This is a genomic window from Geomicrobium sediminis (assembly GCF_016908595.1).
GTDB lineage: Bacteria > Bacillota > Bacilli > Bacillales > Marinococcaceae > Geomicrobium_A > Geomicrobium_A sediminis.
This window is the reverse complement of sequence record NZ_JAFBEC010000004.1, coordinates 1-57,671: the sequence shown is the minus strand read 5'-3', so window position 1 is coordinate 57,671 and position 57,671 is coordinate 1. Positions and strand designations below refer to the sequence as shown.

Here is a 57,671-nt window from a genome sequence, read left to right as displayed (position 1 = left end):
ACCGCCCACATGCATCTTATGAAACTAGGAGATCGTGACGTGGAAGTCGTTGATTATTACGACCCTGAAGGCCAAACGTTAACGATTGCCCTTAACCCTGAAAAAAGTCCAGCTGACAACGCACAACATTACTTCAAGTTGTACAACAAAGCGAAAAGTGCACAACATGCGGTAAAAGAACAACTAAAACAAACGGATGAAGAAATTCTTTACTTTGACAACTTAATTCAACAAATGGATTACATTTCTCAACATGAAGTCCAAGACATCCGAGACGAACTTGAAGAAGAAGGTTACTTGAAGCAGAAACATCGTGGCAAAAAGAAAAACAAGCCGCAAAAGCCAAAACCAGAGCGTTATGAATCAAGTGAAGGAATCGAAATTTTTGTTGGCAAAAACAATAAACAAAACGAATTTCTCACGATGCGTTTTTCAAATCGCAACGACACGTGGCTGCACACAAAAGACATTCCAGGCTCCCACGTTGTCATTCGAAGCGACAACTTCCAAGAAGAAACACTTCACGAAGCCGCTCAACTTGCAGCTTACTTCTCGAAAGCACGAGAATCTGGGAGTGTCCCAGTTGACTATACATTAATACGACATGTGAAAAAGCCTAGCGGTGCCAAGCCTGGTTTTGTTACGTATGACGAACAAAAAACATTGTTCGTCACACCAGAGGAACACGTCGTAAGGAAACTGAAGAAATAGGGGGAATCTTGCTTTGAAGTTAATTTTGAAACTGCTTCTAGGTGTTATCGGGGGTATTGTCGTTGGTCTTATCGCTGTTTCGCTTCCGTCTTGGGTAATGGATGCGATCGTGACCTTCCAGATGATCTTTGGCCAATTTCTAGGCTTTATCATTCCTTTTGTTATTTTATTTTTTATTACGAGTGGCGTTGCGAGCATGGGCGCAGGTTCTGGCAAAACCCTTGGTCTTACGACGGGAATCGCGTATACGTCTTCAGTTCTGGCAGGTGTATTCGCACTTGTTATTGCTCTTGTCGTCTTACCATTATTCATTACTGAATCTGTTCCTATGGTCGGAGAAGAAGCAGGCTTCACTCCGTTATTTGAATTAGAAATTGATCCTGCACTCGGTGTAATTACCGCACTTGTGATGGCGTTTGTGTTCGGGATCGGTATTGCACGAACGAATTCACCGACATTAAAGTCATTTTTTGATGAAGGAAAAAACATCATTGAAAAGTTGCTTTGGAAAGTCGTTATTCCATTCTTACCATTTTACATTGCAAGTATTTTTGCTGAAATGGCTGCAGACGGTACAGTTTGGGAAACTCTTTCGTCATTTGCTCTCGTGTTAGTTTTAGCGATTGCTACGCATTGGTTATATTTAATTGGCGCCTTTACGATTGCCGGGTCTGTTGCTGGTCAAAATCCTTTTTCAGCGCTTAAAAACATGCTACCAGCCTACTTTACAGGGGTCGGTACGATGTCTAGTGCAGCGACAATTCCAATAACCGTTGAAGCAACAAAGAAGAACCGTGTTCGAGAAAGCATGGCAGAAACGGTCATTCCACTCGGCGCAAATATCCATTTAGCAGGTAGTACCATTACCATCGTATTAGCTGCAACAACGGTTATGATGATGTACGGGGATTTAGCAACACCAACGGTATTAGGGATGTTGCCATTCATCTTTGCCCTTGCCGTCATTATGATTGCAGCTCCTGGTGTTCCAGGTGGCGCGGTCATTGCTTCACTCGGGTTACTCACGACGATGCTCGGATTTACTGAAGCTGCGGTCGGTATTATGATCGCCATTTATATGGCACAAGACAGCTTCGGTACAGCAACGAACGTAACTGGCGACGGTGCGATTGCACTCCTCGTTGATCGATTTGTTAACGGAAGACATTCTTAATTAGACCGTCAAAAGCCGTCTACGATTGAGATCGCAGACGGCTTTTTTATGCAATAACGGAACTTCTCCGCTCCATCATCACTGTACTTCGCCACTCTCCATTAAGCTTGGCGATGTTCTCTCGAACACCAACATGTCGAAATCCACACTGCTCATGAATATGTATGCTCGCTTTGTTCTCACTAAGAATGACTGATTGCAACGTCCAAATCCCATGTTCTTCTGAACGTTCTATAAGTTCATTGACTAGCGTCTTACCAATTCCTTTACCGTGCTGTGATTCGTCTACATACACGCTCACTTCTGCAACGCCTCGATATGCGTGACGATTTGAGACCGGCGCAAGAGCCGCAAAGCCAACTACCCGTTCATCAGTCACTGCCACACAACGACTATGGTCATGGTGTTTTTCATCCCATTCGGACCAAGAAGGCACCGTTGTTTCAAAAGTTGCTAACAAAGAATCAATCCCTGCTTGATAGATCGGCTGCATATGTTCATAATCTGCTTGTTCCATGTCACGAATCCTCAACAATAACTCCTCCTACAAAAAAGAAACCACAACTGTGGTCTCTATCGCCAATTTTCTGGCGTTTTTTGCCATTGCTTTAATTGTACTTGTTCTTCTTCTTGAATGACACCTTTTTTAATCGCTTGTTCAATCAATGTTTCAAAGTCTGTTAACGTATTGTGCGAGAGGTTATGTTCAGCGAAGTTCTTCCTACCAATCTCTAAACCGTAAGAAAAGATCGCTACGACACCAACAACGACGCCACCAGCTTCTTGAATTGCATTGGCAACATCAATGGAACTTTTGCCGGTTGAAATAAGATCTTCAACGACTACAACACGATCACCTTTAGACAGCTTACCTTCAATTAAATTGCCTTTACCGTGCTTCTTGGCACTTCCTCGTACGTAGATCATCGGCAATTCTAAGCGATCACTTACAATTGCTGCGTGTGGAATTCCAGCTGTTGCTGTCCCTGCAATCACATCACAATCAGCGTAGTTTTCAGCAATGACGTCCTTAAATCCTTCTGCAATCTCACTACGAAGTGACGGGTGTGATAGCGTAAGGCGGTTATCACAATAGATCGGCGCTTGTAATCCTGATGACCACGTAAACGGGTCATTCGGTTTTAAACTAACGGCTTCAATGTCTAATAATTCACTAGCAAGTTGTTGTTTACGATTCATGATGAAACACTCATTCCTTTCCATTGTGAAAGCATGGCTTCATAAGCTACGCGAGGATCGTTATGCTCAGTAATGGCACGTCCGACAACGATGGCGCTACTTCCTGCAATTCTTGCTCCTTCAGCTGTTGCTGCACGCTTTTGGTCATGCAAATTACCGTCATGATTACGAATTCCTGGTGTTAGTGTATAAAGATCATGCCCGAAAGTTTTACGAAGCATCGCAACTTCGTGGACAGAACAAACGACTCCATCAAGTCCCGCTTCTACCGTTCGAGTCGTATAGTGATGAACCATCTGTTTAAGATTTTCTTGAATTAATAAGTCTTGTTTTAACATGTCTTCTGTCGTACTCGTCAGTGCAGTGACTGCAATGAGTTTTGGTCGATTTGCGCCTGCTGGTGTACCGGCTTCAATGCCTTCCCTTGCTGCTACTAACATTTCTTTTCCACCGATCGCATGAGTCGTAATAACATCCACGCCGAAAGATGCCAGTTGCTTCATTGTTTTGCCTACCGTTGTCGGAATGTCATGACATTTCACATCCAAAAACAGATGATGCCCTCGTTCTTTAAGGTCATGTATGAGCTTCGGTCCAGCTGAATAAAACAATTCCATCCCGACTTTAAGATCTGGTCTTACATCTTCGAATCTCTCTAAAAAATCCATCGCTGTTTTTTCATTATTCATGTCCAAGGCTATGAAAAGCGGTGCATGCGTCACAGTACAACACCTCTTCTCTGTAACTCTGACACTTGATTTACATTAAGCTGATCTAACCACGTTGGCAGTTCGTCAATAATTTCAATACAAGCAAACGGATTCGTAAAGTTCGCAGTACCGACAGCGACTGCATCAGCCCCTGCGATCAAAAATTCAATCACGTCTTTCGCTGATTCAATACCACCCATACCAATAATCGGTAAGTCTGTAACTTGCCTTACATCGTAAACCATGCGAAGTGCAACCGGTTTTACCGCCGGACCTGATAAGCCGCCTTTTTCATTTGCTAAAATTGGCTTTTTCGTTCGCCAATCAAAGCGCATGCCGATGAGCGTATTAATCAGTGATAATCCGTTTGCTCCTGCATGTTCTACCGCTTTGGCAATCGCCGCAATGTCCGTGACGTTTGGCGATAGCTTCACATACACAGGTTTGTTCGTCGCTTCTTTAATTAAGCTCGTTAGCATCGCAGCCTGCTCAGGATCAGTCCCGAACTGTATGCCACCCGTTTTCACGTTCGGGCACGAGATGTTAACTTCAAAAGCCCCAACATTACTTGCCTCATTAAGGGTGTTGACGACCTTTACGTATTCTTCTGGAGAAGAACCGGATACATTCGCTAGAATCGGAACATCAAATTGTTCAAGAAACGGAAGTTCATTGTCACGAACCGACTTTGCTCCTGGATTTTGTAAGCCAATACTATTGAGCATCCCTGACGGACTTTCTGCAACACGAGGAGTGTTGTTTCCAAAGCGTTGTTCACCAGTCGTCCCTTTGATCGCAATCGCACCGAGTAAACTTAAATCATAGAGCTCACTGAACTCTCGACCAAACCCAAAGCACCCTGATGCGGGCATGATTGGATTTTTCATCGATAAACCAGGCAAATTCACCGCTAAACGTTCGCTCATAGTAACACCTCGTTTGATTGGAATACAGGACCGTCCGTACAAATTTTGACATACGATGTTTCATCTTCAGTTTTGCACACGCAAGCGAAACAAGCCCCGATGCCACAGCCCATATGTTCTTCTAGTGACACGTACACGGTTGTATCATGTTGCGCGGCAGCTTTAACCGCTTTTAACATCCCTCTTGGCCCACACGTATAGATGTAAGTGGACGGTTGTTCGAGATTTTGCAAGGCATCAATGACTGTGCCCTTCTCTCCGTAACTTCCGTCATCCGTCATAATCGTCACGTCCATTGCTTGTAACTGCTTAAACGCCTCTTCATAAAAGACAGCGGCTTCGGTCTGAAAACCAAGAATAACTCGAAATGGTATGTTACGTTCTGAGAGACTACGAGCTGCAAAATACATTGGTGGTACTCCGACACCGCCACCGATCAGCGTTACTTCCTGATCGGTTGACGGTTCTTCTGTTGGAAACCCTTGCCCTCCAAGCGGTCCTAGCACTTGCAAACAATCGTTCGGTCGCACGTTCGTTAACGCCCTCGTCCCTTCACCTGTGCATTTATAGACGAGTGTGCACGTACCGAGCTCTTGATTTACTGAGGCGATGCTGATAGGACGACGTAAAACGTGATGACTAGAAGGAATTTTAATATGGAGAAACGTCCCAGGGCGGTTCATTTCTTGAACGAGTTCACCACTTAAGATCATTTCATACGTCTCTTCAGCAATTTCTTGATTTCTTACGACCTTTAGAGGAACTGATTTCATACGTGTACCTCCTCTTTTGATGTTGCTTGCTGCAGTTTTGGAACTGGCTCTGTCGCAAAGCTCATCATTTCAAGCACGTGGAGAAGTGCAAATGCTGTATCCATTGATGTGAGACAAATGATTTCATGTTCTACCGCTTCACGGCGAATTCTAAATCCGTCTCTCGCTGGTTGCTTGCCTTTCGTAAAGGTATTGATGACAAGTTGGGCACCACCTTCACGGATAATGGATGAAATGTCTTGTTTTCCTTCACCAATCTTGTGAACGTTTTGTACGGAAATGCCTTCGTTTTGTAAAACGTCCGCCGTTCCTTTCGTTGCGAGCAATTGGAACCCGAGACGATCGAAGCGATGAGCCAATTTGATCGCTTCTTCTTTATCTTTATCAGCAATTGTGAACAAGACGTTGCCTTTTCTAGGAATGTTCATCCCTGAAGCGACTAAGCCTTTGTATAACGCTTTTTCTAATGTTAAATCGCGACCGAGCACTTCACCCGTTGATTTCATTTCAGGTCCTAAATGAATGTCAACTCGGCGCAACTTCGCAAAGGAGAACACAGGTGCTTTTACCGCTACACGATCCGGTTCAGTGTGATACACCTCATCGTATCCGAGCTCTTTTAACGTTTTTCCTAAAATGACGTGTGTTGCGATTTGCGCCATCGGCACGCCTGTCATCTTACTTAAGAACGGAACTGTGCGACTCGCTCTAGGGTTCACTTCAATGACATACACTTTGTCGTTATACAGAACGAATTGGATATTGAGTAGTCCAACAATGTCTAAGCCTCGAGCTAACTTTACCGTCTGATCAATCACTTCTTGTTTCGTTGTCTCAGACAATGATTGCGGCGGGTAGACTGCAATCGAGTCACCAGAGTGAACACCTGCACGTTCAATGTGCTCCATCATACCTGGAATAAAGACGTGTTCGCCGTCTGAAATGGCATCAACTTCTATTTCTTTTCCATAGAAGTAACGATCGATCAACACCGGGTGCTCACTATGCACGTGAACCGCTTCTTCCATGTACGTACGCAGCTCATCTTCATGCTCAACAATTTCCATCGCCCGCCCCCCAAGTACGTACGACGGACGAACGAGCACTGGGTAGCCTAATGTGTTCGCAGCAGCGACTGCTTCTTCCACTGACGTTGCGGTTTTCCCTGGTGGCATTGGTACATCAAGTGCTTTTAATGCGCGCTCGAATTTATCACGATCTTCTGCTGTGTCCATCGCTTCAAGCGACGTTCCTAAAATCTTCACGCCCGCATTGGCCAATTTCTCCGCAAGGTTGATCGCTGTTTGACCTCCGAATTGCACGACGACTCCTTCAGGCATTTCTAAATCAATGACATTCATTACTTCCTCAAACGTTAATGGTTCAAAGTAAAGCTTATCTGACATACTGAAATCCGTTGAGACCGTCTCAGGATTGTTATTAATGATGATCGATTCATAGCCTGCTTGCTGAATCGCCCAAACTGCGTGAACTGTTGCATAATCAAACTCAACACCTTGACCGATTCGGATTGGACCTGATCCTAAGACAAGAACGGACGGTCGATCGGTTTTGAATGATTCATTTTCTCGCTCATACGTACTGTAGTAGTACGGCGTTTTTGATTCAAATTCAGCAGCACACGTATCGACCATTTTGAAAACTGGTGCCAATTGATGTGATTTTCTTACGTCTCGAACGTCCATCTCTGACACGTTCCAAAGTGAAGCGATCACTTTATCTGAGAAGCCATTCTCTTTTGCGACAGCTAAAACCTCTTTATCACTCGGTTTCGCTTCGATCGCTTTGTGGAGTTGCACGAGTCCTTCAATGTGCATGAGGAAAAACTCATCGATTTTTGAGTGCTCATGCAATTGGGCAATTGAATACCCTCTTCTAAATCCTTCTGCTACCGCAAATAGCCTTTCATCATCAGCGGCTTCCCATTGCTCGATCAGTTCTTGATCACTTTTTTGTTCGTAGCGTGGTACTAAGAGGTGATCTTCTTTCATGTCTAAAGAGCGGATGCCTTTAAGTAGCGATTCCCCAAACGTACGTCCGATTGACATGATCTCACCGGTCGCTTTCATTTGTGTACCGAGCTTACGGTTTGCAGACGAAAACTTATCAAATGGCCAGCGGGGGATTTTCGTTACGATATAGTCTAATGCTGGTTCAAAGCTTGCATAGGTTCGCTCCGTCACGGGGTTTTTAAGCTCTTGCAAATAGTAACCGACAGCGATTTTCGTCGCTAGTTTAGCAATCGGATACCCAGTCGCTTTTGATGCAAGCGCGGAAGAACGACTCACTCGAGGATTTACTTCAATAACGTAGTACTCATCACGATCGGGGTCATGTGCAAATTGAACGTTGCAACCCCCTTCAATGCCAAGGGCGCGGATAATCGTTAACGAGGCATCGCGCAGTCGTTGGTAGTCACGATCGTTTAACGTTTGTGAAGGGGCTACAACGATTGAGTCTCCCGTGTGCACCCCGACAGGGTCGATGTTTTCCATGTTACAAACGACGATCGCATCGTCATTTGCATCACGCATCACTTCGTATTCGACTTCTTTCATTCCAGCAATGCTTTGTTCAACGAGGCATTGATTCACTGGGCTGTAGGAGAGGCCTGACTCAAGTGTCTCCGCTAGATCTTCAAACGTCTTCGCAATTCCCCCACCCGTTCCACCGAGTGTGTAAGCTGGACGAACGATAACCGGCAAGCCAACGGTCTTCGCAAATGCCATCCCTTCATCGATGGTATGAACGATCTCACTTGCCGGAACTGGTTGGCCGAGTTCGTGCATCAGTGAGCGGAATGCTTCACGATCTTCTGCTTTTTCAATTGCTACGAGGTCCGTCCCGAGTAATTCTGTTCCATACTGTTCTAGAACACCGTGATTGTTTAGCTCCATCGCTAAGTTTAAAGCTGTTTGACCACCCATTGTCGCAATTAAACCGTCTGGTCTCTCTTGGCGAATAATTCGCGAAACGAACTCAAACGTCAACGGTTCAATGTACACTTTATCTGCCATATTCGTATCAGTCATAATCGTTGCAGGGTTAGAGTTAATCAGCACCGTCTCGTACCCTTCTTCTTTTAACGCTTGGCAAGCTTGTGTCCCTGAATAATCAAACTCTGCCGCTTGACCGATTACGATTGGTCCTGATCCGAGTACGAGTACTTTTTGAATATCTTGACGTTTAGGCATTTTTCGTCATCTCCCCTGCTGGTTGTAAAATTCGGTTCATAAATTGATCAAACAAATCGTTTGCGTCCATTGGGCCTGGTGCTGCTTCTGGATGATATTGCACACTAAATGCACTTTGATCTTTCAGTTCTACACCTTCTACAGAACCATCGTTTACTGCCACATGCGTTACGATTAGCGATGTGTTTTCAAGTGACTCTCTTTTAATGGCAAACCCGTGATTTTGCGCAGTCATCGTCACTTTCCCAGTTGGAATATGTTTAACGGGATGATTGGAACCACGATGTCCGAACTTCATTTTTTCCGCTTCGGCTCCGAGAGCTAGGCACAGCAGTTGATGCCCGAGGCAAATGCCGAAGATCTTCGTCTTGCCGACGAGTGCTTTTACCGTTTCGACGGACTCTTTGACATCCCTTGGATCTCCTGGTCCGTTTGAGAGCATCACCCCATCAGGATTTTCTGCTAACACGTCTTCTGCTGAGACATTAAACGGAACGACTTTCACTTCACAACCGCGCTTTAGTAGTTCTCTCATAATGTTCTGTTTCGCTCCGTAGTCGATTAAGACAACCTTTGGTCCTCCTCCACCTGGAACGGTATATGTATTTTTTGTAGAAACACTTTCCACTTGATTCGTAAGTGGCGCTTCTGATTTTAGGCGATTGATGACGTCTTCTTCATTCACTTCACCATTGCAAATGATCGCACGAACAGTTCCTTTTTCACGAATGCGCTTCGTTAATTCACGAGTGTCAATTCCTTCAATTCCTGGAATGTCAAAGCGTGTTAGTAATTCATCAAACGATTCTTCACTCTTCCAGTGATTTGGATAAGGTGAACGAGATTTCACAACAACACCTTTTACAGCAGGAACGAGCGTTTCAAAGTCTGAACGATTGACTCCGTAGTTACCGATCAAAGGGTACGTAAAGGTAATGATTTGGCCTGCATAGGACGGGTCTGACATAATTTCTTGATAACCTGTCATTCCAGTATTAAAAACAATCTCCCCACTCTGTTCTTTGTCGCTTCCAAATCCTGTGCCCGTGAATACATACCCATCTTCTAAAATTACTTTGCGTACCATTTACATCACTCCTTTAAGTTCCTGAACTAAATTTGCACGTACCATTGCATTGATTATTGCCATTCTACAAAATACTCCGTTTTCCACTTGCGTAAAAATTCTTGATTTATGACACTCTACGAGCTCTGAGGCAATCTCAACGTCTCGATTAAACGGTCCTGGATGCATGATAATGCTCGTTTCTTTCATCGTTTCTGCCCGCTCAACTGTTAGTCCATAAGCTTCGTGATAATTTCTCATATCGAGCGTTTCAACATGACGTTCATGTTGAACTCGAAGCATCATGACAACGTCGGCGTTTGCGACTGCTTCATCTACCGTCATCACGTTTAGTGATTGATCCACTCGCTTCGTCCATTCACTAGGTCCAGCGACAATCACTTCTGCACCAAGTTTCTGAAGAGCGCTAATATTCGATCCGGCAACTCTGCTGTGTAACACGTCTCCGATGATTGCAACGCGAACACCTTGAAAGGTACCAAACTCTTCGTAAATCGTGAACATATCCAGAAGGGATTGCGACGGATGTTGACCACTTCCGTCGCCTCCATTAATGATGGGAATCGATATGTCTTGTAATTGATTGTAATAATTGTTTTCAGGGTGTCTGATGACAACAGCTGCTGCTCCAAGAGCTTGGAGCGTTCGAACGGTGTCGTACAGCGATTCACCTTTTTGAATGCTTGAGTGGTCACAATCGACATTTAGCGGTGTATAGCCCAGTCGTTTTTCAGCAGCTTCAAATGACAATTTCGTTCGAGTACTCGGTTCATAAAACACATTTGCAATAAACGCTTCAGACGATTCTTTGAATCCATTTTGTTTTTTGCAACGCTTTGCTTCCTCAAGTAACTCATAAATGTCCTGCTTTTCTAACTGCTCCATCGTTGTAAAGTGACGCATTGTTGACCACTCCTCACTAAAATTGTGTTAGCCGTTGTTTTGATCGTCTTCAACACTTTCGAACAATTGACCATTTCCGTAACCGATCGTTTTATTCGGTAATACTCCGTGTAAGATCATGCCGATAAACGTTGCTAGTGCCATAGAAGGAATCACTAGGTCTTCTGTAATTTCAATGAACGCTCCGCCAATTCCAATGACGAGTATGGTTGAGGCAATCACTAAGTTTCTGTTCTCTGACATGTCTAAGCGATTTTCTACGATCAGTCGAAGACCTGATGACGCGATGATACCGAACAGTAAGATGGAGACACCACCCATGACCGATCCTGGAATACTGGCGATTAACGCTTCAATCTTGCCTGAGAAACCGAACACGACTGCAAATACCGCTGCACCACCGATAACAAACACGCTAAACACTTTCGTAATTGCTAGAACTCCGATGTTCTCCCCATACGTTGTATTCGGTGGACCTCCAACGAAACTAGCAATGACTGAGGCAATCCCGTCACCGAGTAATGAACGATGAAGACCAGGGTTTTTCAAAAGGTTACGACCTGTAATTTTACTTAGTACCATTTGATCTCCGATATGTTCAGCCATCGTCACGAGTGCGATTGGCGCCATAATCCCGATGATCGCAAGCGAGTAAACCGGATCTACCGTAATGTATGGAATCGCAAAGTCTGGAATGTGGAACCACGGAGCTTGTTGTACTGGTGTTAAGTCGACAAGCCCAGCAAAAATGCTAATCACATAGCCTGTTACGAGTCCAATCAAGACTGGGATTAATCTCAAGAAACCTTTAAAGAAGACCGATGAAACAATCGTTACTGTAAGCGTAATGAGTGCAATCGTAAAGTGTAATGCCGTATCGACATATTCACCTGTACTTGCGTCATAATTCATCGCCATCTCGATGGCCGTTGATGCAAGCCCTAAACCGATAACCATAATGACGGGCCCAACGACGATTGGAGGTAAAAGCTTTAGTAACCAGTTCACACCAAATGCCATAATGAGTAATGATGTGAGCCCGTAAACAATTCCTGCTGAGAACGTTCCGAGCATTACCGCACCAGGTCCACCAAACGTCATCGCACTTATGAGCGGACTAATGAATGCGAATGATGATCCGACGTAAGCTGGAATCTTTCCTCTCGTTGTGATCAAGTAAGCGATTGTCCCGAGTCCACTTGAAACGAGGGCAACGGAAGGACTTAAACCGGTTAATACCGGGACTAAGATTGTGGCGCCAAACATGGCGAATAAGTGCTGCATGCTAAGAATGATCCATTTTGCGAGTTTAGGGCGTTCGTGTATGTCTAATACTGGCTTCATGTTTACCTCCATAAAAAAATCTCTTTACCCGGCGGCAAAGAGATGGACCTTGAGTTACACGTAGCCATATGAGCTAATTTTAGTGTAAACAAGGTAAACCTCTTCTCAGCCTCTCGGGACTGGGTTAAAGAGTATTCATTATTAGTTTGTAATGCTAACGAGATCGACTTGATCACTTTCTTCTAACTGTACCTGAATCGTCTCACTGGACGACGTCGGTATGTTCTTTCCTACAAAGTCTGCTCGTATCGGTAGTTCTCGGTGCCCTCGATCAATCAATACTGCTAATTGAATTTGCGAAGGTCTCCCTATATCCATCAATGCATCCATCGCTGCTCGTACAGTACGTCCTGTATACAAGACATCATCCACAAGAATGACGCGTTTACCATCAACCGATACTGGCAAATCTACGTGATGAATCTCTGGTTCTTCTTTCTTCTGCGTTAAGTCATCTCGGTACAACGTAATGTCCATGGAGCCGACTGGAACTTCAATGCCTTCAATACGTTTCAAATTGCTTGCTAAACGCTGTGCTAGTGGATATCCTCTCGTTCTGATCCCGACTAAAAGTACGTCTTCCATTCCTTTGTTCTTCTCGAGCATCTCATGAGAAATCCGTGTTAATGCTCTTCGCATTGCCGCTTCATCAAATAGTGTCTGTGTCCGGGTTGTCATGAAAGAATCTCCTTTCGCCCTACATATAAAAAACCCCTGCTCCGTAATAGAGAGGGGGTTGAGTATACATATTCAGAAAACAAACGTCACCTAGGACGTGTCTTCTACCGTATCCTTCTCAGCCTCTCTGGACTGTGTTAAAGGGCTATTTAATTTCTAACGTTATTATTTCATTGAACGTATTTTTTGTCAATGCTCTGATGAATGTTCTAAATTGTAGATTAATTGCTCCATATCATCAGGAAGTTCTGCGGTTACAGTTACTGTCTCTTCAGTCGCTGGATGAATAAATGACAGTTCCTTTGCGTGTAGTGCTTGCCCTTCAATTGGCAATGTCTTCTTTGGACCGTATTTCGGGTCCCCAGCAATTGGATGGTCAATGTATTCCATATGAACACGGATTTGGTGCGTTCTTCCTGTCTCTAATTGACATTCTACGCGCGTGTAATTTTTGTACCGTTTGATGACGGTAAAATGTGTAATTGCTTCACGTGAGTGGACGTCTGTTACCGTCATCTTTTGACGATCGTGGTGATGACGCCCAATCGGTGCATCAATCGTTCCAAATTCGTGTGCAATCACACCGTGAACAATCGTTTCATACGTACGCTTTAACGTACGCCCTTGCAATTGTTGCACGAGATGTTGATGCGCTTGATCCGTTTTTGCAACGATCAAAAGCCCGCTCGTATCTTTATCAATTCGATGAACGATACCTGGTCGCATTTCTTCATTCAACGTCGACAATTGCATTTTCAACCCGAGCAATGCATTGACGACAGTACCGCTTGGATGCCCTGGAGCAGGGTGAACGACCATGCCTCTTGGTTTATTAATAACGAGAACATGCTCATCTTCATAGCGAATGTCGAGTGGAATGTCTTCTGGGACTGCCTCGAGTTGTTCTTTTTCTTTTGGAATCACAGTGACACGATCACCGTCTTGTACTTTGTAGTTGCTTTTCACATTTGCACCGTTTACCGTTACGTGATTTTCATTAATCCAATCCTGAATCGTCGTTCTAGATTCTCCTGTTCTGGTAACGATGACTTTGTCTATACGGGTTCCCGCTTCTTCTTCGATAACCCATTCGAATTTACTCATGACTACTTTGCTCCTTTTTCTCTTTCCGATCTTGCATAAACATTAAAATGAGCAAGAAAATCACACCAAGAGTTAATGCTGCGTCTGCGACATTAAAAATTGGAAAGCTATAACTTCCAATGTACACATCGACAAAATCAACAACTTCACCTCTAAACAACCGGTCAATAAAGTTACCAATCGTTCCGCCTAATAAAACACCAAGCGCTATACCATATCCGCGATGTTCTTTAATAAGCTTCGGCATGTAATAAATGATTCCGACGACAACGACCGCAGTTACGATAAAAAACAACCACATTTGCCCTTGTAAAATTCCAAATGCTGCCCCCATATTTCGATGTGAGGTAATATGTAACACTTGTTCAATGATCGGAATCGATTCCCCAATTTCCATGTTGCGATCGACAATAATTTTAGTTAGCTGATCAAGTCCGATAATGACTAACGCAATCAGATAGTATAATGCGATCAACTTTGTCTCTCCTTTACAAGGAAAATGGCGGCAGATAATTACTGCCGCTCTTCTCCTTCAATTTCATTTGTAAAGTCATCGTCTGGAGGCTTGACGACGTGTACGTGTTCCGCTCCATGATACCCTTCGATCCCAGTACTTGCATAGCGCTCAAACTCCTCAGTAAATCCAGGCTCTTTCTCAACCCAAAAGTCGCTCGTCGCGCTTTCATGATAACTTTGATCTTCAGTCGTATTCATCAGTGCTTCCCACATATCTACTCCGTCAGAAGCGACCTGACCACCACTATACGGACTCGGATTTCCTTGTGCCGTTCCAACAAAGACGCCGCTATGATCTGCAGGTTTCTCCGGATTCACAACTGTACGCGCCGTTGGATTCGCTAGAAGTCGTTCTTTAGGAATCTCTGCACCTGTCTCTTCACAGATCCCATACGTACCGTTTTCAAATTTCTTTAAGGCATGAACAATTTCTTCGTGTTCAACGTGGCGATGCATATGAAGCGCATCATCTTTACTTGCCTCATAAAAAATATCCGCAGAATCGGCAGGATGATTGTCAAACACCGACAATTCATTATCCCGCCCATCTTCTTCGTGGGCATGTTCTCGTCGCTCAATATCTTTTTTGCGTTCTTCTAAATCATGCTTTATTTGTTCCATCCAAGACACGTAAATTCCTCCCTACAAAGTTAGTTTCTCTTCATAGGGAGTTATTTAACCGAGGCTTATTTTGCCGTTTCTTCCAAAATCGCAGGGTCATACGTCTTTACAACATCTGCACAACGTGTACAAAGTGTGTTGAAGCTTTCATCTTCACCCACATCTTCTTTCACGTGCCAACAACGTTCACACGCCTCACCTTCAGCTTTTTGTACGGAAACATTCGTTTCTTCGCCTTTAACAAGCTCAAGTTGCGAAACGATAAATAACTTCTCAGGGTGACTCATCTCGTTTAACATTGCATAAGCTGTTTCATCCACAGTAAGAACGAGCTTTGCTTCTAATGATTTACCAATGACTTTGTCTGCCCTTGCTTCCTCTAATGCCTTAAGCACAACGGTACGGACGTTTAACAAGTGTGCCCAGCGTGCTTCGCGTTCGCTTTCGTTGTCAATCGTAAATACGTCAGGCATCTCTGTAAGTTGAACATAGTCTGTTTCACGATCTTTAATGAAACACCATGCTTCTTCAGCAGTGTACGGTGTAATTGGTGCAAGTAGTTTTGTAAGTGCAACAACGCTATCGTAAAGCACTGTTTGCATCGCTCTTCTTTCGGCATCATTTTCATGATCACAATACAATGCATCTTTGGCAACATCCATATAGAATGCACTTAAATCGATTGAACAGAAATGATGCAACGCTTGATACGTCGTCCCAAAAGCATACTCCCGATACCCTTTTTGAGCACGTGAAATGACATCATTTAGACGTTGATACATGAACAAATCCACGTCATTCATGTCGCTCATTTTAACCCGATCAGTTGCAGGATCAAAGTCACTTAAGTTTCCAAGCATAAAGCGAAGTGTGTTACGGATTTTACGGTACGTTTCAGACACTTGTTTCAAAATGTCATCGGATACACGAACATCCGATTGGAAGTCTGTTGAAGACACCCACAAACGTAAAATATCAGCACCGAGTTGCTTCATCACTTTTGCAGGATCAATAACATTCCCGAGTGACTTCGACATCTTTTCGCCTTTACCATCAAGCGTAAAGCCGTGGCTCAATACCTTTTTGTACGGTGCATCACCTGTTACGGCAACGCTCGTAATGAGGGATGAGTTGAACCATCCACGGTATTGGTCACTACCTTCAAAGTAAAGATCAGCAGGACGGTGCTGGTCGTCACGTTCTTCTAAAACACCTTGGTGTGAAGAACCTGAGTCGAACCAAACGTCCATAATATCTGTTTCACGCGTGTAGTTACCATTTGGGCTTTTCTCAGAGGAATAACCGTTCGGCATTAAGTCTTTTGTCTCCCAATCAAACCAAATGTTTGATCCGTGTTCACGGAACAAATCAGCAACGTGTGCAATCGTCTCATCTGTAATAATTGGAGAACCGTCTTCTTCGTAGAAGACCGGAATTGGAACGCCCCAAACTCGTTGACGGCTAATACACCAATCACCACGATCGCGAATCATATTGTGAAGGCGAACTTCTCCCCACTTCGGTTGCCAATCCACACGTGCAATCGCGTCTAAAAGTTCTTGACGCATGTTCTCGACAGAGACAAACCATTGCTCAGTCGCACGGTAAATTACTGGCTTTTTCGTACGCCAGTCGTGTGGGTAAGAGTGAGTGATGAACTTCAATTTAAGCAACGCGCCGTTCTCATCCAGCTTTTCTGTGATTGGCTTGTTCGCCTCATCATAGAAAATACCTGCAAATCCCGGAGCCTCTTCGGTCATAACGCCCTTATTGTCTACAGGACAAAGCGGTTCTAAGCCGTACTGTTGACCAATAATAAAGTCATCTTCCCCGTGTCCTGGTGCAGTATGAACTGCGCCGGTACCTGCATCAAGTGTTACGTGCTGTCCTGTCATAACAAGGGAGTCACGATCGTAAAACGGATGTGCAGCAACGACTTGATCAAGCTCAGCACCTTTAACCGTCTTAACAATTTTAGCGTCTTCCCATTCTAACGTTTCGCTTACTTCATCGAACAGTTTACTCGCAATAACAAACGTTCGATCAGCGACAGAAACAAGCGCATAGTCATAATCTGGATGCACAGAAATACCGAGGTTTGCTGGCAATGTCCACGGTGTTGTTGTCCAGATGATGAACTCTGAACCGTTGTCGATGACCCCTTTACCGTCGGTTACTTTCATCGCTACGTAAATCGAAGGTGAACGCTTGTCATGATATTCAATCTCTGCTTCAGCAAGTGCCGATTCAGAAGAAGGTGACCAATACACAGGCTTTTTCCCTTGATAAACGTGACCCGCTTTAGCCATTTCACCGAACACTTTAATTTGGTTCGCTTCAAAGTCTGGTGTTAATGTGACGTACGGGTTATCAAAGTCACCGATCATACCAAGACGTTTAAACTGTTCTTTTTGCGTTTCAACTTGATCCCACGCGTACGCTTCACACGCCGCTCGGAATTCAGAAACGGACATTTTCTTACGATCAACTTTTTTTGTTTTCGTAAGCGCCGTTTCAATCGGCAATCCGTGCGCATCCCAACCTGGAACAAACGGTGCTTTAAAGCCATCCATGTTGCGATGACGAACGATCATGTCTTTTACGATTCGGTTCATTGCATGTCCAACGTGAATGTTTCCATTTGCATAGATCGGTCCATCATGAAGCACATACATCGGTTTATCAGCATTTTTCGTCATCACTTGTTCGTAAAGCTTTGCTTCTTCCCATTCACCTTGCCATACGGGTTCGCGATTTGGAAGGTTTCCTCTCATCGGGAATTCCGTTTGTGGCATTCGTAGCGTTTTTTTGAAATTCATTTCTTTCCTCCTAAGTCAGTACAAAATAAAAAACCCCATCCCAATCGTAGGGACGAGGTTTACCCGCGGTACCACCCTGATAGCTCATAAGCCACTCAGTCTAATTATCGCTTTAGTCACGCCAAACTCTACTCACGTCCTATTCGAACGCTTTCTGTTCGGTAGCTCCTGGGTGATCTTCGTGAATCAACTCTTTACGAGGCTCACACCTTCCCTCGCTCGCTCAAAAAGTCTATTGATCACTACTGTCCCAATCAACGCTTACATTTAGTTAGTATTGCTAAAAGTATAGTCGATCTCTACATGAACGTCAAGTCAGCGACTTTTTTGGTCTTCGTATGTATGACTTGTATGTTCCTCTTCTTCATCTTCTACACCGTTTGTTAGGCTATCCCAGTCTTCATCATCTAAAAGCTCTAGTTGTGCTTCAATAAGCATCTTAAATCGCATCCGGTACACGGCTGCTTGTTTTTTGAGTTCTTCAAGCTCTAGCGCAATCTTACGCGATTTCGAAAGAGCATCGTTAATAATGCGATCAGCGTTTTTCTCAGACTCTTTAATGATGAGCTGCGACTCTTTTTTTGAACTACGCTTTAGTTCTTCTGCTGATTCTTGCGCAACGAGGATCGATTTGCTTAACGTTTCCTCAATATTTGAGAAATGATTCAAACGCTCTTCAAGCTCATTAACTTTAGAAAACAGCTCTTCTTTCTCACGAATGACGGTTTCATAATCCTTGATGACTTGATCAAGAAACTCATTCACTTCGTCTTCATCATAGCCTCGGAACCCTTTAGCAAATTGCTTATTGTGAATGTCCATCGGTGTTAATGCCAAGAAAGCCACCTCCATAGTTATTTCTTCAAACCATAGGTTACACGTAAATTGCCTTTCTTCGTTTCGCTATCGATTGAAAAAAGCTTTCTACGTCCATGCTTTTGAAGTGATAATGTATCGCCAGTTTGAATTTGAAAACTCGGATCCTCCACCGTTCTCCAATTCACTTTAACCCGGCTATTCTCTATATATGCCTTTGCCTTCGTTCTCGACAAGTTGTACATCTCTGAAATAGCAGTATCTAGTCTAAGTGATGAGATGAATCCTGTCTTTTCTTCCCACTCATCAGTTATATCATACGCATTATGTAGCGGAAGTGTCGAAAGTCTTAACGGCGTTTTCCCTGCACCTTCAAGATTCATCAGAATAAAGTCTTGCATTTCTTCTGTTGCGAACCATTGAACCTTGCCTTGAAAAACGTGAATGTCTCCAAACATCTCTCGCTTTACACCTAAAGCCATTAATGCGCCGAGAAGATCGCGGTGTGAGACAGTTGAGAATTTCGGGTCAAATGCCCCGTGAAACATAACGATGTTGTACCGCTCAGGCGACACTTCTTCAAAAAAAGGATAGATGAGCGCTCGTTTACGCTCAACACCTTCAACCCCTCCAAAAAAAGCAACCTTAACGGTTTCATCGGCTCCGATCACCGACTGTACAATGTCAACTTCCCTCGGATTTAAAAAACCAGTGAGCTTTGCTTCGTACGTCGTTTCAACAGCATCTTTTATGTCTTGTACTTGTACAATCCATTCGTGCTCTTCCTTACGAAAATGTTGAAAGATATCCATCGATTAGAAAAAGATTGCAATTACACCTTGTCGCGCTAATGCCAAAGCAATCAATGCTACGATTGGTGAAATGTCAATCATACCTAAATTCGGGATAATTCTACGAAACGGTTCTAGATACGGTTCAACAATGGTTGCTAATGCTTGTCCAAAGCCGGATTCACGCAATCCAGGTAACCAACTAGAAAGAACATAAATAATTACTGCAATTTGATAAAGTGACATCGCCATTAATACGATCTGGCCGATCATTGCCATAAAACCACTCACCCCAACCTCTTCTAATCAAAATCTTGTTGCATGAGCTCCGAGATTGCCCCTGAAATCTCTACATTGTCTGGTGTACACAAAAAGATGTTCCCACCAATCTTTTGAATGTCACCGCCAATGGCATAAACCGTGCCACTTAGAAAATCGACAATCCGTTTGGCTTGGTCTTTTTGAATGCGCTGCATATTCAAAATCACCGATCGTCGATTTTTCAAATGATCGGCAACATCTTGAGCTTCTTCATACGTTCTCGGTTCAATTAAAACCATCTTGGCAGACTGCTGAATGCTTTGCAAGCTTACGACATTTTGAGTACGATCTTTTTGCTCACTGTCAGATTTTGACTCTTCAACAGGAACATCTAATTCTTCCTCAACATAATCTTCGTCAACATCAAAAAAACGTTTAAAGCGAGATTTTATGCTCAATATGAACGAACCTCCTTTACGCTAAATTGCTGCGCTCATCTCCAACAAGACGAGAGCCTACTCGAATGAATGTCGCACCTTCTTCGATTGCGACTGTATAATCATTGGACATCCCCATCGATAACTCATGACACGGAGCATGTGCAAACTCACGTTTTACAATCTCTTGTTGCAATTCCTTGAGCTTTTTAAAATGCGGCCTCGTATCTTCAGGTACACTTTCATACGGTGCCATCGTCATAAGTCCAACAACTTCAATTGCATCATACGCTTGCAATTGCTCAATAAAGCTCATAACACCCTCAGGCGTTAATCCAGACTTCGACTCTTCACCTGAGACGTTCACTTGTACGAAGCACTTTACAGTCCCGTCTCCTTTGTATCGCTTTTGAATCTCTTTGGCAAGCGATATGCGGTCAAGCGAATGAAGATAATCACATTCATGAATCACGTCTTTCACTTTCCGGCTTTGAAGCTGACCGATAAAATGCCACGTAGCAGCACCCGTGATCGCCTCGCGTTTTTCTAGAAGTCCTTCTGCTCGACTTTCACCAAGGTGCTTCACACCAGACGCCACAGCTTCTTCTGCTCGCTCATTTGACACATACTTCGTCACTGCGACGATGTTAATCTCTTCTTGTTGCCTACCTACACGCTCACAAGCTTGTTTAATTTCTTGATTTATGTTCAGTAAATTGTCGCTCACTACAACCATGACGCTCAACTCCCACTTGATCTCATAATATACGCTGCCATACGCCCCGTTTTACTGCCGTCACGACGATGGGAATAAAACAGGTCCGGCTCACTCGCTGTGCAATAACGACTTACAGTTATTTGATTACGAGGAACACCCGCTTGCTCAATTAATAGAGCATTTGTCAGTTTGAGATCAAGCTCATATTGACCATCACTTACACGATTCCAAGTCGTAACATCACTTGGCAACACCACTTTTAACTGGTCAATCACACGATCATCTACAACATATTTTTCTTTCCCAATGGAAGGCCCAACATATGCATGAATACTCGTCACATCAACGTTCTCACTTTCGATCCATTGACGGACAAGTTCACCGCCAATGTTACCAGCAGTCCCTTTCCATCCCGCATGTGCAGTTCCTACAATTGTGCCACGGTCCCCAGTAAAAAGAAGAGGCACACAATCCGCATAAAGCGTCGCTAAAACAACCTGCTCATCTCGAGTGTACAAACCATCAGCGTGAGAGACGACAGATTCCATACTCTTTGTGCCAAGGCCCCGCTCATTTGTCGTGACTTTCTGAACGATATTGTTATGCACTTGTTCACAGTAAACAAAGTCATCAAGATTTACGCCTAATTTCGCACTCAAACGCTCTCGATTGCTAATCACATCATCGTGATCGTCACCAACGTGTAATCCGAGGTTCGTCTCGTTATACGGAGCACGACTAACGCCTTCGTTACGACTCGTAAAACCAGCAACAGTCCGTTGATCTATAGGTTCTAAATGAAATAGCTTATCGACTGGATTATACACAAACGGTTCTTTCCCCATGAAACGCCTTCCTTTATAGCAGTCTTTCATTATATTTTAGCACATATCGAGCGTTTGACGGTAGTTTTGCAGAAAAATGTCAAGAGTTATTGCCATAAACATAGACAAGGATTACATCCGTTCCAATCTTAGCAATCTGACTCCATGGAATAATCAATTCCTCTTCCTTTCCAAACATATTAAGCATCCGATTATTTCCCGTCACGACCAAAGATTCAATCATCCCCGTCGATAAATTAATATCCACATCACCAAGCGTCCCGAGCCGCTTACCCGTTTGAACATTCACAACCTCTTTTACTTGTAAATCGGTTATTTTAAGCATACTTGGACTCCTTTCTAATTAAAACATCCCTTGCTTATCCATATGATGACTTGGGAGGTTTTACGCCTCGTTTCCGTCTATTTAGCGCTCGTGTTTACGTTTGTTTGCGCTTGATGAACGCATGGTGTTTTTTGTGGGTTGTTGCAAGCATTAATACGGTATGTGAAATTATAATGTGTTTGAATTCTACAATCAGTACACTTCATCCCATTAATAATAAAGGGGTAATCAATCAAGAGTCGAATAACTCATTTAGGAGGTGTCACATTGCTCATTAATGAAACATTGCTTCAACTTCAAGCACTAGAAAAACGCTGCTTCGACTACGTCCCCGCTCTACATTCTGACATTGAAAAATTTAAAGCTGGTTTAAACGGTGAAACACAACTCTACAATCTTCTAAACGCCATTCAATTCCCACATTGGCAAGTACTCCACAACAAACGACTCCCCAGTTACGAACCGTATTACTTTCAACTCGACCTCATCGTACTCACATCCGACACCGTTTATCTTTTTGATACGAAACAGATGAAAGGACACATTCATTTTCACGACGATGAAACCGTTACAAAAACATCTGGTAATGAAACCGAAACGTTAAACAATCCGATTCATCAAGTCAAACGCCACGAACGGTTATTTCAAACGTTCCTCCATCAACAGCGCATCACAGCCCCGATCACCATTCGTCCGTATGTCGTTTTAACCTCTCCTTACACCGAACTCTCTTATCCACCTAGACTGCAAGAAGAAATCCAACGCTATGTTATTCGTGCAGAAGCTATTCCAAAACTTTTATCCAACGTTCATGATCCAATGACAGGTCATGGGAAAATAGCCAAAATCACATCACTCATAAACACAAATCATCGACCAAAGTGGCGAAACGTTTTGCATGATTATAATCTTACGTATGCCAATTTACGCCTCGGCCTCCCTTGTTCGCAATGTGATCATATTCCAGTGGAGCGAGCGTCTAATCACGTACGCTTCTATTGTAAAAAATGTCAGACCTATTCTTATGATAATATTCAAGCGGGGCTTGTTGATTATGCCCTACTCATCAATCGCTATTGCACAAACAAAGAAGCCAGGCAATTTTCAAACATACAAGATCGACATACAATGCTACGATCATTACAGAAAATGTCTCATTACAACCGCTATAAAAATAATAAAACCTATTATCGATTGATATTACCATGGGAACAAAAATGACTGCATATTAATTTTATTATGCAATACATCATAACGTTTTCTAGCTACAGTGAGTATTGCTTTTCGCTTGCTACACCCACGCTCCCGCTTGCTACACCCTCGCTCCCGCTTGCTACACCACTCTCCCCACCAAAAAACCCACCGCATTTTCGCGGTGGGTTCGGTTCACACATTTATCGGGTGTGTTTATTCATTTCTTGGATTGCGGCTTTTTCGAGTCGGGATACTTGGGCTTGGGATATGCCGATTTCTTCGGCGACTTCCATTTGTGTTTTCCCTTGGAAAAAGCGCATGTCTAGTATTTTCTTTTCCCGTTCGTTTAAACGGATCATTGCTTCTTGGATGGCAATGTGCTCGACCCATGTGGAGTCTTTTTCTTTTTCGTCGCTAATTTGGTCGAGGACGTAAATTGGGTCGCCGCCATCATTGTAGATTGGCTCGAATAATGAGACGGGGTCTTGAATGGCGTCTAATGCGTAGACGACTTCTTCTTTTGGTAAGTCTAATTCTTTTGCTATTTCCAGTACTGTCGGTTCGGTCGTGCGGTCTTTTTCTGCCATAAGGCGGTCTCTGACTTGTAATGCTTTGTACGCGGTGTCACGTAATGAACGCGAAACGCGAATCGGATTGTTGTCGCGTAAGTAGCGGCGGATTTCTCCGATAATCATCGGGACGGCGTACGTTGAAAACTTGACGTTGTGGCCTAAGTCAAAATTATCGATGGATTTCATCAGTCCTATGCAGCCGACTTGGAATAGATCGTCGACATATTCGCCACGATTGTTAAAACGTTGAATGACGCTAAGTACGAGTCGTAAATTTCCGTTTACGAGTGTTTCTCGTGCAGATTCTTCTCCGGATTGGAGCTTTTGGAAAAGGATGCGCATTTCATCGTTTTTAAGTACAGGTAATTTAGACGTATCAACTCCGCAGATCTCAACTTTGTTGCGTGTCACATATGTTCCCTCCCACGGCGTCATCGCAGTGAACGGTTCGTTCTTCCTGCTCACGTTCAGTATGTCCGCGGGAGGACTTTTTATGCGATCAATCTTTTCGTTTTATCTTTTAGATAGACAATAAATGGTATAAAAATGGCGGTAATCCTTCGCTTTTTCATTAAACCATTTTATTAAATTCTTTTCTTAGGCGGCGAATAATTCGTTTTTCCAGTCTTGAAATATAAGATTGAGAAATTCCTAACATATCTGCGACGTCTTTTTGTGTCTTCTCTTTCGTACCCGCAAGTCCAAATCGCAGTTCCATAATTTGTTTTTCACGGGGATTGAGTGTCGTTAATGCGCGGCGCAATAATGATTTATCAACTTTATCTTCAAGATCTCGTGTAATGATATCTTCTTCGGTTCCCATAACATCTGATAATAATAATTCATTGCCGTCCCAATCAACATTTAACGGTTCATCAAAAGAAATTTCAGAACGAGTTTTGTTGTTGCGTCTCAAATACATGAGAATCTCATTTTCAATACACCGCGATGCGTATGTTGCTAGTTTGATTTTTTTCTCGGGATTAAATGTGTTCACAGCTTTAATAAGGCCGATCGTTCCTATGCTAATCAAATCTTCAATGTTAATGCCGGTGTTTTCGAACTTTCGAGCGATGTAGACGACAAGGCGTAAGTTCCGTTCAATGAGGCGACTGCGTACTTCAGGATCTCCGTTTGGAAGCTTTTCTAAAAGCTCTGCTTCTTCTTCTTTGCTAAGAGGTGGAGGCAACGCTTCGCTACCGCCGATGTAGTACACTTCGTCGGGTTTAATGCCTAGTTTTTGGAGTAACTTATACCAATGAATCGTAAGTTTCATCTTTGATTTCTTCCACAATGTAAATCCCCCTCCGTTCGGCTTTATTCAGCTGGCACCATTTCAGGTGGGATGATGCATTGAAAACGATCTTCTGATGATACAGCACGGGTTTCAAATGCGATCAATGCTCGATTTAAAATGTGAGACGAGTCACCACTTACCATTTCAATTTCTGCTGCTTGGATCGCAAATAAAAATCCGTGTTCTTTGCCGATCGCTTGATATGGGATAATTCGAACATTTTCATTCCACGGATTTTCTCCTTTTGTACCTTCAGCACTCAACCATGTTGAAAAGCTTTCGAGTGAGTCATTTGTTAAAACAGATTCAAGAACGGAAAGAGTCGCGACCATAACTGGCTTTCTCGTAATAGGATCTTTCAAGTGGTTTCCGGTGTCGATGAGTGCTTTTGCATAAACGGATTCAACGATACCGTCCATTTGAATGCGAACGTTTATGATTTTATTTTCATTGCGTTTCTCTTCTTTTAGTGAGTGTTTTGTAATTTGCGTTAAGAGAATCACGACGGGTAATGTGGATAAGACGAGCAGCCCATGCATATGATCTAACGTAGCCCAGCTTGACGTCTGTTTCCACGTCTGTAGTAATTGTGATGATTGCCAAAACCATGTCATTGCAATGACGGCTCCGCCAGATAATAATGAAATGACATAAAACGTAAACGTCGTTTTAATGAACCGCGCGAATCGCTTAAAACCAAAAGCAAAGTATACGGTACAGATGCAAACGATCACTTGGCTTACTGGATGCAATAACATTGCGCCGTAGTCGGTTAACCATAGAAATAACGGTAAGCTCGTAATGAGTGCGACAAACAATACTCTGAAAAGAGAGAATTCATATCCTTGCCATTTGCCAGTCATGTAAAGGAGACTAGCAGTAACGACCGTATTTAATCCATAGATGACATCTATGTATAAGGTCAATGAACGCCCACTCCCTCCTCTCTAGACGGTTTCTGTTTTTCCTTGATTACTAGTATAGAGAGAATCGATTTCGAAGTATGTCATTTTCTCAGAGCATGTCTCTAACTCTTTTTACAGGTTTACGTATAAATGTGTCGAAATCCACGGCGACGTTGTAAGGAACGTCTGATTAATCACGATTTCACCATTCGACAATGCAAACATAAAAAAATAAGAGTCCAATAATTGGACTCTTATTTCTTATCTTCTTCTTCGACGATTGCGTAGAAACGCTGGTACGTCGATTGATTCGTCTTCTTGTTGTGGCTCTGGTTGTGGCGGCTCCTCGTAAACCGGTTGTTGCCGTTGTTCACGCGTCGGCTCCACTTCTTCACGTGGCGCTTGTTGGCGTTGCATCGATGAACCGCGAACTTTTTGTTGTTTCGCTTTCTTATCAGCAACGTCATCAAAACCAGTCGCGATAACCGTTACAACGATTTCTTCTTTCAGATTTTCATTGATTACGGAACCGAAAATCATGTTTACTTCTGGATCCGAGGCATCGGAAACAATCTCCGCTGCTTCATGAACTTCAAACAAGCTTAAGTTCGAACCACCTGTAATGTTCATGAGTACCCCTTGCGCTCCGTCTACAGACGTCTCAAGGAGTGGGCTTGATATGGCCTTTTTGGCTGCTTCTGCTGCACGATTCTCACCGGTTGCAATACCAATACCCATAAGTGCTGAACCTTTTTCACTCATGACTGTCTTCACGTCGGCGAAGTCAAGGTTGATTAAACCAGGAGTAGCAATTAAATCTGAAATCCCTTGTACACCTTGACGAAGAACGTTGTCTGCTTCACGGAATGCTTCAAGCATTGGCGTGTTTTTGTCAACAATCTCAAGCAAGCGATCGTTTGGAATTACGATTAGTGTATCAACTTTTTCCTTTAGAGCTTCGATACCGTTCTTCGCGTGCGTTGAACGCTTCTTACCTTCAAAAGAAAATGGTCGAGTGACGACACCTACCGTTAGCGCGCCGATTTCTTTGGCAACTTCTGCAATGACCGGTGCTGCTCCTGTTCCTGTACCTCCACCCATTCCAGCGGTGATAAATACCATGTCAGCACCTGTTAAACATTCTTCGAGCTGCTCTTTGCTTTCTTCAGCTGCTTTCTTCCCAATCTCTGGGTTCGCTCCTGCACCTAAACCACGCGTCAACTTTCCACCTAGTTGTAGTTTCGTTTCAGCTTGTGATAATTGCAATGCTTGAGCATCTGTATTTACAGCAATAAATTCTACGCCTTGTAGACCGTTTTCAATCATTCGGTTTACCGCGTTGGAACCGCCGCCTCCGACCCCAATAACTTTAATTTGGGCGAGTTGGTCCATGTCCATTTCAAACTCTAGCATCTCAGGTCCCCCTCATCAGTCAAATGTGCCTGTCCTATTCAAAAAACACTTTAAAGAAGTTACGTACGCGTTTTTTTACGCCAGGGCTATCTTCATTCGATTCTTCTAGTTCATTCGCAGAATGTCTTGATTTGCGATTTTGTTCTACTTTTGGTTGTGCGGATTCAGTTGTCGCAGCGACCATCTCTTTATTATGCATTCTAACATGCTTGTGAGCAAATTCAATGAGTCCAACTGCATTTGTATACCGTGGTTCTCTGACACCGATATAATCTGGAATCGCCATCCGGACGTTTCGACCGAGTACATCACGAGCTAGCTCGAGTGTGCCAGGAAGCATCACTCCGCCACCTGTGAGTACGACTCCTCCAGGAATATCACCTTCTGCGTCTAACGTTTCGTTTACGAGTTCGAAGATTTCTTCCATACGAGGCTCAATGATGTGAGCAAGATCTCGTTGAGAATATTCTTCGCCACTACCTTGACCCATCGGCGTAATTGTCGTAGTGACTTCATCACTACTGTCATCAATAAATGCATGACCGTGTTCTGTTTTCAATTGTTCAGCTTGTGTCATTGTCGTGCGCAACCCAACAGATAAATCATTGGTGACGTGTGATCCGCCAATTGGCATCACATACGTTGAGTGCAAACCACCGTTCTTAAAATAAGAAATGGTCGTTTGGCCACCACCAATGTCTACGAGTGCAACACCGAGCATTCTTTCATCGCTTGATACAGCAATTTCACCTGCAGCAAGTGGCTGCAAGAAGATGTCTGTAATTTCAAGGTTTGCTTTTTCAACGCATCGAAGTAAGTTATGTAAAACGGTTTTTGATCCTGTGACCAATAACCCTTCCATTTCCAAACGAACTCCGATCATCCCAGTTGGATCTGTAATTCCGTCATACCCATCAACGATGTATTGTAAGGGTACGATATCAACAATTTCACGATCGTGAGGAATGCTCACGACTGAAGCTGCATCGGTAACGCGATCAATATCTTCTGCTGTAATTTCTTTGTTTGGACTTGATACAGCTACGATTCCGTGTGTTTGATGGAGATCAATGTGGTTTCCGTTAATGCCGACAACCACTTGTTTAATTGACATCCCTACCATTCGCTCTGCTTTATCGACGGCTTCTCGAATTGCATTTACAGTGGCATCTATGTCAACGACTGCACCTTTTTTAATTCCAGTAGAAGCTGCATTGCCTACTCCAATAATGTTCAACATTCCTGCTGACATTTCCCCGATCATGACACGTACCTCGGCTGTACCAATATCAAGACTGACATAAATTGTGTTGTTGTCCATGAACGGTACCTCCTACTTGTAATGAAACGGCTTCGTTTCTATTACATTTCTTCTTAGTAATGAACCGAAATAAAATGACTACCGTTCTTCTTTAATTCGATTCGGGGATGTGAAAATCCTTTATCAGTTGTGAAAAAGAATTACTATGTACAAGTCTACACTAGAATTGATAAGGAGGAAAGCGAAAAACGCTCTAGATAAACGCTAGCACGAAAGCCACAGTTCCCAAATGGGAAGTGTGTCCATTAGATCAGTTATTTTCTCCTTCTTCAATGGGCTCTTCTGTAACTGGTTCTTCCTCAGTTTCTAGCCCACCATCACCCGTATCAATGTGCTCTTCATGAATCTCCCCGGCATACTCTTCAGGATTAAACGCTTCAAAGTAAGGGCTCATTTTCATGTGCAAAATTCCGTCCGAAGGCTCTGAGATTTGCCTTGCAACCGTTGGATAAGGCGCCATGTAGCTTGCGAAGTTTTCAATCGTCGTTTCTACTTCAATTCCGTCGTTCATGAATAAGCGAAGAAGTGTAGGATCGTCATCACTCGGATGAATCTCCGATATGTGATTGATCATTCCGCTACCAAGCTTGTCCAATTCAACGAAAAACGCTTCTAACAGCTCTTCGTTTTGCCAGTTAAAAATAATTGGTGCATCACTTGGGTAGGTGTCGAGCGATTGTTCATCCATTAATTGACCGTTCCCATAGACGGGAATAAATTGATCATTGCTATGCAAATAAGCCGTACGATCCCGTTCTTGGACAATAATTCGTAATGTTGTCGGGAGGGATCGTTCAATTGTCGCTTCTTCAATGTATGGAATTTGTTCAACTCGCTCTTTTGCACTACTGAGCGATTGTGACCATATGCTCTCACCACTTACGAGCGCACTTTGATCAATAATCTCACGAGTTTCTCCAGTGTAATTTCCTTCAACTTGGATTTGCTGTACATGACTTAGAGGAGATTGAAAGTAGACGACGATCCCAATAAGGATAAAGAAAATACTTAAATAAAAAATGAGACGGCGGTTGGCTCGCTTTTTCCTCTGTTCTTTTAACGCTGGTATTCGGTCGCTCACAGAGACGACATTTTGTTTGTCTGCCATAGAAATGTCCTCCTACCGTCCTGCTGTTATTCTTTGATTAATGTTTGGATCACTTTGATTAAACGATCACTCGCATCAGGAGTTCCTGCTTTTTGTGCAGCAAGCTTCATGTTGCTTTGCGTTTCTCCGTCAAAAATGTTGCGTAAGTCAGAAGCAAACTGTTCTGCTCCCCATTCATTTTCTTTACGGACAATTGCTGCACCTGCTTTTTCAAGCGCTCGTGCATTGTGTTCTTGATGGTTATTTGTTACATAAGGACTTGGAATCAGAATTGATGGAATCCCAATTGCTGTAATTTCTGAGAGGGTTGTTGCACCAGCACGACTAACGATTGCATCGACACTTTTTAAAACGCTCGGCATATCTGAAATAAATGGACGAATAACGACGTGTTGATTCGTCTCAATCGTTTCTAGTTGCTCTTTCACTTTATCATAATGAACGTCGCCCGTAACATAGAGAAATTGACAGATTTTGTCTTTTAACTGCGGAAGTGCTTCCAAAAACGCTTCATGAATCGGTCTTGCACCTCGACTACCTCCGACAATCAATACAGTAGGTACATTTGCATCCAGTCCATATTCATTTTGTAAATCGACGTTGTCTGCACGTAACGCTTCTTGAGCTCTTGGATTTCCAGTGTATACCGTCTTTTCTTTTGGAAAATAGTTCGTCGCTTCATCAAAACACGTCGCGACACGATCGACGTATCGACTTAAAAATTTATTCGTTAGCCCAGGAACACTGTTTTGTTCATGAATGATCGTTGGAACGTTTAACTTCGCTGCCGCATACATGACAGGACCCGCAACGTAGCCGCCTGTTCCAATCGCCACATCTGGTTGAAACGAACGAATCAATGATTTCGCTCGTTTCGTACCCATTAAAAAGCGCTTAATCGTTTTCACATTTTCGAAGGAAAGCTTTCGCTTAAATCCACTAATCTCAATCGTTTCAAACGGCAATGGGTGGTTTGGAACGATGTTTGCTTCTAAACCATTGGACGTACCGATATATAAGAAATGGGCGTCTGGGTACTGACGTTTAATTTCATTTGCAAGGGCAAGTGCAGGGTAAATGTGACCGCCTGTACCTCCACCAGTTAATAATACTTTCATTTTCCCACCTAATTTCAAAATATTAAACGCTTCTTGCGTGAGCGCTAATGTTTAATAGAATACCTAAAGCAACGAGCATGAGCGTAAGCGATGAGCCACCATAACTTAAGAGTGGCAGCGTAATCCCTGTTACTGGAATTAAGCCAATGACAACGCCGATGTTGATCGCTACTTGTACGAAAAGCATACCAACAATTCCGACCGCAAGATATGTGCCGAACGAATCAGGAGCAAGCAATGCAGCTCGAATCCCTCTCCATAAGATGACTGTAAACAAGAAGATCACCATCGCTCCTGCAATAAAGCCACCTTCTTCTGCAATCACGGCAAATATAAAATCCGTTTGAGGCTCGGGTAAGTAAAAGTATTTTTGTCTACTTTCACCAAAACCCATTCCAAACAATCCGCCTGGTCCAATCGCATAAAGTGATTGAATAATTTGAAACCCTGTTCCGAGTGGATCGCTCCACGGATCTAAAAACGATGTGATTCGGTCAATTCGGTAAGGTGCAGATGCAATCAGCCCTACAAATCCTAATACCCCAATCCCACCGAGAACAGCAAAGTGCTTAATCCTTGCTCCCGCAACGAATAAAATGATAAATGATGTTGCCACCATGACCGCTCCAGTACCTAAATCAGGTTGCAACATAATCATACCAAACGCTACAAAAATCGTTGCAAGCAGTGGCAAAAGCCCTTTTTTAAAGGACGACAGCAGTTGATTGTTATTGGAAAGCCAGTGTGCCAAAAACCCAATCATCGCAAGTTTCATAAACTCCGACGGTTGAATGGAGAAAGCACCTACACCAATCCAACTCTGGGCACCACCACGAATTAAGCCGACACCAGGAATGAGCACGAGAATAAGTAAACCAAAGCAGACAAAAAGTGCAGGTACGACATACCTTCTCATCTTCCAGTAGTCAAAGTGCATCATAATGACGAGACCAATGACACCGACAAATGCAAAGAGCGCTTGTCGCTTGGAGAAATAGAACGGATCGTTAAAACGATACTCCCCCCAAGCGGCACTCGCACTGTACACCATAATAACCCCGATAATTAGCAATGCACCAATGGCAAATAATAATAAACCATCGACCGGTTGTTTTGTATTTTTCACAGTTTCACCCCGTCACAACGCTGATTAAGCTGTTCTTGTTTGAACAGTCCTAATACAGCTTATGACGCGTGTTGCCGTAACATGTCCACCCTTTACTGAATTGCTTCAACAGCTTTCAAAAACGCTTCTCCACGCTCTTCAAAGGTTTTAAACTGATCCCAACTCGCACAAGCTGGAGACAGTAAAATAACGTCACCTTCGTCAGAGACTTCATACGCTTGTTCAACCGCTTCTTCAATCGTTTCATGTAGACCAATCGACTGAACACCTGCCGTTTGACCAGCACGCTTTAACTTCTCTTTCGTCTCACCATACGTTATAAGTGCTTTCACACTCGTTAAACTGGAGACGAGTTCATCAAACTCATTGCCACGATCCAATCCGCCTGCAATGAGTACAATTGGTTCGTTAAAGGCGCGTAGCGCTTTATCAGTCGCTAATATGTTCGTCGCTTTACTATCGTTATAGACTCTTCGTCCATTCAATTCTTTAACGAATTGCAATCGATGTTCAACACCACTAAATGACATTAACACGTGAGCAATAGCTTCTTTGTTAATGTTGCACGTCGTAGCGACTGCGATCGCTGCGAGGATGTTCTCCAAATTGTGCATGCCTGGGAGCACGATCTTGTCAATGGCAATGATCGGCTCACCATCAACTTGAATGACTTTCTTATTTTCATCTAAACTCACACCGTTTGATAACGTGGACTGGATTGAGAACGGTAGCGTTTTTGCTTTTGAACGGCTTGCAATTTCCTTAACCGTTGGATCATCTTCATTGTAGACGAGCACATCAGTAGCATCTTGAAAAGCGGTTACGTTCGCTTTTGAATCGACATAATCGTCTTTTGTACCATGATAATCCAAATGAGCGTCAAAGATGTTTAACAAGACGGCAACCTCTGGCTTAAAGTTAATCGTTCCTTTTAACTGGAAACTAGACACTTCTGTGACCATATAGTCGTCTTCATGAACCTTCTCTGCCACTTCACAAGCTGGCAAGCCGATGTTCCCTGCTAAAAACGCTCGTTTATCATCTGCAGCAATCATTTCTTCGATTAACTTTGTCGTTGTCGTTTTACCATTCGAACCAGTAATCGCAATGAGCGTCCCTTTAAGAATCTCACCCGCGAGCTCTACTTCCGTAACGACTGGAATGTTTTGTTGAATAGCTCCAAGAACGATTGGATTATCATAACGAATGCCCGGATTTTTTACGATAAAAGCTGGATTTTGTTCAAGAAGGTGCGGGGGATGCCCTCCGGTTACGAACGTAACCCCGAGGGCTTCTAATGCTTCAACGTTGTTTAACTCTTCTTTTGACTTGTATTCATTAACGACAACGTTTGCACCATGCTTTATTAGAAGGCGCGCAGCCGCTTCTCCGCTTCTAGCAAGCCCTAAAATTAAAACGTATTTATCTTGCAATTGATCCATCATCATAAATCTAACACCCCAATGTACACGCCAAGCACCGCAAAGATTAATCCAGCGACCCAAAAGACGATAACCACTTTCCATTCAGACCAACCGACAAGCTCATAATGATGATGGAGTGGACTCATCTTAAATACTCGCTTCTTCGTTAGCTTATAGGACGTTACTTGAATGATGACAGAAAGCGTCTCAATGACGAACACAGCACCAATTAAGACGAGAAGAATTTCCATCTCAATCAAAATTGCAATCGCCGCAATCGCACCACCTAATGCAAGGGACCCTGTGTCACCCATAAATACTTTAGCTGGGTGCGCATTAAAGACAAGGAAACCGAGTACCGCACCAACAACTGCCGCTGAGAAGATCGCAACTTCTGTAAATCCGGCAGCCCATGCGAGCACGGTGAAAGCACCAAATGCAATTGCAGATGTACCTGCAAGCAGTCCATCTAGGCCATCCGTTAAATTCACAGCGTTGGAAGCGCCGACGAGCATCACTGCAACGAGCAGCAAGTACAACCAACCGATATCAATGGATAGTGAAGTAGCTGGAATGTGCACACTCGTAGAAAATTCATATTGACGAAGTACGAAATAGAAGATCGCAGCAACGACAAGTTGTGCTAGAAGTTTTTGTTTTGAATTTAAACCGAGGTTTCGTTTCATGACAACTTTAATAAAGTCATCAAGAAATCCGACGAGACCAAAGGCTACGGTTACGAGCAACAATAACCATATGCGATAATCGAGCTCTAGTTGCGGTACGAACGCGATGACGATAAACACCGTCAAAACGATACTAATGAGTACAACGATGCCTCCCATCGTTGGCGTACCACTTTTCTTTTGATGACTTTTTGGTCCTTCGTCGCGAATGCTTTGCCCAAACTTCATACGGTGAAGCATTGGAATAAACAATGGGGAAAGAGCAACGCATAAAACAAATGCAGTTGCAATCGCGATGAGTATAACGGGTTCAAACATGTAAGCTCTCTCCTTTCACCATTGTTTACGCTTGGCTTAACCGTTTCATAATCGCTTCTTTCGCAACTTCACGATCGTCAAAATCATGAAATACGCCGTTTACTTCTTGATACGTTTCGTGACCTTTACCAGCAATGACAATCACGTCATCTTTCGTTGCTTTAGAAATCGCATAATCAATCGCTTCCGTTCGGTTCACGATCACTTCATAACGATTTGTTTGTACACCTGCAACCATGTCACGCAGAATATGTTCTGGATCTTCTGATCTCGGGTTGTCACTCGTGAAAATCGCGAGATCTGCAAAACTCTCAGCAATTCTAGCCATTTCTGGACGTTTCGTACGATCACGATCCCCACCACAGCCAACAACGACGTAGACATTTTTCGTTGCAAGGTCTTTAACGGTTTGCATAATGTTGTCAAGGCTGTCTGCCGTGTGGGCATAATCAACAATAACGGCATAATCTTGGCCTATGTTCACCGTTTCAAATCGACCTGGAATTGGCTTACTTGCTTCTAAGCTAGATTTAATCGTCTCTAGGGAAATCCCTGAGACGTACGCTGCACTAGCTGCCGCTAACGCATTATAGACGTTAAACCTTCCGACCATTTTAAGATCGAGGTCGATCGATTGATCGCCAATTTCTAACGTAAAAAATGTACCTGAAGGCGTTTGACGTAAGTTCTTCCCACGAACATCCGCTTTATCACTTAGTCCATACGTAATGACTGGAGCTGCTGTTGCTTGCATGAGTTCTGCACTCACTGGGTCATCGATGTTTAAAACGGCTGCTTTTAACTCATCCGCGTATCGGTTCCCGAGTTGAGAGAATAATAAACTCTTCGCGTGCTTATAATTGTCAATGGTTTCATGATAATCTAAGTGGTCAGCAGTCAGGTTCGTAAAAACAGCTACGTTAAAGTCCGTCCCACGAACACGACCGAGTGCGAGCGCTTGTGAACTCACTTCCATTGCCACATCTGTAACGCCTGCATCAGCCATGTCACGGAAGGTTTTTTGTAGTAGCAATGATTCTGGCGTTGTGTTCTTCGATTCAAACGTCTCGTTTGCATACTTTGTATACAATGTCCCGATTAAACCTAATGAACGTTTTGCTTCGTTAAAGATGTTTTCAATTAAGTGTGTTGTTGTTGTCTTTCCATTCGTCCCTGTTACTCCGATCACATTTAATTGTTTTGTCGGATCGTCATAAAACTTCGCCGCGATTTGTGCCAACGCACGATACGAATCTTTCACGACAATAACTGGAATCGAAACGTTAAGTACCTCTTCAGCGATAATTGCACTTGCACCTTTTTGCTCGGCTTGTTCGGCGAACGAATGACCGTCCACTGTAAAGCCTCGAAGTGCAACGAAGAGAGACCCTGATTGAATTTTTCTAGAGTCCATTTCTACAGATGTAATTGTAGGGTTATGTGAAGTTGATTTTTGGAAGACGAGTAGGTCTTCAGTTAGATCATATAATTTCATTTTTACCACTCACTTTCATTCTCACAAGCAATTATTATATCATTAATAGCTTCTTATATGGTCACAATTTCTAAGTACACGCAAAAAACTTACGAAAGACTCTTATGTATAAGCAATCAGCCAAGGAAATTAGTCCCTTGGCTGTTCTTCATCCCCCATAAAGATCCGGACTGTAGATCCTTCTTCCACTCGTTCGCCTGCTGCTGGTGATTGACGTTGGATAAATTCACCATTTCCTTGAATATCAAGTTCTAACGGATAACTCGCATCGTGAATGTCTCGAAGGGTCAATCCAGTAAGATCAGGAACTTCTAAAACCGGTACGTCCGTCCACGTTAATTTCTTCTCGATTTGATCCTCTCGTTTAGGGACGCCAAGCGCTTCTAAACTATCGCCAATAATCTTACCTGCAATAGGTGCGGAAACAACACCACCAAACTGAACCGTGTTTTTCGGATTGTCTACAGCGACGTAGACGACGATTTGTGGATCATCAGCTGGGGCAAACCCGATAAATGAAACGATATGATTGTTTTCCAAGTATCGACCACCAGAAGCCTTTTGAGCGGTACCTGTTTTGCCACCTACTCGGTAGCCATCAACAAATGCTTTTCCACCTGTGCCTTGAGCGACTACGTTCTCAAGGGCACGACGCACTTCTTTAGACGTCTCTTCTGAGATGACGTTACGTTTTGCGATTGGCATTTGACTGTCAATCACCATATCTGTATCAGGGTTAATCCAATCTTTTGCAATAAACGGTTGGTATAACGTTCCACCATTTACTGCTGCGGCAACGGCGGCAACTTGTTGAATCGGTGTAACGGCAACCCCTTGACCGAATGCGGTCGTCGCACGTTCGAGCGGACCGACATTTTCTTCTTTAAATAGAATGCCAGATCCTTCGCCGTCCATATCAATGCCTGTCTCTTCACCGAAACCAAAAGCTCGAATGTAGTCAAATAACTTCTCTGTACCTAAGCGTTCCCCAAGAACAACAAAGCCTGGGTTACAAGAGTTTTGTACAACTTCTAGAAACGTTTGACTGCCATGCCCACCTTTTTTCCAACAGCGAAGCCGATGTCCTGCCACTTCAATTGACCCACTATCGTAATAGTGATCATTATCTAGGTCAACTTTATTCTCTTCTAGTGCAGCTGCAAGCGTTATGATTTTGAACGTTGACCCGGGTTCATACTGCGCCCAAATCGGGCGATTCTGATTGTAAATCTCTGGTGATACGGCTTGATAATCGTCTGGGTTAAAGTGAGGGCGACTAGACATGCCAAGGATTTCTCCAGATTGTGGATCCATCGCAATCGCGAGCGCACCGTCTGGATTATACGTTGCTTCTGCATTATCAAGCTCACGTTCAATAATTTTTTGCACCCGATCGTCGATCGTTAACTTTACGTCCATTCCATTTTGTGGTGGTTGATATTGATCAGCCATATCTGGAAGACGACGACCTTGTGCATCTGAAAAGAAGGATACGTGACCACTTTGTCCTGCCAATTTGTCGTCATAAAAACTTTCCAAACCGACTAAGCCTTGATTATCAATCCCAGCGAAGCCGAGTACGTGTGCGAGGTGTTCACCTTGTGGATAATGACGCTTATTGTCTTCAACAATATAAACGCCTGAATGGCGCATTTTACGTATATCACTAGCCACCTCTTGATCAATCTTTCGGCCATCTGGATTAATTCTTACGATTGAGCTGTTCTCAGTCACTTGACGGTAGATTCGCTCTTTATCTCCGTCTAGTAAATCTGCAAGCATTGCCGCCGTTTCTTCAGGATGATCAATTTGCCGTGGAACGACGAGCACAGACGGTGCACTAACATTTGTTGCCAACACTTCTCCATTTCGATCCAAGATCTCTCCTCGTTCTGCTTCAAAAGGTAAATCACGGCTCCATGAATCTTCAGCAGCTCCTGTAAGCCAGCCACCAAGACCAAACTGTACATACCCTAGTCTTGCCATTAATACAATTGCCAAAACGAGGCCAATGATTAAAAAGAAAAAGAGGCGTTTACGTACGAGCGTTTTTGTTATTTTTGACATAAAAGGGCCACCTTTAACGAGAGGTTCAAAAAAAGGAGGGCTAATGTGTAGCGTATACGTTCGACGCTTTTCAAAAGTCCTCCGATTACGGTCTGTCCCTTTTACGATATGCTTGTACGGTTCTAATCAGAACTGCAAACGATTATTCTACTGGTTCCTCTTCTTCTGGTGATTCTTCTACTTCTTCTGTTGGTGACTCTTCAGATGACCCTTCCGCTTCATCTGGCAGCGATTCTTCATCTTCATCGTCTAAAGCACTTCGGTCTGTTGTAAATGCAACGTCAATCGTTTCTACTCCAGATAATGACGCCCCAGGTTCTAATGATTGATTCATTGCAAAACCGTTACCTTCCACATGAATGTCAAGGTCTGCAACCACACCAAACTTCATCACATCTCGTTGCGACCATCCTGTAAAGTCAGGCATGATACTTTCGCCACCAGTATGAAGAAAGATCTTTTCACCTGCTAAAACTTTGTCGTGGGCGTCAGGGTATTGTTTTTCAACCCGGTTGCCATCACCTATTACTACTGCGTCAAGGTTATGCTCTTGCAACTCTTCCACAGCACGATTAATTCTAGATCCAGTCACATCGGTCACTTCAGTACCTTCTGGTTGATACTCATCAGCATCAAGACCATATGACGTTAAATTCAAGTATTGGATACTCTGTTTTAACACCGTATTAAAAATCTCAGCGACAGCTCCGTTACCACTTCTACCATCAGGCATATTCGGTCGATCTACAGCAACGTAAACAATAAGTTCAGGATCGTCATACGGGGCCATCCCTAAAAAGGAAAAGATGTTCTGATTATGGCCGTTCAAATATCCACCTTCACTCGGAATTTGTGCCGTACCCGTCTTCCCTGCAACTTCAATTCCTTCTACTTGATACGGTTGACCCGTACCAATATCACTGTACACAACATCGCGTAATTGACTTTTCACTTGGTTTGCTGTTTCTTCAGAGATCGGCTGACCTGAAAGCTCAGGTTCATGTTCATACGTGACGTCTCCTGTATTCGGGTTAACGATTTTGTCGATTAAATATGGCTGAACCATATCGCCACCGTTGGCGATTGCCGTTGCCGCTTGAACTTGTTGAATCGGTGTAACGGCCGATGCTTGTCCAAACCCTGAATAGATGGCCCCTAAGTCATTTTCAGACATTAAGCCTGAAGCTTCCATCGGCAAACCAATCCCAGTCGGTCTTCCAAATCCGAAGCGTTCCATATATTCATAGAATCGGTCTGCACCGAGCTTGTCATTAACAATGCTTGCAAAAGCAGTGTTTGCCGACCTCGGCATCGCTTCTTTATAAGGAATGTCTCCCCAACCTCGTCCTTGATTGTGGTCACGAATGAGCGGGGTATCACTATATCCAGTGCTATACGTTCCCGATTGGAAATACTCTTCGTCATCGTATACGCCTTCTTCAATCGCTGCAGCCATCGTAAACATCTTCATCGTCGAGCCTGGTTCGAAATGGTCAGACACGGTAAAGTTCATATGGTTCGAGATCGATTGATAATAATTTGGATTAAACGACGGACGATTACTCATCGCGAGTACTTCACCTGTTTTCGGATCCGCAACGATCGCCATCATGCGCTCAGGATCGTACAGCGTTTCAGCAACCGTTAGTGCTTGTTCAACGGCAAGTTGAATGTGTGAATGCAACGTCAAGTAGACGTCTTGTCCGTGATACGCTTCTTCCATCTCACGCGCCTCACCGGGCAATGGCACACCGTTTCGGGCACGTAAATAACTATACGAGCCTCCACTTCCGAGTAGATACTCATCTAACGACGATTCCAACCCCATTGCTGGTTCATCCTCGCTTCGATCAAAATATCCAACGACATGAGAAGCAAAGTCTTGGTTCGGATAATATCGTCTTGGTTCCGTTTTGAATTCAATCCCCGCAAGTTCTAAGTCCTCAATGTTTTCTTTTTCTTCATACGTTAATTGACGAGAGCCGCTTCCTAATTCAACTTGGAAACGATCTGCATCGACACCTCTTTGCAACATATCTCTTAATTCGTTCGTTTCAAGACCAATATAAGGCGCTAACTGCTCAGCAGTGTGATCAATATCTTCTACAGCTTCATAGCCATAATCATCTTTAAGAATGGCTTGGACTGAATAAGAGGACACTTCTTCTGCAATGGCACTTCCGTTACTCGTGTAAATCGTTCCCCTTTCACCGTGTAACGGTTGCTCACTCGTCCACTGACTTTCTGCATACGCCATATAGTCGTGCTCGCTCGTCCCTTTTGCTACTTGTACATATAAAAAACGTCCGCCAATGACTGCCAAAAAAAGCGCAGCAACGGCGAACACGGTTAACGCTCGGTATACGATCGTTGTACGTTTCACAACACCACCACCTTGCTCGATGCGTACTATTCGTTACCTGTTACAACCTGCACATTGGCTTCATTTAACTCCATACCATGCTCCTGTGCTAAGTGTAGAATTCGCTCAGGGTCACTTAATTCCGCGACTTGTAAATCCAATCCAGCATTACGCTCTTGTTGAGCTGCAATGTCACGCTCCAACGTGTCAATGCTACTGTTTTGACCGTAAATGGTCGCGTAGTTGGAGATCATAAAAAGGGCAGTCGTCACAACAATGGCAAGAATCATGAACATGATGCATTTTTCACCAAGAGTAATTCGTTTATGAATACGCTTTTTTACGGTACGTACATCTTGACTTTGATGATGCTCTTCAACATGTTGATGTTTATGTGCGAATTGACTCATTGCTGCCTCCCTCGATTTGATTACTTTATTTTTTCTACGACGCGAAGACGAGCAGAACGGGCTCTACGGTTGTGTTCAATTTCCTCGTCACTCGGTAAAATTGGTTTCTTTTTTACCCAGCGCATCGACGGTTCTAATTCTTCAGGGATCACTGGTAAACCTGGCGGAAGCTTTGGTAAGCGACAAAATTCGTCTAATGTCGACTTCGTTAAGCGATCTTCTAACGAATGAAACGTAATGACCGCGATGCGTCCATTCAAGTTCATCATGGATACAAAATCGGATAACGCACGCTCAAACGATTGCAATTCATCATTAACTGCAATCCGAATCGCTTGAAACGTTCGCTTAGCAGGATGTCCCCCAGTCCTTCTCGCTGCAGCTGGAATTCCTTCTTTAATGAGCTCAACGAGTTGGTCGGTCGTTTCGATTGGCTCTTTCATCCGTGCTCTTTCAATCGCGCGTGCAATTTGCTTTGCAAATTTCTCTTCCCCGTAGCGATAAATCATCTGTGATAATTGTTCAAAACTCCACTCGTTAACGACTTCTTTCGCTGACAACGGTTGACGCCTGTCCATTCTCATATCAAGCGGAGCATCCCCTTGGTAACTAAACCCTCGGGATTTATCATCAAATTGCGGTGAAGATACACCAAGGTCGAACAAAACGCCATCAATCTGTTCAACACCTAGTGAACGAAGCGTCGGTACCGCTTCTTTAAAGTTGACGTGAGTAAGTATTAAACGTCGTTCATCTGCGAATCGTTCTTTCGCTGACAAAATCGCTTCCTCATCTGCATCAAAAGCGTACAGCCTACCTTGATCATTTAACTGTTCTAAGATGTGCGATGAGTGTCCTCCCCTGCCGAAAGTACAATCGACATAGACACCATCGGGTTTGATATCCAAATAGTCAACGGCTTCTTGTAGAAGCACAGTTTCATGCTTAAAAATCGTTGCACGCTCCTTTCTTTAGAAATCAAGATCTTCCATTGATTCAGCAATCTCGCTAAACGATTCTTCCGACTCAGTAAAGTAGGCTTCCCAAATAGAAGAATTCCAAATCTCAACTCTTCTTGAAACACCAATAATGGCACATTCCTTCTCTAAATTCGCATAGGTTCGAAGCGGTAGCGGGATGTTGACTCTCCCCTGTTTATCAAAAGATGTCTCTTGAGCACCCGAAAAGAAAAAACGGGTAAACGCTCTGGCATCCTTTTTAGTAAATGGCAATGATTTTAACTTCTGTTCAAGCAGGTCCCATTCAGATCTAGGGTATACGAAGACACACTGGTCCATTCCTCTCGTTACGACAAACTGGTCCCCCAATTGTTCGCGAAACTTTGATGGAATAATGAGCCGTCCTTTTTCATCGATGGCGTGGGTATACTCTCCCATGAACATGTTCGCCATCCCCCTCCACTTGATATTTTTAACTTACCACAATCCCCCACTTTACACCACGTTTTATACTCGATTTTTTTACGTCAATTTCTTTACAGTTTTATTACCTTATGAAATGACGCTAATTTTGTCGCGACTACAAACGAGAATAAGCACGGGAAAACCTTGACAAATCAGGCTTTCCCGTGCTCTTATAACTACAGTTTTCACTTATTCATTAAATGTATCACTATTATCAATCTCACTACGCGCTAAATACCGTGAAAAATGGCGTAAACTTCACGGGGCATTTCACTCGATGTCGAGGATCGTTTCATTCCTGCTGTAAGTTTTGACGGGCTCTGTCTAATTAGACGTTTCTTCCGACGGATTCTACACTCTTCAGACATCGCTTTTTTCATTGCCTTACGATAAAAGACAAATAATTCAATCAATAAAAAGATAAAAAAACCGGTGCTTTCCTTCCACTTAGAAGAAAAACACCGGCTTAATCGATTAACCCACTCTACTCGTGGGGACAAGTGGGGGGATTTATTCGTAATAGACGAGATGTTGATACTCTTCAAACGTTGCACTAAAGAGAAGGGTTCGTAAACGTTCAATCCCCATCTCATTTATCACTTGGACGATCGTTAACATTCGCTCTTGCGGTTTACCGTTAGGCGATAAGTGTGCCTCCGCATGAGTTAGTTTATTAATATCAACGTTCGCTTTGTGGTACTGCCAGCTGTCGATTCTGTCTCGCATCGACTCAAATGTTCGTTTCATTTCATTTAAACGACGATCACTATATCGTTCTTCGCTTCTAGAAAATGAAAGAAGCGCTTCTCTCATTTCTTTCTCCGCTTCTTCTAGAAGGCTGACACTACGTTCATACAGTTTCTCACTGTCCACTTTATGGTACTGTTCTTTTAGCTCTTCTCTTCTTGCTCGTGTACCTTCTGAAACGATTTCTAAAGGCGTCTTTTGGCTAATGCGAATGCCCTTTTCGCTACGTCGGTTTACAAACGTTTGTTGTAAGCGCAAGGTGACAGGGGGAACTTTGCGGTTAAATTGGTGGAACAATGGCTTAAGCATCGACCAATATTTAATTTCACCTGGTCCCGCTACGAAATACAACACAGGCAACACCTGCTCTTGAACAAACGGTCTCGTAAATACGTTGCTACTAAAGCGCTCAGGATATTCTTGAGCTTCATTTGCCCATTGTTTCGACGATTGATTAAAGCGATGATCACTGATTGAAAGCGTTCCGTCTTCATTTGCAACCAGCTTCTCTCGATAGCCGTCGATATGGTAAAACAGATGAGCATGATCTTTGGAAAGGGCAATAAACGGTTCTTCCCCTTGCTCTTCCATGCGCTCACTGCTTTTCGCAAAACTTTGACGTACATCGTCATTTTGCAAAAGCAGTGCTTCAAATATGTTCCCCATCAACTTTCTAAAAATGGGTTCTTCAGGGTCAATGAGCACGAGTCCTTCATCTTTAAAGATCCAAGACATCATCTCAGCAAAGAAATGAGTGAACGTTCTAGAACGTGTCGCGAACTGTTGTAGCTTGTCACGCAATGATTTCGTGTGGTCCGTCTCACCAAGCGCGATTAGAATCTCGTCAATCATCTTCTCCATCGCTTCTTTGTCAAGAGGCTGATGCGTTACTGGTGCCCCTGCTTTCGTCTCTCCAGTATACTTCACTCGCTTTACACTACCCGTTGTGCTGTGTACATACACATGGTTCACTTCATCAATATCATGATCTTCTCCAGCGATCCAAAAAACCGGAATCACTGGCGTTTGCAGACGCTCTTGTTCGACCTTCGCTTTTTGGATGATCGTTAAGGCTTTAGCAATTGTATAGATCGGTCCAGTAAAAAGACCTGCTTGCTGTCCCCCTACGACGACCGTAGCGTTTTGATCTTTTAATTTTTCAATTTGCGCTAACTGCATGTCATTGTATTCAAACTGCTGATGATATTCGTGTAGCGCCTGACGCAAATCATCGTGGTTTAACTGATAACTCTTTAATTCTTCAAAGCGTTCGGTTGAATGACCGATCGGTCGATAATCAAACAAACATTGAACTTCATCATCGCCACTTGCGTATCCACTCAACCATTTATCCAAATTCATTGAATATCTTTCTATTGTCATGATTCCCGACCTTTCTTGACGAGTTCGTTCGTTCACATCAAGCTTATGCTATGAAATATGTAGTTACACTCGAAAGGATTCCGATGCATAACAACGTAACATACATCGGCACTAAAACGATAAAATACGTTCGCCAAATCGCTGTAAATAACTTTCTACCGTAAAGATCGCCGAACTTTTTCCACTGGGCAAATGTTAACCACATACCAATGAATAAAAACACCAAGGCAATCCAAATGAAGCCGATCGTAAACAGTTCATACCAAATCATCATTACTGCAAAAAAGAAAAACGGCACACTGCAATCTGCGGCAATTTTTAACGCCCTCGTTTTATTGCTCATAAAACGTACGAGCAAAACTGATAGTAACAAAAAAACGACGAGCGGAAAAGTAATAAGCACTGTAAGTAAAGTTATCATCGTCAAGTCTCGCCACAACTCCCTTCGAGCAGCAGCAAAGGTGTCTATTCTTTTGGTGTACGCAGCCCATTCTCTACTACTCAGTTTAGCATAACCCAATCAAGAAATGCTTAACTGTCTTTCAACGATTTTTGTCGTCACCTACGACAAAAATGTTAATTTATAGTAGTATAGAATTGTAATAAAGACAGCGAAGGAGGCACTTCATTGGACGTACAAATTGAGCAACTCCGAATTAATTACAAAACACTTGAGGATTTTAAAGCATTCCGGGAAGTTGGAATCCAAGAACTTTCTATGAAAGAAGAATTAGAGCAAGATATGATTGAAAATAACAGCAAATCTCCTTTTTTCGGCATTTACATCGGGGACAGGCTCGTAGCGAGAATGTGTTTATATGAGATTGACAAGGCATATGACTTGTATTTCTCCCCAGCACAAAAATACTTAGAGCTTTGGAAACTCGAAGTTCTTGAACCTTATCGTAACCAACGATTCGGTAAAGCACTCGTTGAACACGCGAAATCATTTGGTTATCCAGTTAAAACAAATGCACGCCAAGGATCTGATCAGTTTTGGCTAAATATGAAATTTGATGCGGTACATTACGATGAAATTCGTGATCGTGGAGAGAACCCTTACGTTTGGTACCCATCTAATGTAAAAGCACAAACCTTACAAAAAGACGAGTCGCAATAATTGCGACCCGTCTTTTTTTATATTCTCGAATGACTTTTCGCTTTTTCTAGAAGTGAGATAAACGATTGGTAATCATGTTGAACAGCTTTTAGTTCTCGTTCTACTTTCGTAAGCTTTGAGACGAGCGCTTCATTTTCTAATTGCTTTTTCTGTAATTCACTCTCAATCCTCTTTGTGTATAACTCTGATTCATCGAGTGTTTGCAAGTAATCAATAACATCTTTCATGCTACTTAACGTAGAACTTGTTTTAGTTGTTACATCCGCTACACTTGCCACTTCTGCATGCGCTTGTTCATAATGACGATTCTCTTTTGCTGCCTCAATTTCTTTCGTATATTGCTTTCGAATGGTCGCATTCCAGCGAAAGCCACACGCAGCTGCCGTTCGCTTTAAGCGACTGCCTACTTCTTCAAAAGCTTGTAATTGTGTTTTGCCTTCTCGAATGTGAGCTAATACGAGGTCGCTTAGTAACTGATCTTCCTCTTGGCTCCAGGCGTCTTGACGAATTGCTGTCATTTCCATCCCTCCAACCCTCATAGTAAGTAGAATCCGATATGTACTTTTATGCAAGAATTCGTAAGTCTATGATTCATAAGAGAAATAAAAAAAGCCCCTCTATCATATTGATAAAGGGACTTCCTTACTGTTTACGCTTCTACAACACTTTCACCTTTGTACGTTCCGCATGATTTACATACGCGGTGTGAACGCTTAAGCTCTCCACATTCCGGGCATTTTGTCATACCTGGTACAGCAAGTTTTACGTGCGTACGGCGTTTGTTTTTACGAGTACTAGATGTTTTTCTTTTAGGTACTGCCATGTCTCTTGCCACCTCCTTTAACAAATCGATACTACTTTAAACATTATCCATTTCAACATGCATGAAGGCTACGCGCAACCATCTATGATCATCTTCATTATTGATCGTTTTGAAAATACTTAGCTAAGTCTTTCAAACGGGGATCAATGGCGTTTTGGTCATCATCATTCTCTTGGCTTTGCTTTTCGCTTAATTCCCAACCGTTTCCAGATGTTAGTCCATCTTTTTTAAGGTCTTCATCTTCATTAATGACACGAATTGGAATTACAAGTAGAATGTTCTCCTTAATATATGGGAGAAGATCAACATAACCATTTTCCGGTTCATGCAGCGTTTCATCTTCATCATCAGTTACTGGCAAACCATCAATTCGAAATCGCTCAATGATGTCAATTTCAAATGGAGACGTTGTATCGACCAACGTGCGAGCGCAAGGCAACACGAACGTACCTGTCGCTGTAAACTGAAAGGTCGCATACTGGCTAGTAATCTGAACAAAACCTTTGATATGAACAGGCGAGATATCACGCAGTTCTTGGTCGCGTTCTACAAGTTCAGATACGTTCACATCCTTCTCGAAAGGGATCGTATCTTGACGGCTTGTTAGAAGCTGTTGAATCGTCCAGCGCATTATTTATCACCTCAAAGCAACAAAAGTAATTATAGCTGTCATTATGCTTGTTTGTCAACATTTTTTCTTTACATTATACTGTAAGCGAACGATGATTTCACATTCAATTACGAAAGAAGGGTGATTATGAAAGCAATTGGGCTTATCGTGGAATACAACCCTTTTCATAACGGTCATCTCTATCATTTGCAAACCTCAAAAAAACATGCGAAAGCAGACGTCGTCGTTTGTGTCATGAGTGGGTATTTTTTACAACGCGGCGAACCTGCAAGTTATTCGCGACAAACGCGAACAAAGCTAGCCCTTGATGCAGGTGCTGATCTAGTCGTTGAACTCCCCTACGCTTATTCTAGTCAACATGCAAGCTTGTTTGCACGAGGAAGCGTTTCAATTCTTAACGACTTACTCATCGACTCATTTTACTTTGGCAGTGAATACGGTGACATCGATGCTTTTAAGGAATTAGATCTGTTTATGCAACAACATGAACAAACGCTAGAATCGCATGTGAAAAAACGCATGAATGAAGGAGCGTCATACCCTAGAGCACAGTCTGAAGCATTTCTTGAATTAACACCACCTACGACGTTCCCAGATTTAAGTCAACCGAATAACATTCTAGGTTATCAGTACGTGAAATCCGCAAGGGAATTAAGCGCGTCGATTAAGCCTGAAACAATTCAGCGCACCGGAAGTGGATACCATAGCGAAGACCTTGAAGAAAAAAGTGCAATCGCCAGCGCAACTGCAATTAGACGGGCATTGTCAAACGATGAACTTGAAGACATTCGCCCTTTCGTGCCAAATGAAACGTACGCTGCATTAACCGAGCATCCACTTGTGTCTTGGGATGACTATTACAAGTACTTACAACATGAATTATTAACGACTGACATCTCAATTCTTGCTTCTTACTATGACGTTCAAGAAGGATTAGAATATCGGCTAGTCAATGCAGCAAAAAAAGCTGACAGCTTCCAATCGTTTATGAATCTCGTAAAAACAAAGCGATACACCTGGGTTCGAATTCAACGTACACTCGTCCACATTTTAACAAAAACGACGAAAGCGAGCATGGCTGACGCATTAGGTGCGAACCGCCAACCGTCTGCGGTTCGTTTGTTAGGATTTTCTAAGGCAGGACAAGCCTATTTAAGCAAAGTTAAGAAAGAAACCACGCTTCAACTGTACGACCGTCCACCGAGGCAAAAAAACGCACAAATGCGACTCGATGAAAAAGCCGCATTTGCTTATTGGAGCTATTTACCAACTTCAACCCGCCCTGACTTCTACCAACGCGAATACGAGAAACCGATCGTTTTAAGCGATAGAACGTAAATAGTCAATCGCTTCTTCAAGTGTAGATATTGGGACGACTTGCATGTCGGTATTGATGTCTTCTGCTGCTTCTATGGCTTGTTGATAGTTTGAAAGCTCACCAAGCTCTTCATCATTAGGTGCAAAGAAAATGTCAATGCCGGCTTGATCTGCAGCAACGATCTTTTGAGAAATGCCTCCGATTCTGCCAACATTTCCGTCTTCATCAATGGATCCTGTACCTGCTACGTTAAGTCCTCGTGTAATATCATCTTCTTGCAATTGATTATAGATTTCTAATGAGAACATTAATCCTGCAGAAGGGCCACCAATGGCTCCTGCCTCAATCGTAACTTCCGGATCAAATGTCACGGTGCGGTCGTTAACAGGGTAGATAATCCCTAAACCGACTGCATCCTCTGGCTGACCATTCTCTTCTCCTGCATTCGGGAATGTTTGCATTTCAACATCAACTTGTATTTGTTCCCCTTCACGAATGACGCTTAAGGCAGCTTCTTCACCTTCCGTTTTCTCAGACAATGCTTCGGTTAACTCTGTGAAATTTAAAATCGTTTGCTCATCGACGCCAACGATTAAATCACCGGCTTCTAGTACATCTACTGCACCCATTCCATCAACAAACTGAGTAACAAAAACCCCATTTTCTTCGATATCTACACTTGCTCCCGCAGCTCGGTAGGCTGCAATTTTTGCAGCGTCTTGCGATTGCCTCATCGACTCAATTTGACGATGATGGTAATCTTCGTCACTTTCATTCTCAGTCATAATCATCTCTTCTGGTGTTAACACTCGGTACGGACTTAATAACGACCATACATACAAAAAGGGGTTGGCTCGACTTTGCAAAATTGTCGTTAAGTAAAACTCTCCCTCTTCAAGGTCTGAACCCCCTTCAACCGTAATGATTTCTTGAAGACCAGTGGCATCTCCAGGTTGAGAATAATAATAACCAATTGGGATCTGTTGAATCAAAAGTACAGCGAGTAAGCTAATTGCTATGATCCACAGCGTCTTTGTAGGTTTACCTCGGTTGTTCTTCTCGCTCATCGCTTCTCCTCCCAATTCAATATGCGCCGTCTAATGTCTTCTACGTAATGACTGGCTTCTACTCTTCCTTGTTCAACGAGTGCTTCAATTTCTTGAAAAGCGACAGTACTATGCTGCTTCAAAATCGGTCGCATTAGCACATCAGCTTGTAGCCATTTGCTTTCAACGATCTCTCTTCCCATAATTTCCATACTTTGCATTATGACGTCGTAAATAGACGTGATCGGTGGGTCCTTTGGAAAAAATGAAACATCAACCGCAATTACGATATCTGCGCCCATATTGCGAACCGCTTGAATCGGAACACGATCAACAATCCCACCATCAACAAGAATCTTGCCATCATATTGTACGGGTACAAAAATGCCAGGAATTGAAATGCTTGCTCGAACGGCTTTTGAAATGCTACCCGAATCTAGAATGACTGATCTCCCTTTTTGCAAATCCGTCGTAACGATGGAGAGCGGGACCTCTAAGTCTTCAATATTTTTGCCTTGAGTGAGCATATAAATTAATTCTTCAATTCGCTTCCCATTGATGAGCCCCATTTTTGGAACCGTAAAATCAACAAAGTACTTTCGTTTAAACAATGATGCTAATTCTTCCAAATCAGTCGCTGAATGTCTAAGCGCAAACAGTGCACCAACGAGTGAACCCATACTACTTCCTGCAATATAATCAATCGGAATGTTTTCTTTCTCAAATACGTCAAGGACTCCGACGTGAGCAATTCCCCGCGCTCCGCCAGAACCTAAAGCAAGACCAACTTTCGGTTTTCGTTGTTCCACATTTCACTCCTCCGTTTAATACCAAAGAAATGACTTCTATGATAGCTTACCAGTTCTTTCGAGACTCATTCCTTATTTTAAAAGAAAACGAGAGCTCGTTCTATTTTTGTGAATAAAACGTAATTATGAAAGTACAATGCCTTGTCCTGAGTCCATCAATGAGGAGGCTCTTCCTTTGTCACTTTCAAAATGGAATTCTCTTTTTCTAGCTTGTTCTGTACTTTTAATGGCAGCCTCATTAATGCTCTTCCCTCAACATTCATTGGATGCATCATTACGAGGGTTATCGATTTGGTGGGACGTCGTTTTTCCGTCGTTACTACCGTTTTTTATAATCTCTGAGCTTCTCATCGCATTTGGCGTCGTTAGTTTTCTAGGCGCCTATATGGAACCATTAATGAGACCGTTATTTCGTGTACCAGGCACTGGTGGTTTTGTATGGGCGATGGGACTTGCCAGTGGCTATCCAGCAGGTGCAAAACTAACGGCACGCCTTTGGAAAGACAAACGAATCACGACGATTGAAGCTGAACGTCTTGTGGCATTTACGAACTCTTCAAACCCTCTATTTCTGTTCGGGGCAATTGCGATCGGTTTTTTTCATGACCCTGCTCTCGGAATTGTTCTCGCGTTTGCCCATTACGGAGGCAACGTCCTCGTCGGAATTATGATGCGATTCCACGGGAGACACCACATACAGACTAGGCAAAAAAAGAAAAGCTTTCCTTCCTTAAAAGAAGCTTTTCACATGTTACATGAAGAACGTCTTCAAGATACGAGACCGATCGGACAAAAACTTGGCGATGCCGTTCAATCATCGGTACAGACGCTATTAATGATCGGTGGTTTCATTATTCTATTCTCTGTGTTAAATGAAGTTCTTTCTTTGCTGCACATTACGCAATGGTTGGCACTGATCGTGACATTGGCATTAATGATCTTCCAATTCCCGACCGAGTTTAGCGTACCAATTATTTCAGGACTTTTTGAAATGACGCTTGGTAGTCAGCTTGTCAGCACAACGACAGGAGCAACACTAAAAGAGCAAGCCATCATCGTTAGTTTCTTACTCGCATTTGCAGGGTTTTCCGCTCAAGCACAAGCTGCGAGCATTCTCGCCGCTACCGATATTCGATTTAAACCATTCTTTTTTGCAAGGGTCATGCAAGGTGTCTTCGCTGCAACGTTAACGTTTTTCGTATTTGATTGGCTGTATCAACCCCGTGTACAAGAAACGGCGTCTGGAGGCGAGTCACAAAACTTCCTTGCAACATTTCTGGATGGCTTTTACACGTGGGGTCCGATCGTTACACTCGTTACATTACTCATCTCTATTGTCATTTGGCACCAAAGACTGATCACAAATCGTTAACGTTGATATTTTTCACGAAGCGCACGCTCCACTGGAGGTGGCACGAGGTCTTCTGCATTTCGCCCATATCGAGCCACTTCTTTTACGATGCTTGAACTTAAGTAAGAGTAATTGTTATTTGTCATCATGAAAAACGTCTCAACTGACGATTCTAACTTTCGATTGATTGAGGCGTTTTGCATTTCATATTCAAAGTCACTAACCGCTCGTAACCCTCTCACAATGACACTTGCATTCTTCTCTTTAACATAGTCAACGAGCAAACCTTGGAACGAGTCAACGGATACGTTGTTAATATGTGTTAATGACTCTTCTAACAATTGCACACGCTCTTCTCCTGAAAACAATGGTGTTTTTCGTTGATTGTTTAAAACAGCGACGATAATTTCGTCAAAAACTTTTGCTCCGCGCTCAATAATATCAATATGTCCATTCGTAACGGGGTCAAAACTGCCTGGATAAACTGCGATCGTCGTCATATCCTTATTCCTCACTTTCACTCATTCGATACATCGTAATTGTCGTATCTCGATAGCGTTTTTCATGGACGGTTTCAAGCGACTCGATCTCTTTAGGTAACGTGACACTCGAATCATGTTCACATACAATTACACCATCTGGATGCAAGAGAGTACCGTCTACAATCGCTTGAATATCTTCTTCAATCATTTGCTGTTTGTAAGGTGGATCGATATAAATAAAATCAAATTGAATACGTTCACAGCTTAAACGTTTAAGTACTGATTGCGCACGCCCTTGATGAATGGTTAAATGTTGGTCGACACGGCAATGTTTCGCATTTTTCGTAATCGTTTTAATCGCTTCTTTTGAAAGTTCTACAATGTGCATTCGTTCCATTCCACGACTGATAGCCTCAATCGATATGGCTCCACTTCCCCCATAAAGATCAAGACCAATGCCTCCATCAAAGTAAGGCCCAAGTTGATGAAATAACGCTTCACGAACTTTATCAGCAGTCGGCCTCGTTGTATTTCCCTTTACAGCTTGTAATCGCATCCCCCGCTGTTCACCTGCTATGACACGCATCGTTAACTTCCTTTCTATCTTGCATTCATAAAACCCTTTTAGTTTATCATACCTTGAAAGTGACAATTCAAGAAAAAAGATTCACATCGGTTTGTATATTCTTGCACGTTTACGGACATGATAGAGTTAGCAACATGATCCCATGTTGCAAGTAACCGCGGAGAACGCTTACGTTTCCCCATAAGCGCTTCCTCCGGTTTCTCCTCTCCCATTGCCTGTCGATAACAACAGGCTCCGCGTGTCCATAAGGGCGCGCGGCTTTTTTTGTATAAAAGAAGCTTGAGTATGAGTACTCAAGCCATTAAGTATGCAAATGTTCATTTGTTCTTTCCAATTGACTGTCGTCTTCGAAATTCAAATCAAGTTCCCTTCGAACCGACCATTCTATGTTGTGGACAAAATTCAATCGTCCAATTTGTTCGGATACACTGTTGGCATCGTCGACATTGCAATATAAGACAACATATTTCATTTTCTTAGATACGTATTGGACGTGTCCATACTTGCGTAAATGTCTGACGTGTTTTAACGATTGTACCCAGACTACTAGTCCTTGTCTTTGTTGATACATACGTACCGCTCCTTACGGTAAAACCGGAATGTTATTCCATTAGTTTATCATGGGAACAAGTTAGTGACAACGCCGTCACAACGTTGCCATCGTTTGTACTTATGACTCCATTCAAAAACAAGAGTGATGATCGATCATTTTCCAAGAAAAAGCAACGAAGCCTCACGCCATTGTGCTTGCAAGCCTATAGAGAAAATGATATTATATGTTCACTTTCATATGTACGTTAATGATAGAAATGCGATGACAGGACAAGTAAAAGGACGTTATGCCACAGAGAGCGAAGCAACCGCTGAAACCTTCGCGCCACTAACTCCTTTGAAACCTACCTTGAGCAGTCAGTTAACCGCTGACCGTTTACTCTGCGATAAAGAGTACAAGTGAACCACATCACTGTGGTTAATCAAGGTGGTACCGCGGAAAAGCTCCTATTTCGTCCTTAATACGGATGAAATAGGAGCTTTTTTTCGATTGAGGTGACGAACATGAATACAAAACGCATCGTCATAAAAATTGGCAGTAGCTCACTGGCAAAGCGTGATGGTGGAATTGCTCACGAACGAATCATCCACTATAGTCGAGCAATTGGTGAACTACACCAACGAGGGTACGAAATTATTCTTATATCTTCAGGTGCCGTGGCTGCAGGCTTTCAAAAAATCGGCTACCGAACACGACCGACGACGACTGCCAAAAAACAAGCAGCCGCAGCAGTTGGCCAAGGGTTGTTAATGGAAGCTTACGAAAAAGCATTCCTACAGCAATCGATTGCTGTAGCGCAATTGCTATTAACGAGAAGCACGTTTTCCCACGAAGAGCAATACAACAATGCCTACCAAACATTGGCTGAGCTTCTTAGGAGACGAGTCATTCCTATTATTAATGAAAATGATTCGATCGCCATTGAAGAACTAACGTTTGGTGATAATGACTGGCTTTCAAGTCTTGTTGCAGGTCTATTAAACGCCGATCAACTGCTTCTACTTACGGATGTTGATGGCGTTTATAACGCCCATCCAAGTCAACCTGACGCAAAAAGAATTGAGCATTTAAATGTCATTACCGATTCATTTATCAATGAGATGGATGACAAACGATCAAGCCTTGGAACTGGTGGTATGAAATCAAAGCTAGAAGCTGCAAAACGAGCGCAATCGCTAGGAATTAATACGTTTATTGGCCGTGCGGAAAGTGAAGAAGAATTAATCCGAGCAGTCAACGGAAACGGTAAAGGAACGTACGTTGAGCGTCAACCGAATACGTGGACGAAAAACCGCCAATGGGTCGGTCTTCATTCGGAAATTGAAGGGCGTATTATGATTGATGATGGCGCAAAGGATGCGATGCTCTACCGTGGCAAGAGTTTACTAGCGGTTGGAATTAAAAAAGTCGAAGCATCATTTGAAAAAGGGGCCATTATTGCAGTCTACGACCGTGACGGGCTGCTCGTCGGCAAAGGACGTTCTGCATTATCTTCAAACGAATTAGGAACAGCAAACGAGACTTCAATCGTTTGTATTCATAGAGATCATTGGGTAAGCCATCAGAAAGGACGGATGATTGATGAGTCTAACAAAACAACAAGCGACCGCTTGTAAACGAGCGAGTAACGCTATTGCAAACGCAAGCCTCGAAAAGAGAAATGAAGTATTACGTCTGATTGCACAAGGTTTAGATGAAGCGAAAGACGTCATTCATGATGCAAACGTAAAAGACATCGATGATGCCGTACAAAACGGGATCTCAAATGAATTAATTGATCGCTTAACGTTAACACCAGATCGAATCGAATCGATGAAGGAAGGGTTATTTACTCTCATTGACCAACCCGATCCATTACGAAAAGAAACCGAACAATCGTGGACACGAGAAGACGGACTCGTCATTAAAAACATCCGCTCTCCGTTAGGCGTTATAGCAATGGTGTATGAAGCCCGCCCAAATGTCACAATTGACGCAGGAAGCCTTTGTCTAAAAGCAGGTAACGCTTGTTTACTAAGAGGAAGTTCATCAGCGAAACGTTCAAATGAAGTGCTCGTAACGGTGATGCAAGATGCCCTTACGAAAGCAAGCTTATCCCGAGACATCGTTCAACTCATCTCTCCAGATTCAAGGGAGAGTGTGAATGAACTCGGTCAATTACGAGGACTTGTTGACGTGATGATCCCTAGAGGAAGTGCCTCACTGATCCAAACCGTTCTCCGTCAATCGATCGTACCGGTGATTGAAACTGGAGAAGGCAACTGCCACCTCTATATTGAAGGAACAGCCGATAAACAAATGGCCATTGACCTTGCCATCGATAGCAAAACCGACCGCCCTTCTGTCTGTAATTCAGTCGAAACCATTCTCGTAGATCGTGAATGGGCTACCCTTCACGGTCATGACTTGATTGACGCGTTAATTGATAAAGGCGTGACCATCTATGGTGATGACACGTTACAAGCCTTAAACGAAAACGTCTTACCTGTCACCGAAGAACACTTTGAAACGGAGTTTCTTGATTACGTCGTTGCAATGAAAACCGTTAACGATAGCGGAGAAGCGATCCGTCACATTGATCAGTATAGTAGTCATCATTCAGAATCGATTGTCTCGAACAATGAAGCGATCGTCGAGCGTTTCCAACAATTGATTGACTCAGCTGCTGTGTACCATAACGCTTCAACTCGCTTTACGGATGGTGGAGAATTCGGATTCGGTGCAGAGATTGGCATTAGTACGCAAAAGCTTCATGCAAGAGGACCTCTTGGTCTTGAAGCACTCACAACGAACAAGTACGTCATCCAAGGAAGTGGACAAACGAAAGGAGTTCAATATAGTCATGAAACCTAATCTGTTGTTTGTTGGAGCCGGGGCTATGGCTGAAGCGATCATCGCTGGTGTACGTGCGACTGATCAAACGAAACAAACGACAATCAAAGCGATGAATAAATCCAATCAAGAACGCCTAGCGTATATGAAAGAGCGCTATGAGATTGATACGATAACAGATGTTAAACAAGCGATGACCGAAAGTGACGTTGTCGTGCTGGCAATGAAACCAAAAGACATTGAATCTGCTATCATTCAACTACGACCTTTTGTAACGGAACATCATGTGTTTTATTCTGTACTTGCAGGAACAAAAACGGACTATATTTCCTCATTACTCGGTACTAAAAATGCCGTAATACGAGCTATGCCGAACACTTCCGCAACGGTCATGCAATCAGCAACTGCAATTTGTAAAGGTGAGTATGCAACGGATGAAGACGTTGAACTTGCACGATCGTTGTTTTTACACGTCGGTACTGTAACCACGGTAACGGAAACACAAATGGATGCCGTTACCGGCATTTCTGGTAGTGGTCCTGCGTACATGTACTATGTTATTGAAGGCTTGATGGATTCAGCAGAACGCGCCGGGATTGGTTCTGATGAAGCGAAACGATTAATCGTTCAGACGATGATCGGTGCTGCCACTCGCTTTAGTCACACTGAACAAACACCAAAAGAGCTCTATAAAGAAGTGATGAGCCCTGGCGGGACGACCGAAGCAGCATTTAAGCATCTCGAAATGTTTCAAGTGAAAGAACACATTGCTAAAGGGGCCGATGCGGCCATCGGTCGATCAAAGCAACTTGGCGACTACGATGTGGATCATACTTCAATCGGAGGTTAATTGATACGTGAGCTCAGATAAACATTGGCGCCTCAAGCTTCAAGACTTCGTTGAGCATCGCTTTTTTACGATTGTCGTGATGCTCTTTATCTTTGTTAATGCGGTCATCGTTGGTCTTGAAACGTACCCAGAACTGTACATTCCTTATCAAGAATGGTTCTACATTGCTGACCGTGTGTTGCTTTGGGTTTTCACCGTTGAAATTGTATTACGACTCATTGCAAGCGTTCCGTTTTATACTTTTTTCAAGAGTGGTTGGAACTGGTTTGACTTCTTGATTATCTTAGCCGGTCACCTTTTTGCAGGTGCACACTTCGTGACGGTACTCCGGGTGCTTCGTGTACTTCGAGTGCTTCGTGCGATCTCTGTCATTCCATCATTACGAAGACTCGTTGATGCACTCATGCGTACGATTCCTTCCCTCTTTAACATTATGTTTTTAATGAGTCTCGTCTTTTATATCTTTGCTGTTATCGGTACGATGTTATTTGCATCAATCTCTCCGGAGTATTTCGGAAGCCTCGGGCGCTCTGTACTGACGCTCTTCCAGATTGTAACGTTAGATTCGTGGACAGAAGCGGTCATGCGGCCGATTTTAGAGATTGAGCCGTGGAGTTGGATTTACTTTATTGCGTTCGTTTTAGTCGGTACGTTTATTATCTTTAACTTATTCATTGGGGTTATCGTAAACAACGTTGAAAAGGCAAATGAAGAAGACACCGCAAAACATAGCACCGAAGATAGCGATTACCAAAAGCTTCACAACGAATTACAAGAAGTAAAACAAATGCTTCGAGACATAAAAAACTCGGATCCAAAGTAGGATCCGAGTTTCAGGCTGTTGAGAAAGTCATTTCTCAACAGCTTTTTCTTATTTATAGACGCCGAATCATAACCACGCTTTGTTATAATAGAGAAAAGAACGG

Annotated in this window: 57 protein-coding genes and 2 other annotated features (1 of these 59 running past the window's edge); of the genes, 10 read left to right on the top strand and 47 right to left on the bottom strand. The window is 43.1% G+C overall.

Annotated elements, in window-relative coordinates; all coding sequences use genetic code 11:
- Positions 1 to 711: the final stretch of an Rqc2 family fibronectin-binding protein gene (locus JOD17_RS07845; protein ID WP_204696833.1), read on the top strand. 996 nt of this gene lie to the left of the window's left edge; the window shows 711 of its 1,707 coding nt (coding positions 997-1,707); its start codon lies off the left edge, out of view; its stop codon occupies positions 709 to 711.
- 13 nt (positions 712 to 724) lie between these two features.
- On the top strand, positions 725 to 1,885 hold the full coding sequence (locus JOD17_RS07840) for a dicarboxylate/amino acid:cation symporter (RefSeq protein ID WP_204696832.1): 1,161 nt from the start codon (positions 725 to 727) through the stop codon (positions 1,883 to 1,885).
- A 46-nt stretch (positions 1,886 to 1,931) separates the two neighbouring features.
- Here JOD17_RS07840 and JOD17_RS07835 read toward each other — a convergent pair whose 3' ends face one another.
- From JOD17_RS07835 to JOD17_RS07735, 21 genes are all read right to left on the bottom strand, one after another.
- Positions 1,932 to 2,417, bottom strand: a complete 486-nt coding sequence (locus tag JOD17_RS07835; RefSeq protein WP_239575337.1) for a GNAT family N-acetyltransferase — start codon at positions 2,415 to 2,417, stop codon at positions 1,932 to 1,934.
- 41 nt (positions 2,418 to 2,458) lie between these two features.
- Complete coding sequence (gene pyrE, locus JOD17_RS07830; RefSeq protein WP_204696831.1) at positions 2,459 to 3,085, bottom strand: orotate phosphoribosyltransferase; 627 nt, start codon at positions 3,083 to 3,085, stop codon at positions 2,459 to 2,461.
- Positions 3,082 to 3,807 (bottom strand): orotidine-5'-phosphate decarboxylase, encoded by a 726-nt coding sequence (gene pyrF, locus JOD17_RS07825; RefSeq protein ID WP_338028770.1) that lies wholly within the window; start codon positions 3,805 to 3,807, stop codon positions 3,082 to 3,084. The genes pyrE and pyrF overlap by 4 nt, the downstream gene beginning before the upstream one ends.
- Positions 3,804 to 4,721 carry a dihydroorotate dehydrogenase gene (locus JOD17_RS07820; RefSeq protein ID WP_204696830.1) on the bottom strand — a complete coding sequence of 306 codons (918 nt, stop codon included), beginning with the start codon at positions 4,719 to 4,721 and terminating at the stop codon, positions 3,804 to 3,806. The genes pyrF and JOD17_RS07820 overlap by 4 nt, the downstream gene beginning before the upstream one ends.
- Positions 4,718 to 5,494, bottom strand: a complete 777-nt coding sequence (locus tag JOD17_RS07815; protein ID WP_204696824.1) for a dihydroorotate dehydrogenase electron transfer subunit — start codon at positions 5,492 to 5,494, stop codon at positions 4,718 to 4,720. The genes JOD17_RS07820 and JOD17_RS07815 overlap by 4 nt, the downstream gene beginning before the upstream one ends.
- Positions 5,491 to 8,709, bottom strand: coding sequence for a carbamoyl-phosphate synthase large subunit (carB, locus tag JOD17_RS07810; RefSeq protein WP_204696823.1), 3,219 nt, complete (start codon positions 8,707 to 8,709; stop codon positions 5,491 to 5,493). Before carB ends, JOD17_RS07815 begins: the two co-directional genes overlap by 4 nt.
- The gene (carA, locus tag JOD17_RS07805) at positions 8,702 to 9,796 is read right to left on the bottom strand and encodes a glutamine-hydrolyzing carbamoyl-phosphate synthase small subunit (RefSeq protein ID WP_204696817.1); all 1,095 of its coding nucleotides are present in this window, start codon (positions 9,794 to 9,796) and stop codon (positions 8,702 to 8,704) included. The genes carB and carA overlap by 8 nt, the downstream gene beginning before the upstream one ends.
- Positions 9,797 to 10,699, bottom strand: a complete 903-nt coding sequence (locus JOD17_RS07800) for an aspartate carbamoyltransferase catalytic subunit (protein ID WP_204696812.1) — start codon at positions 10,697 to 10,699, stop codon at positions 9,797 to 9,799. It lies immediately after the preceding gene.
- Between the two features lie 27 nt (positions 10,700 to 10,726).
- Positions 10,727 to 12,043 carry a solute carrier family 23 protein gene (locus tag JOD17_RS07795; RefSeq protein WP_239575335.1) on the bottom strand — a complete coding sequence of 439 codons (1,317 nt, stop codon included), beginning with the start codon at positions 12,041 to 12,043 and terminating at the stop codon, positions 10,727 to 10,729.
- Between the two features lie 141 nt (positions 12,044 to 12,184).
- The gene (pyrR, locus tag JOD17_RS07790) at positions 12,185 to 12,721 is read right to left on the bottom strand and encodes a bifunctional pyr operon transcriptional regulator/uracil phosphoribosyltransferase PyrR (protein ID WP_042360210.1); all 537 of its coding nucleotides are present in this window, start codon (positions 12,719 to 12,721) and stop codon (positions 12,185 to 12,187) included.
- A 189-nt stretch (positions 12,722 to 12,910) separates the two neighbouring features.
- The gene (locus JOD17_RS07785) at positions 12,911 to 13,825 is read right to left on the bottom strand and encodes an RluA family pseudouridine synthase (RefSeq protein WP_204696810.1); all 915 of its coding nucleotides are present in this window, start codon (positions 13,823 to 13,825) and stop codon (positions 12,911 to 12,913) included.
- Positions 13,818 to 14,297, bottom strand: a complete 480-nt coding sequence (gene lspA, locus JOD17_RS07780; RefSeq protein ID WP_042360275.1) for a signal peptidase II — start codon at positions 14,295 to 14,297, stop codon at positions 13,818 to 13,820. The genes JOD17_RS07785 and lspA overlap by 8 nt, the downstream gene beginning before the upstream one ends.
- 41 nt (positions 14,298 to 14,338) lie before the next feature.
- Positions 14,339 to 14,962 carry a TraR/DksA C4-type zinc finger protein gene (locus tag JOD17_RS07775; RefSeq protein WP_239575370.1) on the bottom strand — a complete coding sequence of 208 codons (624 nt, stop codon included), beginning with the start codon at positions 14,960 to 14,962 and terminating at the stop codon, positions 14,339 to 14,341.
- 65 nt (positions 14,963 to 15,027) lie between these two features.
- Complete coding sequence (gene ileS, locus JOD17_RS07770; RefSeq protein ID WP_204696808.1) at positions 15,028 to 17,781, bottom strand: isoleucine--tRNA ligase; 2,754 nt, start codon at positions 17,779 to 17,781, stop codon at positions 15,028 to 15,030.
- A 45-nt stretch (positions 17,782 to 17,826) separates the two neighbouring features.
- Positions 17,827 to 18,048: a binding site (T-box leader), on the bottom strand.
- Between the two features lie 48 nt (positions 18,049 to 18,096).
- Positions 18,097 to 18,618, bottom strand: coding sequence for a DivIVA domain-containing protein (locus tag JOD17_RS07765; RefSeq protein WP_042415471.1), 522 nt, complete (start codon positions 18,616 to 18,618; stop codon positions 18,097 to 18,099).
- Between the two features lie 17 nt (positions 18,619 to 18,635).
- Complete coding sequence (locus JOD17_RS07760) at positions 18,636 to 19,409, bottom strand: YlmH family RNA-binding protein (protein WP_204696806.1); 774 nt, start codon at positions 19,407 to 19,409, stop codon at positions 18,636 to 18,638.
- 3 nt (positions 19,410 to 19,412) lie between these two features.
- On the bottom strand, positions 19,413 to 19,667 hold the full coding sequence (locus tag JOD17_RS07755; RefSeq protein ID WP_042360208.1) for a YggT family protein: 255 nt from the start codon (positions 19,665 to 19,667) through the stop codon (positions 19,413 to 19,415).
- A 23-nt stretch (positions 19,668 to 19,690) separates the two neighbouring features.
- Positions 19,691 to 20,107 carry a cell division protein SepF gene (locus tag JOD17_RS07750; RefSeq protein WP_204696805.1) on the bottom strand — a complete coding sequence of 139 codons (417 nt, stop codon included), beginning with the start codon at positions 20,105 to 20,107 and terminating at the stop codon, positions 19,691 to 19,693.
- 16 nt (positions 20,108 to 20,123) lie between these two features.
- Positions 20,124 to 20,822 (bottom strand): YggS family pyridoxal phosphate-dependent enzyme, encoded by a 699-nt coding sequence (locus JOD17_RS07745; RefSeq protein WP_204696803.1) that lies wholly within the window; start codon positions 20,820 to 20,822, stop codon positions 20,124 to 20,126.
- Positions 20,823 to 20,827: 5 nt separating this feature from the next.
- Positions 20,828 to 21,649 carry a peptidoglycan editing factor PgeF gene (gene pgeF / locus JOD17_RS07740; protein WP_204696796.1) on the bottom strand — a complete coding sequence of 274 codons (822 nt, stop codon included), beginning with the start codon at positions 21,647 to 21,649 and terminating at the stop codon, positions 20,828 to 20,830.
- Positions 21,650 to 21,728: 79 nt separating this feature from the next.
- Positions 21,729 to 21,974: a YlmC/YmxH family sporulation protein gene (locus tag JOD17_RS07735; protein ID WP_042360205.1), complete on the bottom strand. Its 246-nt coding sequence runs from the start codon at positions 21,972 to 21,974 to the stop codon at positions 21,729 to 21,731.
- Between the two features lie 267 nt (positions 21,975 to 22,241).
- Between JOD17_RS07735 and JOD17_RS07730 the strand changes: the two genes are divergently transcribed.
- Positions 22,242 to 23,195, top strand: a complete 954-nt coding sequence (locus JOD17_RS07730) for a nuclease-related domain-containing protein (protein WP_204696793.1) — start codon at positions 22,242 to 22,244, stop codon at positions 23,193 to 23,195.
- A 173-nt stretch (positions 23,196 to 23,368) separates the two neighbouring features.
- Here the strand turns inward: JOD17_RS07730 and sigG are convergent, their stop codons facing one another.
- The 18 genes from sigG to JOD17_RS07640 form a co-directional block, all read right to left on the bottom strand.
- On the bottom strand, positions 23,369 to 24,151 hold the full coding sequence (gene sigG / locus JOD17_RS07725) for an RNA polymerase sporulation sigma factor SigG (protein ID WP_042415459.1): 783 nt from the start codon (positions 24,149 to 24,151) through the stop codon (positions 23,369 to 23,371).
- 160 nt (positions 24,152 to 24,311) lie between these two features.
- Positions 24,312 to 25,016: an RNA polymerase sporulation sigma factor SigE gene (gene sigE, locus JOD17_RS07720; protein ID WP_042359894.1), complete on the bottom strand. Its 705-nt coding sequence runs from the start codon at positions 25,014 to 25,016 to the stop codon at positions 24,312 to 24,314.
- 41 nt (positions 25,017 to 25,057) lie between these two features.
- The gene (locus JOD17_RS07715; protein ID WP_204696792.1) at positions 25,058 to 25,963 is read right to left on the bottom strand and encodes a sigma-E processing peptidase SpoIIGA; all 906 of its coding nucleotides are present in this window, start codon (positions 25,961 to 25,963) and stop codon (positions 25,058 to 25,060) included.
- A gap of 240 nt (positions 25,964 to 26,203) precedes the next feature.
- Positions 26,204 to 27,355, bottom strand: coding sequence for a cell division protein FtsZ (gene ftsZ / locus JOD17_RS07710; RefSeq protein ID WP_204696791.1), 1,152 nt, complete (start codon positions 27,353 to 27,355; stop codon positions 26,204 to 26,206).
- 34 nt (positions 27,356 to 27,389) lie between these two features.
- Positions 27,390 to 28,676 carry a cell division protein FtsA gene (gene ftsA, locus JOD17_RS07705; RefSeq protein WP_204696790.1) on the bottom strand — a complete coding sequence of 429 codons (1,287 nt, stop codon included), beginning with the start codon at positions 28,674 to 28,676 and terminating at the stop codon, positions 27,390 to 27,392.
- Between the two features lie 250 nt (positions 28,677 to 28,926).
- The gene (locus JOD17_RS07700; RefSeq protein ID WP_204696789.1) at positions 28,927 to 29,784 is read right to left on the bottom strand and encodes a cell division protein FtsQ/DivIB; all 858 of its coding nucleotides are present in this window, start codon (positions 29,782 to 29,784) and stop codon (positions 28,927 to 28,929) included.
- A gap of 26 nt (positions 29,785 to 29,810) precedes the next feature.
- Positions 29,811 to 30,902, bottom strand: a complete 1,092-nt coding sequence (gene murG / locus JOD17_RS07695) for an undecaprenyldiphospho-muramoylpentapeptide beta-N-acetylglucosaminyltransferase (protein ID WP_204696788.1) — start codon at positions 30,900 to 30,902, stop codon at positions 29,811 to 29,813.
- Between the two features lie 22 nt (positions 30,903 to 30,924).
- Positions 30,925 to 32,028 (bottom strand): stage V sporulation protein E, encoded by a 1,104-nt coding sequence (gene spoVE, locus JOD17_RS07690; RefSeq protein ID WP_204696787.1) that lies wholly within the window; start codon positions 32,026 to 32,028, stop codon positions 30,925 to 30,927.
- Between the two features lie 92 nt (positions 32,029 to 32,120).
- Positions 32,121 to 33,476 carry a UDP-N-acetylmuramoyl-L-alanine--D-glutamate ligase gene (murD, locus tag JOD17_RS07685; protein WP_239575331.1) on the bottom strand — a complete coding sequence of 452 codons (1,356 nt, stop codon included), beginning with the start codon at positions 33,474 to 33,476 and terminating at the stop codon, positions 32,121 to 32,123.
- Entirely contained in the window at positions 33,473 to 34,456 is a 984-nt protein-coding gene (gene mraY, locus JOD17_RS07680; protein ID WP_204696785.1) for a phospho-N-acetylmuramoyl-pentapeptide-transferase, read from the bottom strand. The genes murD and mraY overlap by 4 nt, the downstream gene beginning before the upstream one ends.
- 25 nt (positions 34,457 to 34,481) lie before the next feature.
- A complete protein-coding gene (locus JOD17_RS07675) occupies positions 34,482 to 35,951 on the bottom strand; it encodes a UDP-N-acetylmuramoyl-L-alanyl-D-glutamate--2,6-diaminopimelate ligase (protein WP_204696784.1) in 1,470 nt (489 codons plus the stop codon).
- A 129-nt stretch (positions 35,952 to 36,080) separates the two neighbouring features.
- On the bottom strand, positions 36,081 to 38,018 hold the full coding sequence (locus JOD17_RS07670) for a stage V sporulation protein D (RefSeq protein WP_204696783.1): 1,938 nt from the start codon (positions 38,016 to 38,018) through the stop codon (positions 36,081 to 36,083).
- A 142-nt stretch (positions 38,019 to 38,160) separates the two neighbouring features.
- Positions 38,161 to 40,401 carry a penicillin-binding transpeptidase domain-containing protein gene (locus JOD17_RS07665; protein WP_204696782.1) on the bottom strand — a complete coding sequence of 747 codons (2,241 nt, stop codon included), beginning with the start codon at positions 40,399 to 40,401 and terminating at the stop codon, positions 38,161 to 38,163.
- A 26-nt stretch (positions 40,402 to 40,427) separates the two neighbouring features.
- Positions 40,428 to 40,790: a cell division protein FtsL gene (gene ftsL, locus JOD17_RS07660; protein ID WP_204696781.1), complete on the bottom strand. Its 363-nt coding sequence runs from the start codon at positions 40,788 to 40,790 to the stop codon at positions 40,428 to 40,430.
- A 20-nt stretch (positions 40,791 to 40,810) separates the two neighbouring features.
- Positions 40,811 to 41,743, bottom strand: coding sequence for a 16S rRNA (cytosine(1402)-N(4))-methyltransferase RsmH (gene rsmH / locus JOD17_RS07655; protein ID WP_204697149.1), 933 nt, complete (start codon positions 41,741 to 41,743; stop codon positions 40,811 to 40,813).
- Positions 41,744 to 41,761: 18 nt separating this feature from the next.
- Positions 41,762 to 42,193 carry a division/cell wall cluster transcriptional repressor MraZ gene (mraZ, locus tag JOD17_RS07650; protein WP_042415432.1) on the bottom strand — a complete coding sequence of 144 codons (432 nt, stop codon included), beginning with the start codon at positions 42,191 to 42,193 and terminating at the stop codon, positions 41,762 to 41,764.
- Positions 42,194 to 42,724: 531 nt separating this feature from the next.
- Positions 42,725 to 44,344 carry a bacillithiol biosynthesis cysteine-adding enzyme BshC gene (bshC, locus tag JOD17_RS07645; RefSeq protein WP_204696779.1) on the bottom strand — a complete coding sequence of 540 codons (1,620 nt, stop codon included), beginning with the start codon at positions 44,342 to 44,344 and terminating at the stop codon, positions 42,725 to 42,727.
- A gap of 43 nt (positions 44,345 to 44,387) precedes the next feature.
- Positions 44,388 to 44,765 carry a DUF3397 domain-containing protein gene (locus tag JOD17_RS07640; RefSeq protein WP_239575362.1) on the bottom strand — a complete coding sequence of 126 codons (378 nt, stop codon included), beginning with the start codon at positions 44,763 to 44,765 and terminating at the stop codon, positions 44,388 to 44,390.
- Positions 44,766 to 44,972: 207 nt separating this feature from the next.
- Between JOD17_RS07640 and JOD17_RS07635 the strand changes: the two genes are divergently transcribed.
- Positions 44,973 to 45,464, top strand: a complete 492-nt coding sequence (locus JOD17_RS07635; RefSeq protein WP_042415421.1) for an N-acetyltransferase — start codon at positions 44,973 to 44,975, stop codon at positions 45,462 to 45,464.
- A gap of 17 nt (positions 45,465 to 45,481) precedes the next feature.
- Here the strand turns inward: JOD17_RS07635 and JOD17_RS07630 are convergent, their stop codons facing one another.
- From JOD17_RS07630 to JOD17_RS07620, 3 genes are all read right to left on the bottom strand, one after another.
- A complete protein-coding gene (locus JOD17_RS07630; protein WP_204696776.1) occupies positions 45,482 to 45,982 on the bottom strand; it encodes an RsfA family transcriptional regulator in 501 nt (166 codons plus the stop codon).
- A 131-nt stretch (positions 45,983 to 46,113) separates the two neighbouring features.
- Positions 46,114 to 46,287, bottom strand: a complete 174-nt coding sequence (gene rpmF / locus JOD17_RS07625) for a 50S ribosomal protein L32 (protein WP_042359825.1) — start codon at positions 46,285 to 46,287, stop codon at positions 46,114 to 46,116.
- Positions 46,288 to 46,384: 97 nt separating this feature from the next.
- The gene (locus tag JOD17_RS07620) at positions 46,385 to 46,918 is read right to left on the bottom strand and encodes a YceD family protein (protein ID WP_042415419.1); all 534 of its coding nucleotides are present in this window, start codon (positions 46,916 to 46,918) and stop codon (positions 46,385 to 46,387) included.
- 126 nt (positions 46,919 to 47,044) lie between these two features.
- On the opposite strand from JOD17_RS07620, the gene JOD17_RS07615 reads away from it, so the two are divergent.
- Positions 47,045 to 48,256, top strand: a complete 1,212-nt coding sequence (locus tag JOD17_RS07615) for a nucleotidyltransferase (protein ID WP_204696775.1) — start codon at positions 47,045 to 47,047, stop codon at positions 48,254 to 48,256.
- On the opposite strand, the gene JOD17_RS07610 is transcribed toward JOD17_RS07615, so the two are convergent.
- Positions 48,239 to 49,303 carry a SepM family pheromone-processing serine protease gene (locus tag JOD17_RS07610; protein ID WP_204696774.1) on the bottom strand — a complete coding sequence of 355 codons (1,065 nt, stop codon included), beginning with the start codon at positions 49,301 to 49,303 and terminating at the stop codon, positions 48,239 to 48,241. The genes JOD17_RS07615 and JOD17_RS07610 overlap by 18 nt on opposite strands.
- Positions 49,300 to 50,091, bottom strand: coding sequence for a patatin-like phospholipase family protein (locus JOD17_RS07605; RefSeq protein ID WP_204696773.1), 792 nt, complete (start codon positions 50,089 to 50,091; stop codon positions 49,300 to 49,302). Before JOD17_RS07605 ends, JOD17_RS07610 begins: the two co-directional genes overlap by 4 nt.
- A 175-nt stretch (positions 50,092 to 50,266) precedes the next feature.
- On the opposite strand from JOD17_RS07605, the gene ylbJ reads away from it, so the two are divergent.
- Positions 50,267 to 51,463 (top strand): sporulation integral membrane protein YlbJ, encoded by a 1,197-nt coding sequence (ylbJ, locus tag JOD17_RS07600; protein WP_204696772.1) that lies wholly within the window; start codon positions 50,267 to 50,269, stop codon positions 51,461 to 51,463.
- Here the strand turns inward: ylbJ and coaD are convergent.
- The 3 genes from coaD to JOD17_RS07585 form a co-directional block, all read right to left on the bottom strand.
- Complete coding sequence (coaD, locus tag JOD17_RS07595) at positions 51,460 to 51,942, bottom strand: pantetheine-phosphate adenylyltransferase (RefSeq protein WP_204696771.1); 483 nt, start codon at positions 51,940 to 51,942, stop codon at positions 51,460 to 51,462. The two genes, ylbJ and coaD, sit on opposite strands and share 4 nt — an antisense overlap.
- Positions 51,943 to 51,946: 4 nt before the next feature.
- Entirely contained in the window at positions 51,947 to 52,510 is a 564-nt protein-coding gene (gene rsmD, locus JOD17_RS07590) for a 16S rRNA (guanine(966)-N(2))-methyltransferase RsmD (RefSeq protein ID WP_204696770.1), read from the bottom strand.
- A 301-nt stretch (positions 52,511 to 52,811) separates the two neighbouring features.
- Positions 52,812 to 53,081, bottom strand: a complete 270-nt coding sequence (locus JOD17_RS07585) for a YlbG family protein (RefSeq protein WP_204696764.1) — start codon at positions 53,079 to 53,081, stop codon at positions 52,812 to 52,814.
- A 234-nt stretch (positions 53,082 to 53,315) separates the two neighbouring features.
- Positions 53,316 to 53,525: a binding site (T-box leader), on the top strand.
- A gap of 41 nt (positions 53,526 to 53,566) precedes the next feature.
- On the opposite strand from JOD17_RS07585, the gene proB reads away from it, so the two are divergent.
- The 4 genes from proB (at position 53,567) to JOD17_RS07565 (ending at position 57,568) form a co-directional block, all read left to right on the top strand.
- On the top strand, positions 53,567 to 54,679 hold the full coding sequence (gene proB, locus JOD17_RS07580) for a glutamate 5-kinase (protein WP_204696762.1): 1,113 nt from the start codon (positions 53,567 to 53,569) through the stop codon (positions 54,677 to 54,679).
- Positions 54,645 to 55,916, top strand: a complete 1,272-nt coding sequence (locus JOD17_RS07575; RefSeq protein ID WP_204696761.1) for a glutamate-5-semialdehyde dehydrogenase — start codon at positions 54,645 to 54,647, stop codon at positions 55,914 to 55,916. Before proB ends, JOD17_RS07575 begins: the two co-directional genes overlap by 35 nt.
- Positions 55,906 to 56,745, top strand: a complete 840-nt coding sequence (proC, locus tag JOD17_RS07570; protein WP_204696760.1) for a pyrroline-5-carboxylate reductase — start codon at positions 55,906 to 55,908, stop codon at positions 56,743 to 56,745. The genes JOD17_RS07575 and proC overlap by 11 nt, the downstream gene beginning before the upstream one ends.
- A gap of 79 nt (positions 56,746 to 56,824) precedes the next feature.
- Positions 56,825 to 57,568: an ion transporter gene (locus JOD17_RS07565; RefSeq protein WP_239575360.1), complete on the top strand. Its 744-nt coding sequence runs from the start codon at positions 56,825 to 56,827 to the stop codon at positions 57,566 to 57,568.
- Positions 57,569 to 57,671 lie beyond the last annotated feature (103 nt).

Coding starts and splice junctions, on each gene's coding strand:
- carA (WP_204696817.1), bottom strand. CDS start 9,796: ATGGTACGCAAAGTAATTTTAGAAGATGGGTATGTATTCACGGGCACA.
- ileS (WP_204696808.1), bottom strand. CDS start 17,781: ATGAATTTCAAAAAAACGCTACGAATGCCACAAACGGAATTCCCGATG.
- mraZ (WP_042415432.1), bottom strand. CDS start 42,193: ATGTTCATGGGAGAGTATACCCACGCCATCGATGAAAAAGGACGGCTC.
- sigE (WP_042359894.1), bottom strand. CDS start 25,016: ATGAAACTTACGATTCATTGGTATAAGTTACTCCAAAAACTAGGCATT.
- murD (WP_239575331.1), bottom strand. CDS start 33,476: ATGATGATGGATCAATTGCAAGATAAATACGTTTTAATTTTAGGGCTT.
- JOD17_RS07795 (WP_239575335.1), bottom strand. CDS start 12,043: ATGAAGCCAGTATTAGACATACACGAACGCCCTAAACTCGCAAAATGG.
- proC (WP_204696760.1), top strand. CDS start 55,906: ATGAAACCTAATCTGTTGTTTGTTGGAGCCGGGGCTATGGCTGAAGCG.
- JOD17_RS07620 (WP_042415419.1), bottom strand. CDS start 46,918: ATGCGCTGGACGATTCAACAGCTTCTAACAAGCCGTCAAGATACGATC.
- bshC (WP_204696779.1), bottom strand. CDS start 44,344: ATGACAATAGAAAGATATTCAATGAATTTGGATAAATGGTTGAGTGGA.
- JOD17_RS07610 (WP_204696774.1), bottom strand. CDS start 49,303: ATGAGCGAGAAGAACAACCGAGGTAAACCTACAAAGACGCTGTGGATC.
- ftsZ (WP_204696791.1), bottom strand. CDS start 27,355: ATGCTAGAGTTTGAAATGGACATGGACCAACTCGCCCAAATTAAAGTT.
- JOD17_RS07630 (WP_204696776.1), bottom strand. CDS start 45,982: ATGACAGCAATTCGTCAAGACGCCTGGAGCCAAGAGGAAGATCAGTTA.
- coaD (WP_204696771.1), bottom strand. CDS start 51,942: ATGACGACGATCGCAGTTTATCCAGGCAGTTTTGACCCCGTTACGAAT.
- JOD17_RS07615 (WP_204696775.1), top strand. CDS start 47,045: ATGAAAGCAATTGGGCTTATCGTGGAATACAACCCTTTTCATAACGGT.
- JOD17_RS07565 (WP_239575360.1), top strand. CDS start 56,825: ATGCTCTTTATCTTTGTTAATGCGGTCATCGTTGGTCTTGAAACGTAC.
- ftsA (WP_204696790.1), bottom strand. CDS start 28,676: ATGGACAACAACACAATTTATGTCAGTCTTGATATTGGTACAGCCGAG.
- mraY (WP_204696785.1), bottom strand. CDS start 34,456: ATGTTTGAACCCGTTATACTCATCGCGATTGCAACTGCATTTGTTTTA.
- JOD17_RS07585 (WP_204696764.1), bottom strand. CDS start 53,081: ATGTATCAACAAAGACAAGGACTAGTAGTCTGGGTACAATCGTTAAAA.
- pyrE (WP_204696831.1), bottom strand. CDS start 3,085: ATGAATCGTAAACAACAACTTGCTAGTGAATTATTAGACATTGAAGCC.
- JOD17_RS07640 (WP_239575362.1), bottom strand. CDS start 44,765: ATGATAACTTTACTTACAGTGCTTATTACTTTTCCGCTCGTCGTTTTT.
- JOD17_RS07800 (WP_204696812.1), bottom strand. CDS start 10,699: ATGCGTCACTTTACAACGATGGAGCAGTTAGAAAAGCAGGACATTTAT.
- JOD17_RS07775 (WP_239575370.1), bottom strand. CDS start 14,962: ATGGAACAAATAAAGCATGATTTAGAAGAACGCAAAAAAGATATTGAG.
- JOD17_RS07670 (WP_204696783.1), bottom strand. CDS start 38,018: ATGTCAAAAATAACAAAAACGCTCGTACGTAAACGCCTCTTTTTCTTT.
- JOD17_RS07745 (WP_204696803.1), bottom strand. CDS start 20,822: ATGGTTGTAGTGAGCGACAATTTACTGAACATAAATCAAGAAATTAAA.
- JOD17_RS07700 (WP_204696789.1), bottom strand. CDS start 29,784: ATGGCAGACAAACAAAATGTCGTCTCTGTGAGCGACCGAATACCAGCG.
- JOD17_RS07815 (WP_204696824.1), bottom strand. CDS start 5,494: ATGAAATCAGTTCCTCTAAAGGTCGTAAGAAATCAAGAAATTGCTGAA.
- rpmF (WP_042359825.1), bottom strand. CDS start 46,287: ATGGCAGTACCTAAAAGAAAAACATCTAGTACTCGTAAAAACAAACGC.
- JOD17_RS07755 (WP_042360208.1), bottom strand. CDS start 19,667: ATGGCAATGATCGGCCAGATCGTATTAATGGCGATGTCACTTTATCAA.
- pgeF (WP_204696796.1), bottom strand. CDS start 21,649: ATGGGGAAAGAACCGTTTGTGTATAATCCAGTCGATAAGCTATTTCAT.
- JOD17_RS07735 (WP_042360205.1), bottom strand. CDS start 21,974: ATGCTTAAAATAACCGATTTACAAGTAAAAGAGGTTGTGAATGTTCAA.
- JOD17_RS07820 (WP_204696830.1), bottom strand. CDS start 4,721: ATGAGCGAACGTTTAGCGGTGAATTTGCCTGGTTTATCGATGAAAAAT.
- JOD17_RS07675 (WP_204696784.1), bottom strand. CDS start 35,951: ATGAAATTATATGATCTAACTGAAGACCTACTCGTCTTCCAAAAATCA.
- ftsL (WP_204696781.1), bottom strand. CDS start 40,790: ATGAGTCAATTCGCACATAAACATCAACATGTTGAAGAGCATCATCAA.
- carB (WP_204696823.1), bottom strand. CDS start 8,709: ATGCCTAAACGTCAAGATATTCAAAAAGTACTCGTACTCGGATCAGGA.
- JOD17_RS07575 (WP_204696761.1), top strand. CDS start 54,645: ATGAGTCTAACAAAACAACAAGCGACCGCTTGTAAACGAGCGAGTAAC.
- JOD17_RS07760 (WP_204696806.1), bottom strand. CDS start 19,409: ATGGATATCTTTCAACATTTTCGTAAGGAAGAGCACGAATGGATTGTA.
- rsmD (WP_204696770.1), bottom strand. CDS start 52,510: ATGCGTGTCATAGCAGGTGAACAGCGGGGGATGCGATTACAAGCTGTA.
- pyrR (WP_042360210.1), bottom strand. CDS start 12,721: ATGACAACCCGGACACAGACACTATTTGATGAAGCGGCAATGCGAAGA.
- murG (WP_204696788.1), bottom strand. CDS start 30,902: ATGAAAGTATTATTAACTGGTGGAGGTACAGGCGGTCACATTTACCCT.
- proB (WP_204696762.1), top strand. CDS start 53,567: ATGAATACAAAACGCATCGTCATAAAAATTGGCAGTAGCTCACTGGCA.
- JOD17_RS07785 (WP_204696810.1), bottom strand. CDS start 13,825: ATGAGTAAATTCGAATGGGTTATCGAAGAAGAAGCGGGAACCCGTATA.